The 40,914-nt window shown below is 30.8% G+C and carries 30 protein-coding genes; 13 read left to right on the forward strand and 17 right to left on the reverse strand.

Translation table 11 applies throughout. From position 1 onward, the window contains the following. Both HPY79_08150 and HPY79_08155 read right to left on the reverse strand, forming a co-directional pair. Positions 1-1,943, reverse strand: a 1,943-nt coding sequence (locus HPY79_08150; GenBank protein NSW45769.1) for a Gingipain R, incomplete at its 3' end; no start/stop codon positions are given. Positions 1,944-2,016: 73 nt separating this feature from the next. After that, positions 2,017-2,964: a fructokinase gene (locus tag HPY79_08155; GenBank protein ID NSW45770.1), complete on the reverse strand. Its 948-nt coding sequence runs from the start codon at positions 2,962-2,964 to the stop codon at positions 2,017-2,019. A gap of 84 nt (positions 2,965-3,048) precedes the next feature. On the opposite strand from HPY79_08155, the gene pdxH reads away from it, so the two are divergent. Together pdxH and HPY79_08165 are read left to right on the forward strand one after the other, a co-directional pair. Then, entirely contained in the window at positions 3,049-3,678 is a 630-nt protein-coding gene (pdxH, locus tag HPY79_08160) for a pyridoxamine 5'-phosphate oxidase (GenBank protein ID NSW45771.1), read from the forward strand. A 3-nt stretch (positions 3,679-3,681) separates the two neighbouring features. Next, entirely contained in the window at positions 3,682-4,737 is a 1,056-nt protein-coding gene (locus HPY79_08165) for an anhydro-N-acetylmuramic acid kinase (protein ID NSW45772.1), read from the forward strand. Positions 4,738-4,789: 52 nt separating this feature from the next. Here the strand turns inward: HPY79_08165 and HPY79_08170 are convergent, their stop codons facing one another. The 11 genes from HPY79_08170 to HPY79_08220 form a co-directional block, all read right to left on the reverse strand. Then, positions 4,790-7,636 carry a T9SS type A sorting domain-containing protein gene (locus HPY79_08170; protein ID NSW45773.1) on the reverse strand — a complete coding sequence of 949 codons (2,847 nt, stop codon included), beginning with the start codon at positions 7,634-7,636 and terminating at the stop codon, positions 4,790-4,792. 209 nt (positions 7,637-7,845) lie between these two features. Then, the gene (locus tag HPY79_08175; GenBank protein NSW45774.1) at positions 7,846-8,388 is read right to left on the reverse strand and encodes a tetratricopeptide repeat protein; all 543 of its coding nucleotides are present in this window, start codon (positions 8,386-8,388) and stop codon (positions 7,846-7,848) included. Between the two features lie 73 nt (positions 8,389-8,461). Next, positions 8,462-9,022, reverse strand: coding sequence for a peptide deformylase (locus HPY79_08180; protein NSW45775.1), 561 nt, complete (start codon positions 9,020-9,022; stop codon positions 8,462-8,464). Further along, positions 9,019-9,444, reverse strand: coding sequence for a Holliday junction resolvase RuvX (gene ruvX, locus HPY79_08185; protein ID NSW45776.1), 426 nt, complete (start codon positions 9,442-9,444; stop codon positions 9,019-9,021). Before ruvX ends, HPY79_08180 begins: the two co-directional genes overlap by 4 nt. Positions 9,445-9,520: 76 nt before the next feature. After that, positions 9,521-10,480: a GSCFA domain-containing protein gene (locus HPY79_08190; protein NSW45777.1), complete on the reverse strand. Its 960-nt coding sequence runs from the start codon at positions 10,478-10,480 to the stop codon at positions 9,521-9,523. Then, positions 10,480-12,066, reverse strand: coding sequence for a S8 family serine peptidase (locus HPY79_08195; protein NSW45778.1), 1,587 nt, complete (start codon positions 12,064-12,066; stop codon positions 10,480-10,482). Before HPY79_08195 ends, HPY79_08190 begins: the two co-directional genes overlap by 1 nt. Continuing rightward, the gene (locus HPY79_08200) at positions 12,066-12,974 is read right to left on the reverse strand and encodes a glycosyltransferase family 2 protein (protein NSW45779.1); all 909 of its coding nucleotides are present in this window, start codon (positions 12,972-12,974) and stop codon (positions 12,066-12,068) included. The genes HPY79_08195 and HPY79_08200 overlap by 1 nt, the downstream gene beginning before the upstream one ends. A gap of 4 nt (positions 12,975-12,978) precedes the next feature. Continuing rightward, positions 12,979-13,980, reverse strand: coding sequence for a hypothetical protein (locus tag HPY79_08205; protein NSW45780.1), 1,002 nt, complete (start codon positions 13,978-13,980; stop codon positions 12,979-12,981). Between the two features lie 5 nt (positions 13,981-13,985). Beyond that, entirely contained in the window at positions 13,986-15,113 is a 1,128-nt protein-coding gene (locus HPY79_08210; GenBank protein ID NSW45781.1) for a DegT/DnrJ/EryC1/StrS family aminotransferase, read from the reverse strand. A 3-nt stretch (positions 15,114-15,116) separates the two neighbouring features. Further along, the gene (locus HPY79_08215) at positions 15,117-16,214 is read right to left on the reverse strand and encodes a glutaminyl-peptide cyclotransferase (GenBank protein NSW45782.1); all 1,098 of its coding nucleotides are present in this window, start codon (positions 16,212-16,214) and stop codon (positions 15,117-15,119) included. After that, positions 16,199-17,665 (reverse strand): cysteine--tRNA ligase, encoded by a 1,467-nt coding sequence (locus HPY79_08220; protein ID NSW45783.1) that lies wholly within the window; start codon positions 17,663-17,665, stop codon positions 16,199-16,201. Before HPY79_08220 ends, HPY79_08215 begins: the two co-directional genes overlap by 16 nt. A gap of 185 nt (positions 17,666-17,850) precedes the next feature. Here HPY79_08220 and mnmG point away from each other — a divergent pair, with 185 nt between their 5' ends. The 3 genes from mnmG to HPY79_08235 are packed head-to-tail and all read left to right on the forward strand — an operon-like array spanning position 17,851 to position 23,197. Then, positions 17,851-19,731 carry a tRNA uridine-5-carboxymethylaminomethyl(34) synthesis enzyme MnmG gene (gene mnmG, locus HPY79_08225; GenBank protein ID NSW45784.1) on the forward strand — a complete coding sequence of 627 codons (1,881 nt, stop codon included), beginning with the start codon at positions 17,851-17,853 and terminating at the stop codon, positions 19,729-19,731. 38 nt (positions 19,732-19,769) lie between these two features. Next, positions 19,770-21,383, forward strand: a complete 1,614-nt coding sequence (ade, locus tag HPY79_08230) for an adenine deaminase (GenBank protein ID NSW45785.1) — start codon at positions 19,770-19,772, stop codon at positions 21,381-21,383. 11 nt (positions 21,384-21,394) lie between these two features. Beyond that, a complete protein-coding gene (locus HPY79_08235; GenBank protein NSW45786.1) occupies positions 21,395-23,197 on the forward strand; it encodes an excinuclease ABC subunit C in 1,803 nt (600 codons plus the stop codon). Positions 23,198-23,205: 8 nt separating this feature from the next. Here the strand turns inward: HPY79_08235 and HPY79_08240 are convergent, their stop codons facing one another. From HPY79_08240 to nadA, 3 genes are read right to left on the reverse strand one after another with little or no spacing between them, the layout of a single operon-like run. Continuing rightward, on the reverse strand, positions 23,206-23,835 hold the full coding sequence (locus HPY79_08240) for a hypothetical protein (protein NSW45787.1): 630 nt from the start codon (positions 23,833-23,835) through the stop codon (positions 23,206-23,208). Next, positions 23,832-25,382: a hypothetical protein gene (locus HPY79_08245; protein ID NSW45788.1), complete on the reverse strand. Its 1,551-nt coding sequence runs from the start codon at positions 25,380-25,382 to the stop codon at positions 23,832-23,834. Before HPY79_08245 ends, HPY79_08240 begins: the two co-directional genes overlap by 4 nt. A gap of 21 nt (positions 25,383-25,403) precedes the next feature. Continuing rightward, positions 25,404-26,339, reverse strand: a complete 936-nt coding sequence (gene nadA / locus HPY79_08250; protein ID NSW45789.1) for a quinolinate synthase NadA — start codon at positions 26,337-26,339, stop codon at positions 25,404-25,406. 512 nt (positions 26,340-26,851) lie between these two features. Between nadA and rpiB the strand changes: the two genes are divergently transcribed. Further along, the gene (rpiB, locus tag HPY79_08255; protein NSW45790.1) at positions 26,852-27,289 is read left to right on the forward strand and encodes a ribose 5-phosphate isomerase B; all 438 of its coding nucleotides are present in this window, start codon (positions 26,852-26,854) and stop codon (positions 27,287-27,289) included. 37 nt (positions 27,290-27,326) lie between these two features. On the opposite strand, the gene HPY79_08260 is transcribed toward rpiB, so the two are convergent. Next, positions 27,327-27,911: a uracil-DNA glycosylase gene (locus HPY79_08260; GenBank protein NSW45791.1), complete on the reverse strand. Its 585-nt coding sequence runs from the start codon at positions 27,909-27,911 to the stop codon at positions 27,327-27,329. A 134-nt stretch (positions 27,912-28,045) separates the two neighbouring features. On the opposite strand from HPY79_08260, the gene HPY79_08265 reads away from it, so the two are divergent. The 7 genes from HPY79_08265 to HPY79_08295 all read left to right on the forward strand — a co-directional run. Then, the gene (locus HPY79_08265; protein ID NSW45792.1) at positions 28,046-29,275 is read left to right on the forward strand and encodes a phosphoglycerate kinase; all 1,230 of its coding nucleotides are present in this window, start codon (positions 28,046-28,048) and stop codon (positions 29,273-29,275) included. A gap of 279 nt (positions 29,276-29,554) precedes the next feature. Next, positions 29,555-32,089, forward strand: a complete 2,535-nt coding sequence (locus HPY79_08270; protein ID NSW45793.1) for a site-specific DNA-methyltransferase — start codon at positions 29,555-29,557, stop codon at positions 32,087-32,089. Further along, positions 32,077-34,776, forward strand: coding sequence for an AAA family ATPase (locus HPY79_08275; GenBank protein NSW45794.1), 2,700 nt, complete (start codon positions 32,077-32,079; stop codon positions 34,774-34,776). Before HPY79_08270 ends, HPY79_08275 begins: the two co-directional genes overlap by 13 nt. After that, positions 34,773-35,930, forward strand: a complete 1,158-nt coding sequence (locus tag HPY79_08280; GenBank protein ID NSW45795.1) for a putative DNA binding domain-containing protein — start codon at positions 34,773-34,775, stop codon at positions 35,928-35,930. The genes HPY79_08275 and HPY79_08280 overlap by 4 nt, the downstream gene beginning before the upstream one ends. Positions 35,931-35,990: 60 nt before the next feature. Further along, positions 35,991-36,800 carry a hypothetical protein gene (locus HPY79_08285; GenBank protein ID NSW45796.1) on the forward strand — a complete coding sequence of 270 codons (810 nt, stop codon included), beginning with the start codon at positions 35,991-35,993 and terminating at the stop codon, positions 36,798-36,800. After that, on the forward strand, positions 36,787-39,978 hold the full coding sequence (locus HPY79_08290) for a DEAD/DEAH box helicase (GenBank protein ID NSW45797.1): 3,192 nt from the start codon (positions 36,787-36,789) through the stop codon (positions 39,976-39,978). The genes HPY79_08285 and HPY79_08290 overlap by 14 nt, the downstream gene beginning before the upstream one ends. 24 nt (positions 39,979-40,002) lie before the next feature. Next, on the forward strand, positions 40,003-40,914 hold a 912-nt coding region (locus HPY79_08295), incomplete at its 3' end, for a Fic family protein (GenBank protein NSW45798.1).

Here is a 40,914-nt window from a genome sequence, read left to right on the forward strand (position 1 = left end):
GCATCAATCCATGTGTTGTTGATAGATAAGCCCACATAAGCATAAGGTTCTGTAGTAACGGTTAAAGTAGGTGTTCCAACCGGTACAGAATTTAGATAAGAGGCCGATAAGGGTGTTGGTATGCCCATATATGGTAATAACGATGGGTCGCCCATTAAATGATACATTTCCCAATAATAAACATTGTTTGATCCCGATTGTTCTACGGCTAAATTGCCTCCATAATTGATTTGTGCAGCCGATACAAACCATTCGTTAGTTGGTTCTCCTTGAGAGTGGAATAAACGATCGTAAAAACCAAGTTTGGTTGCATCGTAGGTAGGATTTGCTGTTATAGATTTAACACCGGTTGAGTAATAGAAATCTTCGTTCCAATAAGAATAATCGGATGCTCCAATATAAGCAATTGCTCCTTTATTGGCAGCGCGAAGTATAGCTTCGCCAAAACACTCCGTTTCGTCAAATTTATTACTTTGACAACAGTTGCCTATCAAAAGCCCATATTTATGTGCATTGGTAAAGTTTGGAATATCGCTGGTAGAGACACTCGGATCAGACCATCCCGATGGGCCACAATGTGCAGTATAATTACCAAAGCCCACACCATCACTAATATTTTGCTTAATAGCAGGAGCAGCTTGAGAGCTATTAGAAGTAATGGGCGAGCCACTACCATATAAATAAGTATAGGGCGAAATACCATTACTCGTATTAGTATAATATTGATTAGCATAATTTATCTGACCATTGCCATAGGTAGGAGCATTGCTTGCATCAACACCGGCTATCATAACAGCATATTGTAAATACGAAGGGTCAGGCATTTGGTATTGTTCATATTCCAATATTTTATCTAAAATTGCTTGGAGCTGAGTTGTAGATGTTGCCGACATGCGTCCAATATACATATCGGGTATAATATCGTTGCTTCCGTTCATAGTGCCATAATAAGTATCGGTTGGATGTGATCCTGTTGTTCCAGAAAATGTTGGTACTTGAGTAATATCACCAACTAACAGCAAATAACTGGGAGCAGGATTTTGAGGCGTCCCATTGGTATATTGCGTAGTAATGTAATTTTTAATAGCTGTGGTTGTAGTACCAATAACATCGGTATAAGCAACCGTTACTTTATAACCCTGACGAGTTTTTAATTGAATAAAAGGTTGCAAGGTGGTTTCGAACATACGAGCACTAATAATTAAATACGAAATTGGATATTGGGTAATTTGATCTTTAAGCACATCAGACGAATAATTGATAACGGTATTTTTTAGTTGATTTTCGAAAACCGGAGAGAAATATTTTTTCTTAATCTTTTGTGTTTTAACATAATTTGCATTTTTAAAATGAATGCTAAATTGAATATTTTTAAAAATTTTAATCGTATTGGAAACAGGATTATACTGCACGGGCGAAATAACAAGGCGAGCTAACCGAGCCGAGCGTGCAATACCTGATTCTTGAACTTCAACCAAGGGTGTCGCTATAAAATCGTCGGTGCTATATGCTTCCATGTTTTTGATAAAAGCAACCGAATTCGGATCTTGGTCTTTACGCAACGATGGCTGCATAGGAATAATAGGGTTTATAAAACCTGATTCGTTCAGGTTAATAATCTCCTCGTCGAAACTTAAAATACTTACTTCTACCTGAGCATCCATGGGGATTTCGATTAGTTGCTTATACGAAGGCAATGCCGGAAAACCTATTTTACCGATAGGAATAAAATTTTCAGCTTCCAATTCGGTGTAGAGTTGACCTTTTTTAAGGTTTTCTTTAATTTTTATTTCGTTGATACTAAAAGAAAAATCAACCCCATCAAAGGCTTGTTGTTTAATGGTAAGTCCTTTTTTTTCGGCTAATTTTATAGTTTTTTCACTGATAGAAAAAGCCATATTCATTGCCAAAATAAACACAAAAAGTAAAAATCCGATTTTCATATAAATTATTTTAAAACGTTTTAGTAATGACGTAAAGATAAATATAATAGTTGCTTATTAATATGATAAAAAATTATTTTTTTAATATGGCTTCAATTTCATTTACTTTATGAGTTGGAATGTAATTATCGTATGTTAAACATACCATAGTACTTGTTTCTATAGCTGTTTTTATTATTTTTTGCCAATATACTTCATTTATATTTGAAATTGAGTCGGGTTTAATTCCTAAAAGTCTGATAGCATAAGCAATTCCAGCCATAAAAGCATCACCTGCTCCAACAGTACTAACTGGTTTTATTTTGTTTACTTTAAATTCGTATATTTTATTAGGTGTATATAATAGTACTGGCTTAGAAGCTCTTGTTAATATAAGATATTTTCCGCCTATTTGTTTAAAGATTTTGAAAATTTCATCAATATGATGAGTTTTCCATATAATTTCACAATCTTCGATAGAAGCTTTGGTAATATGTGAATATTTAATATTTTCCTCAATAAATGGAAGAACATCATTTAAAATATTCAAATGACTTTTTCTAAAATTTGGATCGTATAACACAAAAGCTCCTTGTTTATAACTATTTTTCAAAAAATCACTCACTAAATGTCGAATTAGTGGTTTAATAGCATAATAACTGCCAAATATAAGCATGTCGTTGGGTTTAAGTGTTGGAAATTTAAAATCTGGAATCACTTCGTGCTGCATTTTATAAAACAAATACTCGGCATCACTACAAGAATTCAAGAAAGCTAAAGCTAAACGAGAACGCCCTTGTTGATGCCAAAATATAGCACTATCGTCAATCTGATTTTCCTTTAAAAAATTGTGAATCAATTGACCTACTTTATCATTAACCATATCGGCAATTATTGATACAGGCATTCCTAAACGTGCAAGAGAAACCATCATATTTAAAACAGCACCACCTGGTCTTGCTTCTACTGGTTGATTTTCTTTAAAAAAAATATCGAAAACAATTTCGCCTAAACCATATATTTTATTATTCAAATCGTTCATGAAACATATTTATTTTAGCTTTTTTTGACTATCGTTTTCTAATTGTTTTATAAAAAATTTTGTAGGTTTGTATCAAAAATGCAAATGTACGACCTTTCTAACTTTAGAAAAAATTATTCCGGAAAAAGTTTAGAAATTAATACCATGCCTCCCCATCCTCTTGAATGGTTCAAATATTGGTTTAACGATGCCGTTCAGAACGAATGGGGTGAAGCCAATGCAATGATTGTTTCTACAACCGATAACGAAGGTAAACCACATAGTAGGGTTGTGTTATTAAAAGATTTTTCTGAAGAAGGCTTTGTGTTTTTTACTAATTACGAAAGCCAGAAAGGTAAACAAATAGATTTTAATAATACAGTTGCTTTACTTTTTTTCTGGCAAAAACTTCAACGCCAAGTAAGAATTGAAGGCATTACCCATAAAGTGAGTCCTCAACGATCGGATGAATATTTTTATTCACGACCATACGAAAGCCAAATTGCTGCTATGGTCTCAAAGCAAAGCCAAATACTTAAAAGTAAAACATTATTTATACAAGAATACGAAAAAAGTTTACGGGAGCATCAACCCATTCGCCCTTCACACTGGGGAGGATATATTGTTAAACCTTATTATTTTGAGTTTTGGCAAGGACAGCCCAACCGCTTACACGATCGAGTTTCGTACCGTTTAGAAAACAATAACTGGATTAAATATTTACTATATCCATAAATAATGAAAAAAAAAATTACTGTAATTGGCATCATGTCGGGAACATCTTTAGATGGTGTTGATGTAGCTGCCGTAAAATTTAATATTGATCAGTTAAATCAGTTTGAAATTTTAGGAACGAAAACTTATGCATATAACCAGTCGTGGAAAAAAAAATTAAGTGAAGCTCATCATTTATCTGCTTATGACTTTCTTAAATTACATAAAGAATACGGACACTATTTAGGCGAAATAGTCTTAACCTTTTTAGAAGAGTTTAAAATATCGCCCGATTATATTTCATCACATGGACATACCATTTTTCACGAACCCTCATCAAAGTTTAACTTTCAACTAGGCGATGGGGCTTTTATAGCTTCCACTACTCAAATTACAACGATTACTGATTTTCGTACACTCGATATTGCCTTTGGTGGACAAGGGGCACCTCTTGTGCCTATTGGCGACGAATGGTTATTTTCAGATTACGACTATTGCTTAAACATTGGAGGAATAGCCAATATTTCGTATAAATATAATCATCAACGTATTGCTTTCGATATATGCCCAGCCAATATAGTTCTAAATAAACTAGCTCAACAGGTTGGTTTTGATTTTGACAACCATGGAATGATAGCATCTAAAGGCAAAATAAACCATGATTTATTAAACATATTAAATAACTTAGATTTTTATTCTCTATCCTTCCCAAAGTCATTAGGAAGAGAATGGGTAGAACAAATTATTTTTCCAATATTATCCCAACAAAAATTATCAATAGATGATCAATTAGCTACATTTTCTGAGCATATAGCAATTCAAATAGCCAGTTATACACAAAGTAATGGTACGCTTCTGATTACAGGAGGTGGTGCTTATAATGACTATCTAATAAGCCGAATTAAATATCATTCATCATCAAAAGTAATAATCCCTACATCAGAGATTATTGAGTTTAAAGAGGCTATTATTTTTGCATTATTAGGATTGTTACGTGTTTTAGAAAAAGAAAACACACTTGCAAGTGTAACAGGTGCCACAACTAACTTATGCAGCGGTATTGTTTATCTATATCATTAATAAAAAAGCAGGCTTTGTTTTAAACCTGCTTTTCAAATTGTTTTTGGATTAACTATCGACGAATGATCATTTTATATTGATAAATTTGCGATCCCTGATAAATTTTAATGAAATAAATTCCTTCGCTTAAGTGACTCACATTTATTTTAATTTCACTTAAAGTTAATTCAGGCTGGTGTTTTGTAATTAAATTTCCTAAAATATCGTACATTTCAATTAAAGAATACTCATCCAACGATTCTAAAGGCAATTGAATGTTTAATATATCACTTACAGGATTAGGATATATTCTTATTTTTTCTGTAATTTCTTCATTTTCATTATCTTCATAAGTATCATCTTCTATAGTAAACGATTTAGCACAATTAGAAACATAGATGCCTGTTTTACGTTTTGTACAACCATTTACATCGGTTACAGTAACCTTATAATAACCTGTACAAAGATTGATGGCGGTTTGAGTTGTTTGTCCATTGCTCCATTTATAAGTATAAGGAGCATCGCCTCCGGTAACATTCGCAACAATTTTGCCTTGACAAGTTCCTGTTGGTGTACATGTTGGAGTGGCTGTAATGGTTATAGTTTTGGCTCCTACTGTTTTTGAAATTGATTTTTGAGCCCCACAAGCATCTTTAATAGTAACAGTATAAGTGGTGTTGGCACTTAAATTATAAATACTCGATGTAGTAGCACCTGTATTCCATTTATAAGTATAAGGAGGAGTGCCATTGGTTCCGGTTGCTACAGCCGAACCTGTTGGCACGCAAGGTGAAGATGCATAGGTGATAACCGTTCCACTCAAAGCTGCGGGTTGATTAATGGTAATAGATTTCACAACCGTATTGGCACAACCATCTTTTACCGTAACTTTATATATATTGCCACCCAATAAATTGATTGCTGTTTGAGTTGTTTGACCATCTGACCATTTATATGTATATGGTGTTGAACCACCTATGGGTATGGCTGTGGCTGTTCCATCATTTCCGCCACGACAAGTTGCAGGTGTAGATGAAACACTTGCATTGACTTTATTGGATTGAGTAATAGTTACCGAGGCTGTTGCTCTGGTACCACATTGATCGGTGATAGTTACGGTATATGTGCCAGCATAGAGATTTGAAATTGTTTGAGTTGTTTTTCCATTTGACCACTTATAGGTATAAGGGGGATTACCATTTATTGGATTTGCTGTAGCGGAACCACTTGATCCACCAAAACATGCATTATGTTGAACATTAATAATAGAAGCGGTTAGCAAGGGAACTTGTGGTAAAAACACGGTTTGTACCATAGAACAATTGTTACTACCCACAACAGTTACTGTATAATTTCCAACAGCTAAGTTGGACACTGTGGGAGTTGTTGCACCGGTACTCCATAAATAATTATAAGGTTCTGAACCATACGAAGGAGTTACAGTAATACTACCATCGCTTAATCCAATACACGTAACTTTTGTAATATCAAAATGTAAACTATCAAAACAACCATATCGAGTTAAAAAAGCATCTCTTTTAGTTGAATAATCGTTAATCAAATTATTTGAACCAATAGAAACGGTATCAGAATAAAATTCACCCAACCAAACATAATTTCGTGCCGTATTACTAAAATGAGCCGAATTTCCTATTTCGTTTAATTTACCTTTAGCATTAAGTACATTGAGTATATTACCATTTAAATCCATAATAGCTAAAAATGCTTCATTTTGAGCTTTGTAGTCTAATGCAAATGAGCCAATATTCATTGCCGAACCATAGGAACCAGTAAACATTACTTGCCCATTAGAATGTGTAATATTAATAACATTTTCGTCTTTAATGCTTCCAAATAATTTTACCCATTGCAACGAACCACTTCGGCTATATTTGGCTACAAATAAATCGTATGTTCCGTTGGTAGATGTATTGTAATAAACGTTCTTGGATGTATCGGTAAGCGTTGAATCGAACTTAATACGATAAGCAGCAAATTTTCCAGTTATATATTGATCGCCATTGATGTCTGAAGCATGCTTAATTACATATAAATCATTATTCGTAGTTAAAATTTTTCTTATCCATTGCATATTGCCATTGGCATCGGTTTTCATTATGAAACCATTTTTATAGTTCGAATTTATACTAAAAATCGGTTTTCCATCGTATTGAATATTGCCGTTTGCTTGTCCCGAAACAAAATACTCATTACCAATTAGTGTTACATTTCGTATATAATTAACGTCTGATGTTCCATAGAACATTTTAGACCATTGTGGATAACCATCGGCATTAAATTTTGCAATAAAACTTTGTTTTTGATATGGGTCATCGCTTGTCAATTCTAATGGAAATAAATCATCATAAAAGATAATGGATGATGTAAATTGTCCAACCATAATAATATTGCCATTATTATCGATATCAAAATATCCACCTATTTGATGTGTGGGACCATAAGCAATATTTTTAGCCCAAATTAAATTTCCATTTAAATCTATTTTAGCTAAATAAATATCATTGCCACCGTTGTTTAGCAAATTATTTTGTCCTAATAATGAAATGGTATTATTAAAAACACCCGTTAAATAAATAAAACTTCCATCTCTTGATAATTTTATTCCATAAGCACTCTCAGTTCCTGAACCAGCAATGGTTTTAAACCATTGCAATTGTCCCATTCCATTGAATTTTGCAATAAAAACATCTTGCAAAGCAACAGCTGTAACACTTACCGTGTCAATTTTAATTTCGCCATTGAAATTACCATAAACATAGTAATTTCCATTAGCATCTTGAATTACACCCCAAGGATTCACTTGTCCTGTCCCCTTAAATTGTTTTGTCCATATGTAATTCTGCGACGACAGGCTTAGGGTAAACATCCCTAAAAACACTGCCAATAATACGGTTTTCATATATTGTAATTTTAATGTTTGCATATTAAGTAATTTTACTTACTCGCTTTTACGCAAAAATATAATGAAAGTTGCGTAATATAACAGATTTTTTGACTAAATGCTTTTAGGTTTTGACATATTTGATATTTGAATAGATATAAGTAAATTAAGTAGCGAATTGCCTATTTAGTGGCTATGTTACTGTTTTACTGTTATTTATATCATTTTTATGAAGATAGATGTTTATTTTTTTGTTGTATAGACTTTAAAAGCTCTTCTGGGCTTTTTCCTAAATTTTCTAATAATACTTTAACATCTTTAGACAAAGGATGAGAGGGGTATTTTTGTATAAAAAGTTCGTAATAATAGCGAGCTTTTTCTAAATCTTTTAATTCTGTTTCATAAATATTGCCTTGTAAAAAAATGCAAATATCTAATTTGTTATAATCTGGGTATTTAGATTCAATTTTATGAAAAGCTTCAACCGCTTCGCGAAATTTACCTAAAGCATTCAAAATGTTGGCCATGCGAAAAATATATTCAGGTGTGTTGCTATCATTTGGAAATTTGTATGAATAAGAGGCATAATTTCTTATTATTTCGTAAGCAGCTGCAATGTTAATTTGTCCGGTTGTATCGTTTGAAATAATTTTTTCTAAACGAGCGATATTCGTTTCAATAGATTGTTTTTCTTTTTTTTGCTTTTCTTCGTTCGAAGTGCAAGAAGCTATTATCAATATTACTAAAATTAGATAAACTATTTTATTCATCAGTAATTATTTTTAATTTTTTAATTTAAAATCAGAAATTGTCTCGTCATTATAACTAAATGGCTATTTTATATTACTTCTTTTTTGGAAAAACTACTTTATACTTTGGTTTAATATTTCCATTTAAAATATTATTCAACTTTGAACGTAATAATTTTTTCCTTAAAAACGAAATTTTATCAATAAACAATATTCCTTCAATATGATCGTATTCGTGTTGAATAATGAGGGCTTGAACACCATCGTATTTTTCTTTGTGATAAACAAAGTTTTCATCAACATATTCAATAGTAATGATAGATTTTCGTGCAACATCTTCACGAATAAAAGGAACGCTTAAACATCCTTCGTTATAAAACCATTCTTCTCCTTCTTCTTTGGTAATTTTGGCATTTATAAAAACTTTTTTAAAGTCTTTAACTTCGGGGTACTCATCGTTCATAACCGTAGCATCGATAACAAAAAGACGAATAGAAAGTCCTATTTGTGGGGCAGCTAAACCAACTCCTTCGGATGCATACATAGTTTCGTACATATTAGCTATAAGTTCTTTTAAATTAGGATAATCGGGCGTGATTTCTTTAGCTACTTCGCGTAAAACGGGATTCCCATAAACATATATTGGTAATATCATAATGGATGATTTTTTATATAATTCATAAAATCTTGCAAAAGGATAGTAGCACTTATCATATCAAGTGTTTCTTTGTTTTGTCTGTCTGATTTTTTTGTACCACTATCTATCATTGTTTGTAAAGCTATTTTAGATGTAAAACGTTCATCATAGTATGTACATTGAATATGCGGATAACGTTCTTGTAACTTTTTAAAAAATGGTTTTATAAAACGCATGGATTCTGATGCAGAATTATTAAGTTGTTTTGCTTGTCCTACAACAATCACATCTACCTTTTCTTTGGCAAGATAATGATCTAAAAATGTAAATATATCTTTAGAATGAACAGTTGTTAAACCCGTTGCAATAATTTGCACAGGGTCAGTAACAGCAATACCAACCCTTTTTTGACCGTAATCGATGGCCATAATTCTACCCATGCGACAAAGTTAATGTAAATATAATGATTGGGCAATGATTCGATTATTTTGGTCGATACTTTAAATAATTTTAACCTTATATCTGATAATCAAGTTTTTCTATTTGAGGTAATTGTGTTTTAAGCTGGGATATTTTTTGTTTGATCTTTTGTTTAAATTGCTCATATTCTTTAGAATCTGGAAACATTGGACGATGATTTATAGCTGCTTGAATTTCTGAAACCTGATTCATAAGTTTACGAGTTTCTGCGTCGAAATAAGTTTCGCAAAAACGCTTCCAAACATGTTCAATCCCAATATCAGATGGATGTATCATATCATTAGCATAATATCTGTAATCGCGAAGTTCGTCCATAAAAATTTCGTAAGAAGGAAAATAAAAAGCATTAGGGTGTTTTTGTAAAAATTCTTTTAATGCAATATGAAGCGTTGCTTTACTTATTTGATTTTGATGTGCTCCATATTTCAAATACCGAACAGGACTAATAGTAAATACAATATGAGCTTGAGGATTTAAACGATATATATGAGCAGCTATTTTTTCTATGTATGTGCTTGCTTCGGATATGGATAACATTCTATGATTAAATTTTTGGGGATGCTGTTTATGACAATTGGCAACAATTTGTTTATTCTGTTTTAATTCGTAAACATAGGCCGTTCCAAAAGTGATAAAAAACCATTGAGTTTTATTTATATAATTAAAAACACGAACAATGGTTGTATTTATATTTTCTAATAAGCGTAATAAATTAGTATCAGCCCAATGACTATGAAAATAAAATGATTTATAAATATCTTGTTCTTGAAAAAAATCGCTGGCTTGAATTTCTTTTTTATTAACAATAATATTTAATGCTAATTCGATAGAAGCCGGATTGTATAATATTCCAAAAGGGTTATCATCTGTATGAAATAAATAATATTTTAACTTTTCGGCAAGGTGAGAAGTAAAACACGATCCCATCAGAAATAAACGATCGGTGTAGTTTATTTTATATGGTAATGGTTCAATATGTACGGGTGTGAAATACATTATTTAACTTTTTTAGCAAACTTAAGTGCAAGTTTTACAGCTTTTTCGGCATTCACAATACCGCCGGTGATAGACAATTTTTTAAAACTTATAATGCCTTTGTTCTCGGATTGAGTTGGAACATATACTTTATGTTTATATTTTACAACTGATTTTAAAATTATTTCTCTTATTTGTTCGGTGTTAAGTTCAGGGAAATAAGACATTAATAGGGCTGCAACTCCAGATACAACAGGACAGGCAGCGCTTGTACCATTAGACGATTGAAAACGATGTTGTGGGCGTGTAGAATAAATACGAACACCAGGGGCAAATAAGTCTACTGATTTTTGTCCGTAATTACTAAAACTTGCTGCTAAAGTTTCGTCGGGTTTAACATTCGAAGCGCCCACATCGAGCCAATAAGGTGTAATAAGTTTTCCTTTTTCGTCGTATGGAGTAGGGAAATGAAGTATTTCATCATTATTTTCGCTATTATTACCAGCTGCATGGATACAAAGTACCTGTTTTTGGGCAGCTATTGCAAGTGCTTTGTCTACCATATATTTTTCGGGCGAATAAGATTTACCAAAACTCATGTTTAAAATGCGTGCACCTTTACGAGCAGCATATTTAATAGCATTTGCAACATCTTTATCGCGTTCATCGCCCCCTGGAACTATTCGAAGAACCATAAATTTAATATTATCGGCGATTCCAACGGCATCGTTATTATTATTTCTATCGGCACCAATAATTCCAGCAACAAAAGTTCCATGGCCACACGATGGTCCCATAATATCGTTATTGCCATAAATGCTATCGTTTATGTTAAATGGATCGTCGCCTACTATTGACCTTATGTTGTAATTTGGATTTAATTCTGTATCTAATTTTTTCTTAACATTATTCAGTTCATCTATTAGCATTTTTTCATCGAAACCACCTTTATTTATCCGTTCGTACATTCTTGCATAATTACGAATGGTATCGTTGGTTGATTCTTTTAATTGTTTAATATCTTCTTGCGTAATGCTATCTTTATGCAAAATATTGTTTAGTGCTAATTTAACACGAATGGTTCGTTCATACAAAGATTGAAGCATTTCGTATTCTTTCTTTTTTTGATTTAAGCTTTTTTCGTAATCTATTTTTACTTTTTTAAACAATTGCCATTCTTGACTTTCTTGTATAGTGAACTTTGTGGTATCTATGTTCTGGTATTTTTTTAATAATCGAGCATATAAACGAGTTTTTTCAAGTGTCTCGCTATCAATGTTTTCTCCTTTAGCATTTCCTAGAAAATTCCAGCCATGTATATCATCAACAAAACCGTTTCCATCATCATCTTTGCCGTTATTAGGGATCTCGTCAGGGTTTGTCCATAAAAAAGGTTTTAAGTCTTCGTGTATAGTATCAACTCCGCTATCGAGAATAGCTACAATAACTGGTGTCGATTTACGATTATTTTTTTGTAACAATTGATATGCCATATCGAGACTAATACCAGCAAAGCCATCATCGTGTAAATCTTTTAAATGCCAATTACGTTGAGCCCATGATGGCATTAATAATGTTAAGCATAAACTTAAAACCAACCATTTCATTATATTTCTACTTTGGTTAATAATCCTTTTAATACCCAAAACCTAAAACGCAACAACATGATTCCTTTTGCAGGCTTTAAGCAGATAGTATAATAAACAAATAATGCAAAACTTACAGCCCATTTAATAATTTCAGAGATTATTTTAGAAAAAACTCCTTGTTTACTTTGTGTGATACGAATATGCTCGCTTCGCCCAACTCCTATAGCTTGTTTTTTTATAAAATCGACTTTAGTTCTAAAATCGGGAACTAGATGATAAATAACTGCCGTATGCAAATAATATACTTTTTCGTTGCCCTTGTATATTCGTTGAAACATATCTTTTTCTTCGCTTCCCATCATATTACGTCCTATACGCCCAAGATTAGGATTAAACAAGCCATATTTTTTAAATAATGAGCGATGAAAAATCATATTGGAACCACGAGGATAATAGTTTTTCTTAAAAAATTGACTCTTTTTATATGGTTTAAAATATCCAAACAAGGAACCTAAATAATTTGTATACCAATGAGGTGGTGGGCTTAAAAATTCTAGCAAAATAGGTCCCCCTAAAGCTTTAACATCGTGAGTCGTTTTTATAAAACGAATAAGTTCGGTGGTATAATTTTTGTCAACGTAGGCATCATCGTCCAAAAAAGCTAACCACTCAGCTGTTGACACTTCAATAGCCTTATTGCGAGCATGCGAAAGCCCTTGTTTTTCTTCGTTGGCATATACAATAGAAAGCTGTGGGTTTTCGGCTACAAATTTTTCTATTATCTGTGTAGTATTATCAGTAGAATTATTATTAATTATAACAATTTCAAAATCATTAGTATTATTTTGTAATGCTAATGCTTTTAGTGCTTGTGGTAAATATTCAGCTCTATTATAAGTACAAATAATATGGGCAATTAACGGCATATTACTATGGATTATATTCAGAATACTGAATTATTTTTTGAGCATCTTTTTCGGACATAATTTCTTGCAAAGAAACAGAAGAGTTTTTTTTCATATATTGTTTTACAATACGATAACCTAACCATACAGCAGCACGGGCAGGCGATTGACGAGGAAATGAAGTAGTAAATGGTCCATCGTTGGTATATCGTTTAATATCCATTAAGTCTGTGCTAAACAACATTTTTTTATCGATTAAATATTGCCACATACTGCGTTCACTATTTTCGCACCAAATCAATTGTTGGTTAGAGAAACCAAATTTTAAAGTATCATCCAATTCTGGTAAAAGTTTATCTAATAAAAATTGAATTTTACCTTCATAAACGATATGTGCAAGAACATTATCCTGCTCTGTTTCAAATGGGAATAAACCATATAAATAGTAACGTAAAGCATCAACTGGAATATATTCTTTATACATTTTTTTTCGTTGATATTGAGGTAATCCTAATCGGAGATAAAAATCGTAATTTTCGCCTAAATACTTATCTAAGCCAATACCAATAATACTATCAGTTGTAATAACAGATTGATTAAAGCCGCCGTGGTAATAATAAACTTTAGGTATAGGTTTATTAGGGAAATAATATGCAAGATACGAAATAGCTTGTTGTATTTGTGTTTCAATAGGCTTTAAATCGGCAAATTGAGTTTTAATTTCGTTATATACTTGTCTCATCCTAAAATCGGCAACAAATTGTTGTAATAATTGAGCACAACGTTGTTCTTCGGGATATCCAATATGAATAACATTCGAAGTAAATAATTCGAAAAAAGGACTGTAATTTTGAATAAAAGCTGGAATTGAATTGGGAATACTATCTATGGGAGTTTCGAACAAATCTTTGTAAAACAAATACGTTTTAATTTGAATGGGTTTAACCCTTGGAGGTTTTTCTTTGTCTTCCTCGCAAGCACTAAAAAACAAAACTATAAACAAAACCATTATCCATTTGTGGACCATCGAAACTAAGGTTTAAAATTTTTAATCGTTTGGCAAATATACGACAATTGTTCGTGGCTTAACTCGGTGTGCATAGGTAGAGATATAATATTTTGGGCAACATAGTTTGCATTTTTGAAATCGTAAATATTAAAATTAAAATGTGCATAAGCTTTTTGTAAGTGAATAGGCACAGGATAATATATCATGGTGGGAATTTTGTTTTCTTGTAAATAATCTTTAAATGGTTCACGAATTCCTTCTTTTAACAAAATGCTATACTGATGAAAAATATGATTGCTGTTAGTTACTCGTTTGGGGATTTGAAGCCACGATAAGCTTCCAAGTTCTTTATCATAAAATGCTGCTGCTTGTTGACGTTTAAGATGATATTGGTCTAATTTTTTAAGTTTTACCGATAAAATAGCAGCCTGAATAGAATCGAGTCGCGAATTAACTCCAATATGGTCGTGGTAATATCGTTTCGTCATTCCATGATTGGCAATCGATCGGATCATCATTGCTAAGTTGTCGTCTTGTGTATAAAGCGCACCTCCATCGCCAAAGCATCCTAAGTTTTTAGATGGGAAAAAAGATGTACATCCTATATGCCCAATAGTACCAGCTTTAGCTTTTTGTCCATTCGAAAAGTAATATTCGCATCCCAATGCCTGAGCCACATCTTCAATAACATAAAGATTATGTTGTTGTGCAATATTCATAATAGATTCCATATCGGCACATTGACCAAATAAGTGAACTGGGATAATTGCTTTTGTTTTGGGTGTTATTTTTGATTTTATTTGATTTACATCTATTAAAAACGTACGAGGGTCAATATCTATTAAAACAGGTTTAAGTCCAAGTAAGGCTATAACTTCTGCTGTAGCAATAAATGTAAAAGTAGTAGTAATAATTTCATCTCCTGGCTTTAAATTTAACGCCATAAGTGCAATTTGAAGTGCATCGGTACCATTTCCACACGAAATGACATTTTTAACCGATAAATAATGAGCTAATTGTTTTTCGAAATCGGTTACTTCGGTTCCTTTTACAAACGATGTTTTTTGAATAACCGAAAAAATAGCTTCATCAATTTCTTGTTTTATTTCGAGATATTGGTTGTATAAATCAACCATTTTAATTTCTTCCATAATCTATTTTTTTGCCATTATTTCTACCTGATATATTTCAGGCCAATATTTACCTGTTACAAACATACGCTTAGTAGCAAAATCGTATGCTATTCCATTTAATACATCTACTTGTCTTTTAACTTTATTTTTATTCAAAAGATTTTTAAAATTTATTTTCCCTTCTACTACTCCATTCTCTGGATTAATGATAACTATATCATCGGTTTGATAGACATTTGCATAAATTTTTCCGCCAATATTTTCGAGTTCGTTTAAATAAGTTACAGGTCCAATATGATTATATACTTCTATGCGTTTAACTTCTGTAAATGTTTCAGGATTTAAAAAATATAGTGTGTTAGAACCATCGCTCATGACTAATAAATCGTTATATTTCGTAATTCCCCACCCTTCTGTGTTAAATTCAAATGTTCTGATAAGTTTAAAAGATTCTAAATCGTATTCGTATGCAATATGCGACTGCCAAGTAAGCTGGTATATTTTATTTTTATAAATAACAATCCCCTCGCCAAAAACATTATTCGGTAAATTATAGCTTTGTAATAATTGTCCTGTTTCGAGTTTATAACGACGCAACATAGACTCGCCATATTGACCGCTTCCTTCGTACATAATACCATTGTAAAACTCTAACCCCTGAGTGTACGATTTATCGTCATGTGGAAAACTTTTTATAACTTTGTATGTATATTCTAAGGGTGGATGCGCTGCTTTTAAAACGACTTGTAGTTGAGCAAACTTCGATTCGTGTAAAGTTTTTAATTCTATTTGAATAGAGTTACGACCTAAAGAAAGACTATCGGTATTTAAAATAATATTTCCCCCATCAATATCAAACCTATAAAATGGTTTTTGATTTATAGAAATACTAATACTATCTTTATTTTGAAGGCTTAAATTATTAAATATTACTTTAATTTTATCGCCCAGTGAAAAGACTTTTCCGTTTTCAGGGCTATTCACTTGAATTGAATTAGCTACATTTACCAAATTTGTGTCGTTATTAACGGTTTTTTTTTCTGTATCTTTACTATTGCATGCAGCTAATATAATTAAAATTGCTATAAAAAATAGCTTTTGATTTATTTTATTTTCCATTCTGTTCCATTTTTAGTATCTTTAATTTCAATACCTATTTCGTTGAGCTTATTACGAATACGATCGGAGGTTTCAAAATCTTTTCGAAGTTTAGCTTGTTGACGCTCATCAAGTATAATTGTTATTACTTTTTCTAATAATTCGTTGTTCGATTGATGGGCTAATGGCTCTAGTCCTAAAATATTAAATATTATATCATTATATAATTTTTGAATAGCTTCGATATCATCTTTGCTTAAATGTTCGTTTTCTTGATAAGCCGAATTAATAATTTTTACTATTTCAAAAAATTGTGCTAAAACAATAGGAGTATTCAAATCATCATTAAGTGCATCGAAACATTTTTTTCGAATAACATCCATGTTAAATGAAGACGAGGATGCTGGTTTTATTTTGCTTAAAATAGTGTATGCTTCCATTAGTCGCAAAAATCCTTTTTCTGCAGCAATCAAAGCTTCGTTCGAAAAATCGAGTGTTCCTCTATAATGTGCTTGTAACACAAAGAAACGTATCACCATAGGATGAAAAGCCTGAGTAAGCAGTTTATTATTACCGGTAAATAATTCTTCGAGTGTGATAAAATTTCCAAGCGACTTACCCATTTTTTGACCATTGATAGTGATAAGATTATTGTGCATCCAATAACGAACCGAATCTTTGCCATTAAATGCAACACTTTGGGCTATTTCGCATTCGTGGTGTGGAAACATTAAATCCATGCCTCCTCCATGAATATCAAATTCTTCGCCTAAATATTTGGTACTCATAACGGAACACTCGAGATGCCAACCTGGGAAGCCTTCTCCCCAGGGCGACCGCCAACGCATAATATGCTCAGGTGCTGCTTTTTTCCACAATGCAAAATCGAACGGATGTCGCTTTTCATCTTGCCCATCTAATTCGCGTGTTGTAGCATATAAATCTTCTAATTTACGACCCGAAAGTTTACCATAATGAAATTTTTGAGCATATTTGTCAACATCAAAATATATTGACCCTTTCGATTCATAGGCATATCCCTTATCGATAATACGTTGTATCCATTCCTGTTGTTCAATAATATGACCCGAAGCATGGGGTTCTATATTAGGACGCAATACACCCATTTGATCCATAAAATAATGATATCGATTGGTATAATATTGAACCACTTCCATGGGTTCGAGTTGCTCGAGGCGTGCTTTTTTAGCTATTTTATCTTCACCGTTATCAGCATCATTTTCGAGATGCCCTACATCGGTTATGTTGCGTACATATCTTACTTTATAGCCTAAAAATTTTAGGTATCTAAACAATACATCAAAAACAACAGCCGGACGAGCATGACCTAAATGTGGATCCCCATAAACCGTTGGTCCACAAACATAAAGTCCAACATGGGGTGAATGAATAGGTATAAATTGTTCTTTTTTACGACTTAATGTATTATAAATAAACAAAGAATGCTCCATATTTAAAAAATTTTGTGCGAATTTACTAAATATTTGTGTAGTATTTTGTAAAGTAATGATTCAATATTTTTAAAATAAAGGTTTTATAATAAAAGCCTTCCTACATCATTTTTTAAGTAAAAAAGAAAGCTTTTTTATATTCTCTACTCATTCATCATTAAATATTTATACACTATCTTTGCAACATGCTAGATTTGAATTATGATATTATTGTGGTAGGAGCTGGTCATGCGGGTTCCGAAGCAGCCGCAGCAGCCGCTCATTTGGGAGCCAAAACGCTTCTGATTACTCACGACATGACTAAAATTGCACAAATGTCGTGCAACCCTGCTATGGGTGGCATAGCTAAAGGGCAAATATTACGCGAAATAGATGCTTTGGGTGGCGTATCTGGAATTATAACCGATTTAACTACCATTCAATATCGAATGCTCAACCGAAGTAAAGGACCAGCGATGTGGAGTCCACGCGTTCAATGCGACCGTGCACTCTTTTCGCTCGAATGGCGTAAATATTTAGAAAATACCGACAACCTTTCATTCTGGCAAGATGATGTCATAGAATTGCTTATCGAAAACAACAAAGTAAGAGGGGTAAAAACATCTATAGGTGTTGAATTTAAAGCACAAGCAGTTGTTTTAACAAATGGCACTTTTTTAAATGGTTTAATTTACATCGGTAATTTTAAAACCCAAGGAGGGCGTATTTCCGAGCCTGCTTCGTATAGATTGACAGCCCAACTCAGCCAATTGGGTTTTTCGGTTGGAAGAATGAAAACCGGTACTCCTGCCCGCCTCGATGGTAGAACCATCGATTTCTCAAAACTCATAGAACAACCCGGTGATGAAATTCAAGATAAATTCAGCTTTTTACCACATATAAAAACCACCCTTCCCCAACGCAGTTGTTATATTACATATACCAATAAACAAGCTCATGCCATACTAGAAAGTGCCTTTGATGTTGCACCCTTGTTTAATGGCACTATTCAAAGTATTGGTCCTCGTTACTGTCCTAGTATTGAAACAAAATTAGTAACTTTTAAAGATAAAGATAGTCATCATTTATTTATTGAGCCCGAAGGTGTAAATACACACGAATATTATGTCAATGGTTTTTCGAGTAGTTTACCATGGAATGTTCAATACGAAGCATTACGAAAAATCCCCGGATTAGAACAAGTAAAGTTATTTAGACCGGGTTATGCTATTGAATACGATTATTTCGACCCTACTCAATTATTCCCTAGTTTAGAGACAAAACTCATCGATTCACTTTTTTTTGCCGGACAAATCAATGGAACTACCGGTTACGAAGAAGCCGCTGCACAAGGATTAATGGCAGGCATCAACGCTGTACAAAAAATAAAAAATGCCGAACCTATTGTTTTAAAACGCGATGAAGCTTATATCGGTGTTCTTATTGACGATTTAGTAACCAAAGGCGTAGATGAACCCTACAGAATGTTTACTTCACGAGCAGAATATCGCATACTTCTGCGCCAAGACAATGCCGACCAACGCTTAACTCCCTTAGGTTATCGTTTAGGCTTAGCTAACAAAGAACGATACGATTTGCTTCAAACAAAAAAGCTATTTACCGAACAATTAGTTGAATTCATTAAAGACTATTCTGTTGAACCCGAACAAGTAAATGCATTATTGGAGCAAAATCAATCAGCACCACTTAAACAAAAAGTCAAACTTCGCGATGTGCTTAGCCGTCCTCAAGTTAACATCAACGCCCTTTTAGCTTTGATTAAACCTATGAATAACTTGGTAAATGCTATGCCCGAAGAAATACGCTTTCACGTACTTGAGCAAGCCGAAATTGCTATCAAATATGCCGGTTATATTGAACGCGAACAAATGATGGCAGATAAAATTAATAAATTTGAAAATTTGAAGATACCAGAACACTTTGATTACCATAAACTTAATTCACTTTCAACGGAGGCAAGAGAAAAACTATCTAAGATAAAACCCTCGTCTATTGGGCAAGCCTCAAGAATACCCGGAGTATCTCCTTCGGACATTCATATTTTATTAGTATATTTGGGTAGATAAAAAAATGTTTCACGTGAAACAAAAAATTTTTAAGACTTATGAATATTATTAAAGGAAATATAGTAGATGTAATAAACAAACGAATTTTCAAAGGCGAAGTTCACTTTACCGATAAAATTGAGAAAATCGTTGAAAAAGAAGTTGATGATGAACAATATATTTTACCCGGCTTAGTCAATGCACACGTTCACATCGAAAGTTCAATGCTATCACCTTTAGCATTTTCAAAATATGCCATTAAACATGGAACAGTGGCTGTTGTAACCGACCCGCATGAAATAGCAAATGTATGTGGCGAAGCTGGACTTCAATATATGATTGATAATTCGAAGTACAGTCCGTTGAAAATATATTTCGGGGTTCCATCGTGTGTACCTGCAACTTCTTTTGAAACATCTGGAGCAGTATTAGATAGCACGGCAGTTGAAAAATTATTAGCCAGCGATGATTATATTATGCTTAGCGAAATGATGAACTTTCCGGGTGTTGCTTTCGACGATCCTGATGTTTGGACTAAAATAAATGCAGCCCAAAAATACAATAAACCCATCGATGGACATGCTCCACAATTAAGTGGCGAAAGTTTAAAAAAATATGTTGTCGATGCAGGCATATCGACCGACCATGAATGTTCAACGCTCGAAGAAGCCATAGAAAAAATAAACCTTGGTATGAAAATTCAAATTCGTGAAGGAAGTGCTGCCAAAAATTTTAACACACTTCGTCATTTAATTGATTCTCATCCCGACAAAATCATGTTCTGTACAGACGATTCGCATCCAGACGATTTACTAGAAGGACATATAAACACTATCGTTAAACAAGCTTGGCATTTAAATTATAACTACTTTAATGTTCTACGTGCAGCAACATTAAACCCTATTCAACATTATAACCTAAATGTTGGATTACTTCGTGTAGGCGATTATGCTGATTTTATTGTATCAGATTCAAAATATTTAAAAAATATAAAAGAAGTATATATTAATGGCAAAAATGCTTTGAAAGCTAATTTTTCAAATAATGAACTAAAAAATATAAATCAATGGAATCCTACAATTTTAAAAGAAGATGATTTAAAAATTTTTAAAACCGAATCGAAAATTAATGTAATTGGTTGTATTGATGGAGAACTTTTAACAAAACAATTATCGTACAGGTATAACGATATATTTAATATTGATGGAAGTTTAAAATATGGTTTTGATAAAATTGTCGTTATAAATCGTTATTCAGAAGCAAAACCGGTTGTGGGAATTATTAAAAATGTAAATTTACAACAAGGAGCTTTTGGAGGTACTATTGCTCATGATAGCCACAATATTATAATTTGCGGACACAACGACCACGATATTTTAAATATATTCAATATTTTAAATGAACATAAAGGCGGAATAGCAACTTCATTAAATGGCAATTATTTTATTTTGCCGTTACCTATTGGAGGCTTAATGACAACAGAGGATGCTTTAATTGTAGCATCAAAATATAATCAATTACAATCTTTTACAAAAGAAATTTTAGGATCTACATTAAAAGCTCCATTTATGACACTTTCTTTTATGGCATTATTAGTAATTCCTGAATTGAAAATTGGCGATAAAGGCATGTTTAATATTAATAAATTACAATACGTTCCATTATTTGAATAAAATTGTTTCACGTGAAACAATTAGACAATATAAAAAAACAATTAGAACACATACCACACCAACCTGGTGTTTATAAATATTTGGATCAAAATAATACTATACTTTACGTTGGTAAGGCTAAAGATTTAAAGAAAAGAGTAAGTTCTTACTGGAAAAACATAGAACAAGCATCGGGAAAAATAAAAGTTTTAATTTCTAAAACTGTTAAAATTGAATATATAATTACAAACAGCGAAGCAGATGCTTTACTTTTAGAAAATAATTTAATTAAAACATTGCATCCGCGTTATAATATTTTGCTAAAAGACGATAAAACATATCCGTGGATTAAAGTAACGAATGAAGAATTTCCACAAATATTTAAAACAAGATTATATACTAACGATGGTTCGCAATATTTTGGACCGTATCCATCCGTAACATTAATGTATTTGCTACTGGATTTAATTAAAAAATTGTTTTCTATTCGCTCTTGTAAACTTCCATTGACTGAAGATAGTATTAGTAAAAATAAATTTAAAGAATGCCTAGAATTTCATATTGGTAATTGTTTAGCACCATGTGTAGGTAAACAAACGAAACAAGATTATAACGATAAAATTCAATTAGCATTAAAAATACTTAAGGGAGATTTAAAACCCGTTCGCGATTTTTTATATGATAAAATGAAAGAATCGGCTGATAAACTTTTATTTGAACAAGCTGCATTTTTTAAAAATAAATTAGACTTATTAGATCAATACCAATCAAAATCTATTATTGTTAATCCAAAACTTCATGATATTGATGTATTTAGTTTCGATCAAAAAAATAATCTTTATTTTATCAATTTTATAAAAATTATGCACGGCTCGGTCGTACAATCGCATAATTTGACACTTTCGCCACAATTAAACGAAAGTAAAGAAGAAATACTTTGGCAGGGAATTTTGCACATACGAGAATTATTTAATTCTAATTCAAACGAAATAGTTGTACCGTTTAATTTAAATCTAAATATTAAAAATATTATTTTTACTGTTCCTAAAGCTGGCGATAAATTAAAACTATTACAACTTTCGTTTTCAAATTTAACTTTCTTTATTCATCAATATACATTAAATAAACTTAAGGCAAATTATGGTAATGTAAATGTTCGTTTATTGAACCAAGTTAAAAACGATTTGAAATTGCAAAATATTCCGGTTCGTATGGAATGTTTTGATAATTCTCACCATCAAGGTGATGAATTAGTAGCATCGTGCGTTGTATTTATAAATGGTAAACCTGCTAAAAGCGAATATCGTCATTTTAAAATTAAAACTGTTGATATACCCGACGATTTTGCTTCTATGCGAGAAGTGATTTTCAGAAGATATAAACGACTTTTGGAAGAAAATAAACCACTACCTCATTTAATTGTTATCGATGGCGGAAAAGGACAATTATCTGCTGCATTAGAGTCTTTAAAAATATTAAATATAACAGAAAAAATTGAAATTATATCTATTGCAAAAAAATTGGAAGAAATTTATAAACCTAACGATAGTTTACCATTGTATATCGACAAGCGCTCAGAAACGTTAAAGTTAATTCAACGAATACGTAATGAAGCACATCGATTTGCAATATCGTTCCATCGTCAATTAAAATTGAACCATAGCTTTTCTTCAATATTAGACGAAATAAGTGGAATAGGAAATACAACGAAAACCAAACTTTTGAAACAATATACGTCTATTGATAAAATAGCTGAAGCTTCTAAAGAAGAACTTGTAAGTTTAATTGGTACTAAAAGAGCAAATATTGTATGGAATTTTTTTCATAAAGAATGATGAATAATTTATTTTTTGTTATTTTTCTGATACAAACGACGATATATATCACCTACAAAAACCTTAATCTTAGCATAAAAAACAAATCCATTAAAACTCTTTTGAATTTGTGAATTAGCTTTAATATTGTAGTTGTACCCAAAACCTGAACCTATACCAACCCACCAAAATATTTTATAATGACCACTTAAAACCGATTCTAAATTTATAATAGATTCATTATTACATTTTATATGCTTATTATCTATCCAGTATGAAAAATACGATGGACCTACACCTATTTGAAAAGGAAAAGATAACTCCCAATGTTTGTCTTGATATAATATGGGTTCATAAAACGCAGAAATAAAATAATAGGTTAATGGTGATTTAATATTATAAGTTATATTGTCTATAGATAAGGTTTTTAAGTAATATAACTTTGTATATAAGTAGTTAAATCCAATGCCAAATTTATGTTTTTGAAATATTGTAAATCCTATTTTAAAACCATGAATATTATAAAGTTTTTTAACAGAATAATTAAAACGGTTATTAAAATTAAAGTTAATAGAAGTAATAAAGCGACTAGTATCGTAATTTTGTGCTTTAATATTATTAGATAATAATATAATAAATATTATTATAAAATGTTTCATTCAAAAGAACCTTTTGGTAATTTTATTTTTACTCCATTTAATTTGAATTCTTTATCGTTTTTGTATGTAATGGTTAAATAAAGTAAACCGTTTTCGTCCATAAAATACCAGTTTTTTTCTTTTCGTCCCATAACGTAATATCCTTCACACTTTAATTTTCCATTTGGATAATACCATTTATACTTACCATTAGGATATCCTTGTACATAGGTTCCTATTTCAGCTAATTTACCATTGCTATAGATCGATTTCCATATGCTATCTTTAGCTCCTTCTGTATATTTTCCCATTTCGGTAATATCTCCTACTTGATAAATCCAAAAACCTGTACGTTCTCCATCAGAATATTGACCTTTTAAAATAACTTTTCCACTATCGTTGTATTCAATAAATGAACCTTCTTCTTTTCCTAAATCGTAATATTCTTCGCGCCAAATTTGTTTATTTGGATAATACCATACCCATTTACCATCAATTTTACCTTTTTTATATGTTCCCATTTGTTCAATGTTTCCGTCAGGATAATAATAAATCCATGTTCCTGTTGGTAAATTATTTAAATATTTTCCTTTTGCTTTTAATTCATTTGTTTCATAATATATTTTCCATTCACTTTGTTTTCGATCTAACGAATCTACTATACCTTCAGCAATAAGATTTCCGTTATCATCGTATTCTTTAGCAACTATAGCTTTACCTTCTGGATCGTATTCTTTATGTAATCCAACTTTTACACCATTTTTAAAAGCACCATAGTATTTTCTTTTTCCATTTTCATAAAATTCTTCTTTCCAATCTAATACTTCTAAACTATCTTTTATTGAATCGGCTATTAATATGCCTTTTTGATATAATTTTTTAATTAAAAGTTTTCCATTTATATCGAATTCTTTATAAATACCTGTAATAGTATCGTTTTTATAAAAAATTTCTTTTTGAATTTTATCATTTGGATAAAATGTTTTCCAATAGCCTTGTTTTAATCCTTTATCATCTGTTCTGTTTATATATTCACGTTGTATAACAAAGTCGTTAGAGTATTCGATTAAAGTAATTAAATTTCCATTTTCATCAAATTCTTTACTAAGGCCCGATTTTTTTCCGTTTTTATAGTTTACAATTTTTTGGAGTTTATTATTTTTGAAATAATATGATAAACCTTGTTTAATATCATCAATATAGAGTTCTTTAGCTATTAATCCACCATTTTTGTTTCCCAAACTATCGTAAGTCCATTGATATGTATATAAATAGCCGTTTTTTTTATCTTGTTTATAATTGATAATTTGACTTGTATCACCTTTTTCATTAAAAAAAACCCATGTACTATCAAGCATAAAAAATTTTCTATTTCCTTCCGATTTTATTTTTCCATTTGGATAATATGTTTTCCAAAAGCCATCGGGTTTACCATTTCGCATTGTTCCTTCGCTCGATACTTTTCCGTTTTCGTAAAAAAATTGTACAAAACCATCGTTTATAGGTTTGTTTTGTGCGTTTAAAATGATACTTGATATAAGTAGAATTATAAAAACAAAATGTCGCATAATGGTTCAAAAGTAGTCAATTTATTTTGACAATTCTAACATTTTTAAAATTGGCTTTTTTGCTTTTTCAATAATATCTTGTGATAATTTTACCTCGTATGTTTCGTTTTTTAATGAAAGATAAATTTTTTGTAATGTATTTAATTTCATGTATTTACAATCATTACAACCACATGTCGAATCGATTGGTGGAGCTGGTATAAATTTTTTATTGGGACAAGCTTTTATCATTTGATGTAAAATTCCCGATTCAGTTGCTACTATATATTCATTAGCCTTATCATTTTGTACATATTTTAAAAGTGCAGCTGTAGAACCAATAAAATCAGAAATTATTAGAATCGGTTTTTTACATTCTGGATGCGCTATAAGTTTAGCTTTTGGATATTCTTTTTTAAGCTCTAATATTCGTTCTAACGAGAAATCTTCGTGAACATGGCAAGCTCCATCCCAAATAACCATATTTCGACCTGTAAGACTATTAATATAGTTTCCTAAATTTCTATCAGGAGCAAATACTATCGGCTTATCTTTAGGCACACTTTCTACAATTTTAACTGCATTCGATGATGTGCAAATAATATCAGACATAGCCTTTATTTCAGCCGAAGCATTTACATAAGTTATTACAGTATGATTAGGATAATTTTTTAAAAAAGCTTCAAATTGATCGGCAGGTAATGAATCGGCAAGTGAACAACCTGCTTCTTTATCGGGTATCAGAACCTTTTTTTGTGGAGATAAAATTTTTGCTGTTTCTGCCATAAAATATACTCCAGCAAATACAATCATATCTGCATCGGTTTCGGCTGCTTTTTGTGATAATTGTAAGCTGTCGCCAATAAAATCAGCTATATCTTGTATTTCAGGTATTTGGTAGTAATGAGCTAAAATTATTGCATTTTTTTCTTTACGCAGTTTGTTTATATTTTTAACGAATTCTGAATTTTCAACCATAACTTATATTTTAAAAATACAAAATTATAATATTAACTTTAAAAAAATTCATACTTGTGATGATAATGATATACTGTTGATACTGTTTAAAATTTTTTAGCATAAATCGATTATTCACACGAAAAAATATTTTCTTAACATATTTTTAACATTAGCTTTATATGATTTTCAGGATATAATAGAAGTTTATTAACATTGTTAATAATTATAGTGAATTGCCTATTTTTAATATTTTTTAATTAACTTTTTCAATTATGAGCTGTTCAAAATTCACTATTAAATATTTTTAATTTTTTTGTTTAATTGCATAAACTAATTACGTAGCTAAAAATTTTAAAAAGAAAATTAAAGTTTTGAGAAAAAAATAAACAGTTATTAACACTAATGTTAAATTAATGTTAATTCATTAGCTTTCAATAAACTTTATTTTCTAAAAACCACTTTCTAAATTGATAATGAATAAATTTACAATTCACTATCTTTGTCGTTTGGTAACTATACTTGTTAATAAAATGGAAAAAATAGTAATTGCTTCTGATCATGCTGGTTTTGAATTAAAACAACTTATTAAAAAAGAACTAGAAAAATTAAGTTTTGAAGTAGATGATAAAGGATGTTTTTCAACCGAAAGTGTCGATTATCCTGATTATGCCCACAAAGCGGCCAGCGATGTAGATAAAGGTATTGTTAAAAGAGGTATTGTTATATGTGGCAGTGGCAATGGTGTTAATATGACAGTAAATAAATATCAAAATGTACGCTCTGCTTTGTGTTGGAACGAAGAAATTGCACACCTTGCTCGTTTGCACAACGATGCCAATATTATGGCTTTACCTGCACGATTTATTGCTGTAGATGAAGCTATAAAATGTTTACATGCATTTTTAAATACTTCATTCGAAGGAGGAAGACATATCAATAGAATCAATAAAATACCTATTAAACGATAGTTAATAGAGATTTTAAATTTTGGTTATTATTCTTTTTTCAGCAATAATCTGAATGGTGTTGTGGATTAACCAATTCACGATATTTTGCAACTACCTGTTTAAAATCTTCCCAAGCATCGTATTTTAATTTAGGATTTCGAAGCAAAGCTGCTGGATGAAAAGTAGGCATTACTAAACGATGATTCCATTGCATCCATTTACCTCGAACTTGGGTTATTTTTAAATTAGGGTCAATTAGACCATTTAAAGCGGTTGCTCCTAATAAAATTAAGATAATAGGATCAATTAGTTCTATTTGTTTATATAAATAAGGCAAACACATAGCTCGTTCTTCGGGCAGAGGTGCACGATTATTAGGAGGACGACATTTAACAATGTTAGCAATAAAAACATGTTCATTACGCGAAAAACCACAAACCGTTAATATTTTGTCGAGTAATTGACCGCTTCGACCTACAAATGGTCTTCCTTGTAGATCTTCATCGCGACCAGGTCCTTCGCCAATACACATAATTTTTGCCTGAAAATTTCCTTCGCCAAACACAACATGGGTTCGCCCTTTTGCCAATACACATTTTTGGCAGGCTAAAACTTCATTTTTCAAAATTTCTAACTGGCTCATGATGTCATCGAATAAGAGTGTGAATTAAATCAAAAAAAATGAGAAATAAAATTTTAAAATATAAAACAAAATTTTAAAAAGCTTACAAAAAAAGATGTATTTTTAAACCCCGAAAAACCAAATATTAAAATTGTATGAATTCAATAAAAGATGTAAATTTTAAAGGTAAAAAAGTTTTAATTCGTGTCGATTTTAATGTACCCTTAAACCATAATCGTCAAATAATGGATGATACGCGCATACGCGAATCGTTGCCCACTATTTTAAAAGTTTTGAACGATGGAGGTACAGTTATATTAATGTCGCATCTTGGACGTCCTAACGGATATGAACCCGATTATTCGTTAACACCTATTGTGCCTTTACTTTCAAAATTATTAGGTCGTAATGTAATTTTTACACGCGACTTATTTGGACCGAAAACATTCGAAGTATGTGGAAAAATGAAAGCCGGAGAAGTAGCCCTACTCGAGAACCTTCGTTTTTATCCAGAAGAAGAAGCTGGCGACGAAAAATTTGCACAAGAACTAGCTAAATTAGCCGATGTATATATTAACGATGCCTTTGCAACCTCGCATCGAAAACATACTTCAGTTGCTACCATCGTAAAATATTTTAAAGAAAACGCATATTTTGGCTTGTTGCTCGAAAATGAAATTCAAAACCTTGATAAAGTTTTATACGAAGCAGAGCCTCCTTTTACTGCCATCATTGGAGGAGCCAAAGTAAGTACCAAAATAGGCGTTATTAAAAATTTACTGAACAAAGTGGATAACATGATTATAGGCGGTGGTATGGCTTTTACTTTTATTAAAGCATTAGGCGGTAAAGTAGGCGATTCTATTATTGAAGATGATAAAATAGAATTAGCCAAAAGCATAATACAAGAGGTAATGCTTAAAGGAGTTAACTTATATTTACCAACCGATGCGGTTATTGCCAATGGTTTTTCAAACGAAGCGGCTACACAAATTGTTTCGGCCGATAGCATACCCGATGGGTGGATGGGCTTAGATATTGGTCCAAAAACGCGTCGTCGATTTGCTGAAATTATTAATCACTCACAAACCATATTGTGGAATGGTCCGATGGGAGTTTTTGAAATGGAAAATTTCCGTCAGGGAACTAAATCCATTGCTATTGCTGTTGCAAGTGCTACTATATCGGGTTCATTTTCGCTTATTGGTGGCGGCGACTCCGTTGCAGCTATTAACCAGTACAACCTTGCCGACCAAATGAGTTATGTTTCGACCGGTGGTGGTGCTATGCTCGAATACCTCGAAGGAAGAGAATTGCCAGGTATTGCTGCTATTCGAAAAAATAAAGTTGCTGCTGCTCCTAAAAACAATAAGAAAAAAGCATAAAAATTTTTTAAATTATTTTATAAAAATAAGTATATTTACAAATTGTTTAGTACCATAGTTCATTTTGGATTTATTTTAGGTTTATGAATAAGAAACGTTTTTATAAATGGCCTTTCATTAAAAAAGATACCTTAATTATGATAATGTCGGTGTCTTTGTTTAAATTAATAGGACAAAAAAGATATAGTATTAAAATAAAATTATCTTATTTACATAATTTATGTTTTGTAAAAATTAAACAATGTATAATTTTTTAATAAAAAATAATAAGAAATCAATATGACCAAAGAGCAAAAATTTTACAACTCACTGCAAGACATTTTCATTGGTGCTAAAATAGAAGGTCAAGGCGGATTTGTTAATTTGATGAAAATTAAATCAAATTATTATTCGAAGATTGAAAAAATACTTAAAGAAGATATTGAGAAAGCATTAAACCAATATCCAACATTTCGTGAAGAATTATTCGATAAGTTATACACATTTTTTAATCGTTACTTTACCGAAAGCGGTTCAATTTATTTTAATTCAACACCTTTTCACAACAATATTTACGAAAAGGTTTATACTGATGATAAAGATGTAATTTTATTCTGGAAAACTCAAATGCTTTATTATGTAAAAACGGATAGGATATTTAAAAGCATTCCTGTTGAGTTTGATAATTATAAATTTTACTTTGATGCATCAACAATAGAAAACAAAAAAGCCAACGAAAAACGCAGTTTGATATACGAATTAAAGGAAGTAAAAGAAGATAAAACAATAATTTTCAATGTGTATTATTCCGAAAAAGGCAGAGTAACCAAGACCGAAGACATACTCAAGGAGCTAAAGAAAAAAGAGATAAAGCTTGACGAAGAAACCTTAGAAAGAGCATTTCGCATATTTGAAAGGCAAAGTGAAGTAGATTTCTTTATTAACAAAAATGCAAAAGCATTTTTACAAGAACAGTTTAAACTCTGGAGTTATCAGTATTTTTGGGAAGGGGCAAAAGAATGGAGCGCAGATAGAGTAAATGAGTTACAGATCTTAAAAGATATTGCATTTAAGATAATAGATTTTATTAGTCAGTTTGAAGACGAGCTGGTAAAGATATGGAACAAACCGAAGTTTGTGAAAAACTCAAACTATGTGATTACTTTAGATAGAATAAAAGATATACATGTAGTAGAGAAGATATTGAATCATCAAAGCATTCAAGAACAGATAAAGGAGTGGCAAGAGTTAGGTATTGTTGAAGAGAGTTTTGACAAAAATAAAATTATTGAAAATGATGTTTTTGGTAAAAAAGTGAATGCTAAATTCCAATTTTTGCCTATAGATACCAAGTATTTTAAGGATTTAGAATTTGAGATTTTAAATTTGTTTGATGATTTAGACAAATCTTTAGATGGTTGGCTTATCAAGAGTGAAAACTATCAGGCATTGAATACAATATTGCCGAAATTTAAAGAAAAAGTGCAAACGATATATATTGACCCACCGTTTAATTTAGATTCATCTGATCAGTTTTTATATAGAACAAACTACAAAGATGCTAACTGGGCAACATTGCTTGAAAACAGATTAAGAATTGCAAGAGAATGGCTTAATGAAAGAGGAAGTATTTTTGTAAGGTGTGATTACAATGGGAATTGGATTGTAAGATGTTTAATGGATGATATTTTTGATGGAAATTTTATTAACGAGATAGCAGTCGGGAAAACTGCTGGTAAAAAGAAAACTGGCTTAAGTCTTTCATACACAAAGGATAACCTCTTCTTCTATGCGAAAAATCCTGAATATATAATCAACGAAACAATAAAAGAAACTTATGATTATTCATTTTATAAGAAGATTATAAAGATTCTTGAAAAAAATAATTTTAACAATAAAAACAAATTATCTGATATTTTGTTAAATAACCTTTTTTGGGTTGATTTAGATCATCGTCCGGGTGAAAGACAGACAAACAAAAGTAGAAAACTTTTAGGTATTGAGTTCAGTCCTCCGAAAGGAAGGCATTGGATTAAATCTCAAGAAAAATTAGACCAACTTTATAAAGAAGGAAAAGCAAGATTAAAAGATAAAGTTACAGAAAAAATTTATTACAAAGAAAGCGAGTTAAATAGCTTAAAGAATAACGATAACTTAATTATACAAGTATTCCTTGATAATGAAATAATCACGGACAACTGGACAGATATAAATGGTTATTCACAAGCAAGCGGTTTTCAAACAGAAAATTCTGAAATTGTACTTAAGAGATCAATTGAAACAGCGTCAAACAAAACTGATTTAATTCTTGACTTCTTCCTTGGCTCTGGCACTACAATCGCAGTAGCCCACAAGCTCGGCAGAAAATGGATTGGCGTTGAAATGGGAGAGCATTTTTATTCAGTAGTTTTACCGAGAATGAAAAAGGTTTTGTTTTACGATAAATCAGGAATATCAAAAGAAGTAAAGGAATATCAAGGCGGCGGCTTTTTCAAATACTACGAACTTGAACAATACGAAGAAACACTTGCTAATACCGTTTACGAAAATTACGATTTGTTTATTATTGGCGATAAATCACCTTATGAGCAATATGTGTTTATGAAAGACGAAAAAATGCTACGAGCATTCGAAATTGACTACGAAAACAAAAAAGTAAATGTAGATTTGAGTAAATTGTACCAAAACATTGACATTGCGGAAACTTTATCGAACTTAACTGGCAAATGGATAAAGAAAATCACACAAAATCAAGTTGAGTTTCCCGATGGCAGTATTGTCAATATAAAAGATTTGGATTATAAATCGATAAAGCAATTGATTTGGTGGGAGTAGTTATGGAAAAGAAAAAAGAATATAAACTTTTTGAAAGTGGGGCGAACTGGTTAAAAGCAGATTTTCATTTACATTCGCCTTTGGTACATTCTTTTACATTACCTAATGAAATAAATTTAGATAACGATTTAGACAAATTAGTAGAGCTATATATAAATAAGTTATTTGATAAAGAAATTAAGATAGCTACAATTACAGATTATCAACAGGTAAGGAAAGATTTTTTTGAGAAACTACAAACAAAAGCAAGAGAAAAAGCGATTTATATATTTCCAGGAATAGAATTATCAGTAAACTACGGCAAAGGATTGCATATTTTAATTATATTTGAGTATAACGAAGATATAGAAGGGATAAATAGATATATTAATTCCCTTGATCAAAATCCTCAAGAATCTTTAATAAAAAATGATAGGAGTCACCGCGACATAAACTTGCAAAAAGATTTAAAAATAGTTTTAGAAGAAATAAAAGCTAAATTTAATTGCTTAATAATTTATCCACATCCAAATGAAAAAAACGGAATTCTAAATTCTTTCCAACCTAAAGAATCTGCTGAATTATTGAAGTTTGCAGACGCAATTGAATTTATTGGTGAAAATGATAAGAGCAGGCTTATAAGTACTGGGTGTTTAGAAAAATCTTTCTTTGATAATTTTGCTATTATAGAGAATACTGATCCAAAGTCAATAGATGAAATAGGTTCAAAGCAAAGAAATAAGAAAATCAGAACAACCTATTTAAAATTAAGCAGTGTATCTATTAATGCTATTAAGCTTGCATTACACGATCCAACATTACGAGTTATAATTTATGAAAAAAGCGATAAAAATAACGATAGGATATTATCAGTAAAAATTAACGGAACATCGTTTCTGAAAAATGTTAGTTTAGATTTTAACCAAGATTTAAATACACTTATTGGTGGTAGAGGTGTTGGAAAATCAGCTATTTTAGAAGCAATAAGGTATTGTTTAGATTTGCCTATATACTCTGATAAAGCATATAGAGAGGATTTTGTAAAAAATGTTGTAGGAAGTGGTGGCACTATTGAAATTGAAATTGAAAGATTTTTTGGTGAAACCTCAATAAAAGATAAAATTAAAAGAGTAATAAGTCAGTTGCCGGTGGTAGAAGGGAAAAATCTTTCACCTGAAGATTTTTTTGGTGAAAAAATTCCTTTAATTTTAGGTCAAAAAGAATTATATGCCCTTTCGTTAAGAGAAGATTTTCAGCTATTACTAATTGATAACTTAATTGGTGATGTTATAAAAACGGAAGATTTGGAACTGAAAAAGTTGATTGCTGCTCTTGAGGAAAATTCAAGAGAATTGATATCAGAAAAAAAGAAAATTCAAAAAAAGGAAGAATACGAACAAGAACTTAAAACAATAAATGAACATATAAAAACATTTCAGGATCTCGGTGTGGCAGAAAAGATGGCTAAACACACTGAGCTTATACAAGACGAGAAAATATTAATAAATGCAATAGGTAAACTTAAAGACAAAATAAATGAACTTGATCAATCAATACAAGATACTGTTCAAGAAATTGAAAAATACAGTAAATTATTGCAAAATGGTAATAGTGTTGAAAAAAGTTTATTATTAGAAGCTTCAAATGAATTTTTAGGTATAAAAGAATATTTTGAGAAATTGAAAAAAGATTTTGAGATTAAGATAACTGCCTATGAACAAAAATTAGATGATTTGCAAAAAAAATGGCAAGAACAAAAGAAAAATTATGAAACTGAAATAAATAATATAAAACAAGAATTATCTGCAAAGGGGCTTGAACCAGACAAATATGAAACACTTATAAAAAGAAAAACCCAAATTGAGCCAATTATAAATGAATATTCAAAGATTACTTCAAAAATTACAGAATTAGAAAATACACGAAATAACTTAAAAAGTAAAATAAAAGAACAAAGACACAAATTATTTAATATAAGAAAAAATAAATTAGATGAATTAAATCAAAAATTAAATAACAGATTAAAGATTGATATTGAATATTTGAATAACAAAGAAAAATTCAAAGAACAATTTAGTGAACTGCTAAAAGGTTCAGGAATTTCTAAAGATGCAATCAACAACATTATTGAAAAAGATGTAATAGATGGTATAGAAATTTCAAATTATATTTGCTTAGGAAAACAAAAACTTCAGGAAATATTTGGATTCACTGACGCAATGGCTCAAAGATTATTGGAGTGGTTTAAAAATGATGAAAAATTATTTGAACTGGAAACACTTTTCCCTGATGATAAGATATTAATAAAACTAAAAGTAGAAGATACATATAAAGAATTAAGCACTCTTTCAGCTGGTCAAAAAGCAACAGCTCTGTTGATTTTATTATTTGCTCAAGAAAATAGAATACTTATAATAGACCAGCCTGAGGAAGATTTAGATAATAGATTTATATATGAAGATGTAGTGAAAATACTAAGAGAAATTAAAAATAATACACAAATAATTTTAGTTACACACAATGCAAATATCCCAGTATTGGGAGATGCTGAACAGGTTTTTGTTTTAGAAGCATCAAATAATGAGTGCTCCATTATGGATGTTGGATCTATCGATAAAATATCCATTGCTCAAAATATTAAATCAATAATGGAAGGTGGAGAAGAAGCATTCAAACGAAGAATTGAAAAATATGGAGTAAAAATATGAACACTATTGAATTATTAGAACTTATCAACAAAGGTGAAGGATACCACCTTGAATTTAAGCATGAAGAAGAAAACAACGAAGATTTTGCAAAAACTATTGTTTGTTTTGCAAATACCGATGGTGGTAAGATATTGATTGGTGTTGACGACACTGGCAGAACCATTGGAGTTTCAGACATAGATAAGTTAATGTTAAGAATGGATGATATCGCATTAAATCGTTGTGACCCACCGGTTATTATTTTACAAGAATCCATAAATATTGATGGAAAAAATGTTGTAATTGTTAATGTTGAAAAAGGAAGTCAAAGACCTTATAGAACAAAGTCGGGACATTATTATATAAGATCATCCAACCGTTGCCGACAAGCAACAAGAGAGGAATTATTGAGAATATTTCAATCTGCAAAAAGTTTGTTTTATGATGAAATACCAATTAATAACTCTAAATTAACTGACTTAGATATTTCATCTTTTAAGTTTTTTCTTAGAAAATACCTTAATATAGAAACAAATAATGAAGAAAAGATCATAAATTATCTTTGTAATTTTCATTTATTAGAGAAAGAAAGTTTAACACCTACATTTACAGGAATTTTGTTTTTTGCTAATAACCCGCAAAATTTTGTAAGTGAGAGTAGAATTGTTTGTGCAAATATTGAGGGTACAGATATTAGTCAAACAGATCTTGAAACAAAAAATCTGACAGGTAAAATATCTGATATAATTAATAATGTTGAAATTTTTTTCAAATTATCCCTTCGCAATAAACATAGAATAAAAGATTTTCAACCAGAATCAGAATATGAAATTCCGCTCACTGCTTTAAGAGAAGCCATTGTAAATGCTATTGCTCATAGAGATTATACAATAAACGCCCCAATACGAGTTTTAATTTTTACCAATAGAGTGGAAATTCGTAGCCCTGGTAGACTACCTAATACGGTAACAGTTGAAAGCATAAAAGTAGGCGGTTCTCATGTATTAAGAAATCCAACCATTTACAATATGCTTTTGAAAATGGGTTTGGTGACCGATTTAGGGAGCGGTGTAAGAAGAATAATTAAATTGGTTAAGGAACACTTAAATAAAGATGTAGAATTCGAAAATACAGAAAATGAATTTATCATTAAAATACCGAGAAAAACGGAATGAAAGAGAGGAAAAAAGATTTTGACCATAAATTAATAAAACTTTTAATTTGGTGGGAGTGAAATGAAAATAGAATATCAATACATAGAATCGGATTTTAAAGATTATAAAGGTGTTTCATTCTCTGATATCGAATATAAAGAACTTTTAAAAAATGAAGTGAAAGATAAATTACTCGATACACCGCAAAGAAATGAAATGGTATCAACTCTTGAAGGACTAAAATCAGAAACAGGCTTTGAAGGATCAGAAACCTTATTGGCTGATATACAATATTTGCAAAATCGTTCAGTAGATGTACAAGATTTTAGAATTGGCGAGGCGTTTGCTGAAGTTTGTTTGGAAAAACATTTTAATTGTCGTTTTTATTGGAATGAACTTAGAGATGCACGAAATCCAAAAGGGAATAAAACAGGTGCAGATTTAGTGGGATTTATAGAAATAGGTAATGAAATATTGTTTTTATTTGGAGAAGTTAAAACATCTTCCGAGCAAAAGAGCCCACCACAAGTAATGACTAATCCAACGGGTATAGAAAATCAATTAAAAGATTTATATAAAGACAAAAATAAGAGAATAAATTTGATCAGTTACATTCAAAACAAGATAAGTTTGAGTAATAATTTAAATTTTAAGGAAAATTTTGCTAATGCGATAAGAAGCTATTATCAACCGAATGGGAGTAAGTATTTATTATATGGTGTGTTGGTAAGGGATACAGGCGTAAACGTAGATGATATAAAACAGAGTTATGACAAATTGAAACAACAAGTACTTAATCCAATAGGTTTAAGGTTATTGGCAATTTATGTTTCAATACCTAAAAATCAGTGGTTAAAAATTATAAACGGTGATGAGAATGTTGGCAACTGATAAGTATAAAATACTTGAAAAATATTTCCCCGATTTACTTCAGGGAATTTCAGAAATAATTCAAAAAGGTAAATTATCCAAGAGATTTAATACATTGCTATTAGATGCAAATAAAAAAACCGAGCTAATTAAAGCAAAAGAACTTTGTGAATTAAAAATATTAGAATTATGGCATAATCAAGATGATGAAAAATTTAAAATATTATGTTCAGTTTATTTTGATATATCAACATTATTAAACTTTGACATAAAGACAGAAGAAGACATTTACGAGGTTATAAAATTAATTTCTTTGGGATATTTGGGTGAACATTCACATTTTGTAAAAGATTTTTTGAATCTACAAAAACAAAAAATAGAAGATTTAATTGTTACAGATAAATGGAATAGTCGTTTATTAAACAATATCTTTAAAGTTATAGTAAGTTTAGTTATAAAAAAATCCTGGAAAGATATTTCACAAGCAATTGAGTTAATCAATGAATTACGAAACGAGCAAAAAGAATTTGAAGAAAATTATTTAAATCAATTAGGAGAAGAAGGTCGACCATATGGAGCGGCAGAGCTTGTATCTCTTTATCACTTTGCCAAAACATCAGAAATATTAGGTCAATATCTATTAGAAGGGAAAACGCCAAACAATGATTTTGATATTGAGAATAAAGTAAAATACCTTATTGGAATAGCAAAAGAATTTGCCAATGCTTCTGCTAATATGATGCTTGAGTTGTTGTATCAATATTTCGAAGCATTTAGCATTAAGCTAATCAAGAATACAATATGGTATAATTTAACAGGAATAAATCATTGGGTGAGCGAGTTTAATAAGTTTATTAAAAAACGAGAAAATCATCCTATTTATGAATTGTTATATCCCCAAAAAGAGGCAATTTCAAAAGGGCAATTACTAAATCCATCTTATAGATCTATTGTAATAAATTTGCCTACTTCAAGCGGCAAAACATTAATTGCGGAATATAAGATTTTACAAGCATTAAATGAATTTAAAGAACGGGGTGGATGGGTAGCATATATAGTACCCACAAAAGCGCTTGTAAACCAAATATATGTTCGTTTAAATCAAGATTTAAGTGAAATTGGATTAAAAGTTGAAAAAGCTAGCGGTGTTGCAGAAATAGACGGGTTTGAATCATATTTAGTTGAAAATAAAGGAGATAATACAGATTTTGATATTTTAGTTACAACTTATGAAAAACTGAATCTTTTAATTAGACAAGGACTTGGAACTACGGAAAAAAGACCGCTTGTTCTTACAGTTGTGGACGAAGCTCATAACATCGAAGAAAATCAAAGAGGTATTGCATTAGAATTGTTATTAGCAACAATTAAAAATGATTGTAGAGAAGTAAATTTTTTGCTTTTGACACCAGATATTCCAAATGCTAAGCAAATAGCTGAATGGCTTGGAGGTGAAAGAGGTAAAGAACTAAATGTTGAATTTGATTGGTGGCAACCTAACGAAAGAGTGGTAGGGGCATTACAGATAGATGGAAGAGGTAAAAAATTTGATATATACTTACAAACACTAAATACTATTAAAGGTACATATCAAATTTCAGAAAAAATACCATTAATTTCTTCTAGCAATATCGAAAATTTAAATGAAAATAGATCAAATATTTCTGCTTCAAAATTAAAGTTAGTCAAATTTGTAGGTAGAAATATTTTAGATATTAACAACCCGTTTATCATTTTATCAAATAGTATAAATGATACTTACACGATTGCTGATTATTTATGTGAGAACTGTGATCAAAATTTTGAAGTAGATGAGGATATTCAATTAATGAAAAAGTTTATTCAGACAGAAGTTGATGAAAATTTTCCGTTAGTAAAATATTTAGATAAACGAATAGCCATTCATAGCTCTGCAATACCAGATGAAATAAGACAATTAATAGAATTGCTAATGGTGGAAGGAAAATTACAAGTATTAGTCGCAACAACTACTATTGCTCAGGGCATTAATTTTCCTGTTTCTGCTGTAATAATGGGATCTTATAATTATCCTTTTTTAGGATCAATGCCTCCTCGTGATTTTTGGAACCTTGCAGGTAGAGTAGGTAGAATTGGACAACAATCTATGGGCTGGGTCGGGATCGCTTGCAGAAATGAAAACGATACAAGAGAAGTATCTCAATATGTTCAAGAAGCTTCAAAAGATTTATTGTCAAAATTGGAAGAAGCTATTGAGGTTGTAATTCAAAATGAAAACGAAGATTTTTCAAGATGGCTTTATAAAGACGAACGTTGGTCTTCTATTTTACAATACATCTCTCATTTAAGATGTCAAATCAGTGATTTAAACGAATTTATTAATCATCTGGAAGAAAAATTACAAGCTACTTTGGGCTTTAGACAAATGGATGAAAACAAAAAAAGATTTTTAATTACAAAACTAAGAGAATATGCAAATAATCTTTCCTTGGAAGATGCGCAAAGAGCTGATTCAACGGGTTTTTCTACTGTTTCTGTAAGGCAAATCATTTCTAAATTATCTGTTTCAAATATTTCACCGAATGATTGGAAGAAAGAACAACTTTTTTCGGAGGATAATAAAACAATGCAAAAACTTGTAGGTATAATGCTAAATACCTATGAAATTAGGAAATCCCTAGAAGAAATTAAGATTGGAGAAAGAGTTTTAGATCAAAGTAGTATTTCTAAATTATTAGTAAATTGGGTTAATGGCGAGAATATCTCGCAGATAGCCAATTTAATATTCCCTAATTATGAAGATAAGAAAAAAGCAATTGAATTAACAACAAAATGGATTTACAAAGCCATAACCAATATGGCTAGTTGGGGAATATCTGCAATACAGAAGATGCCTACCAGCGGTATTGACTGGGATTATCTTTCAGAACTAGAAAAGAAAAAGATAATGAATATTCCTGCTTATATTTTGTATGGAGTAAATACAGATGAAGGAGTGTTGATGAGAAAAGCAAATGTGCCACGAAGTATAGCAAATAACTTGGGAACAGTATATAAACAACAATTTGGTGATGAAATTTATAATTCTAAGACATCTCAAGTTATCGAATGGTTAAATTCTCAAAAAATTGATGTCTGGAAAAAAGTTTTACCTGCAAATTCAAAGCTATCTGGTGAAGAGTATTTTAAAATATGGAAAAAATTAAATTACAATTATTAGAACCTTTAATTTGTTGGGAGTAGTATGAACAAGAAATTAGCCAAATTGCCACCAGTGATAAATGTAGAAACGGCAAACATTTTAAAACATAATTCAAGAGCTATGTATAGCTTAGGTCGTTTGAATGGTATAGCACAAACTATTCCCAATCAAGCTATTTTAATTAATACATTACCACTCTTAGAAGCAAAAGAAAGTTCTGCAATTGAGAATATCATTACTACGCATGATGAATTATACAAAGAATCTTTATTTGAAAATATTATTTCTAATCCAGCTGTTAAAGAAATACAAAATTATAATATTGCAATAAAAGAAGGTTTTAAAATTGTTACTAATAATCAATTTTTATCAATCAATCATATTATAGAATTACAATCTTTAATTGTTAAAAACAAGGCAGGTATAAGAAAACTACCTGGCACAGTTTTAAAGAATGAGCAAACTGGTCAAATTGTATATACACCACCACAGGATTATAATGAAATAATGTTATTACTCGACAATCTTGAAAAATTCATAAACGATGATACCTTCTTTGATGCCGAACTTTTAGTTAAAATGGCTCTAATCCATTATCAATTTGAATCAATTCATCCTTTTTATGATGGAAATGGAAGGATAGGAAGAATCATAAATGTGTTGTATCTGATTTTGAAAGGTTTGTTAAATCTTCCAATTTTATATTTGAGTAGGTATATTATTAAAAACAAAACCGATTATTATCGTTTGCTTCAAGAAGTAAGAGAAAATAATTCTTGGGAAGATTGGATTGTTTTTATCCTCAAAGGTGTTGAAGAAACATCAGAATTTACAATTAAACTTATAGAAAACATTAAAACTTTAATGCAAGAATATAAACATAAAATTAGAAATAATTTTAATTTTTATTCGCAAGATTTACTAAATAATTTGTTTTCTCATCCTTACACTAAA

It is taken from the genome of Bacteroidales bacterium, from assembly GCA_013314715.1.
Taxonomy (GTDB): domain Bacteria; phylum Bacteroidota; class Bacteroidia; order Bacteroidales; family GWA2-32-17; genus Ch61.

Coding starts and splice junctions, on each gene's coding strand:
- pdxH (NSW45771.1), top strand. CDS start 3,049: ATGTACGACCTTTCTAACTTTAGAAAAAATTATTCCGGAAAAAGTTTA.
- HPY79_08290 (NSW45797.1), top strand. CDS start 36,787: ATGTTGGCAACTGATAAGTATAAAATACTTGAAAAATATTTCCCCGAT.
- HPY79_08175 (NSW45774.1), bottom strand. CDS start 8,388: ATGAATAAAATAGTTTATCTAATTTTAGTAATATTGATAATAGCTTCT.
- HPY79_08210 (NSW45781.1), bottom strand. CDS start 15,113: ATGGAAGAAATTAAAATGGTTGATTTATACAACCAATATCTCGAAATA.
- HPY79_08165 (NSW45772.1), top strand. CDS start 3,682: ATGAAAAAAAAAATTACTGTAATTGGCATCATGTCGGGAACATCTTTA.
- HPY79_08205 (NSW45780.1), bottom strand. CDS start 13,980: ATGGTCCACAAATGGATAATGGTTTTGTTTATAGTTTTGTTTTTTAGT.
- HPY79_08240 (NSW45787.1), bottom strand. CDS start 23,835: ATGAAACATTTTATAATAATATTTATTATATTATTATCTAATAATATT.
- HPY79_08285 (NSW45796.1), top strand. CDS start 35,991: ATGAAAATAGAATATCAATACATAGAATCGGATTTTAAAGATTATAAA.
- rpiB (NSW45790.1), top strand. CDS start 26,852: ATGGAAAAAATAGTAATTGCTTCTGATCATGCTGGTTTTGAATTAAAA.
- ade (NSW45785.1), top strand. CDS start 19,770: ATGAATATTATTAAAGGAAATATAGTAGATGTAATAAACAAACGAATT.
- HPY79_08180 (NSW45775.1), bottom strand. CDS start 9,022: ATGATATTACCAATATATGTTTATGGGAATCCCGTTTTACGCGAAGTA.
- nadA (NSW45789.1), bottom strand. CDS start 26,339: ATGGTTGAAAATTCAGAATTCGTTAAAAATATAAACAAACTGCGTAAA.
- HPY79_08190 (NSW45777.1), bottom strand. CDS start 10,480: ATGTATTTCACACCCGTACATATTGAACCATTACCATATAAAATAAAC.
- HPY79_08220 (NSW45783.1), bottom strand. CDS start 17,665: ATGGAGCATTCTTTGTTTATTTATAATACATTAAGTCGTAAAAAAGAA.
- HPY79_08260 (NSW45791.1), bottom strand. CDS start 27,911: ATGAGCCAGTTAGAAATTTTGAAAAATGAAGTTTTAGCCTGCCAAAAA.
- HPY79_08280 (NSW45795.1), top strand. CDS start 34,773: ATGAACACTATTGAATTATTAGAACTTATCAACAAAGGTGAAGGATAC.
- mnmG (NSW45784.1), top strand. CDS start 17,851: ATGCTAGATTTGAATTATGATATTATTGTGGTAGGAGCTGGTCATGCG.
- HPY79_08155 (NSW45770.1), bottom strand. CDS start 2,964: ATGAACGATTTGAATAATAAAATATATGGTTTAGGCGAAATTGTTTTC.
- ruvX (NSW45776.1), bottom strand. CDS start 9,444: ATGGGTAGAATTATGGCCATCGATTACGGTCAAAAAAGGGTTGGTATT.
- HPY79_08245 (NSW45788.1), bottom strand. CDS start 25,382: ATGCGACATTTTGTTTTTATAATTCTACTTATATCAAGTATCATTTTA.
- HPY79_08170 (NSW45773.1), bottom strand. CDS start 7,636: ATGAAAACCGTATTATTGGCAGTGTTTTTAGGGATGTTTACCCTAAGC.
- HPY79_08270 (NSW45793.1), top strand. CDS start 29,555: ATGACCAAAGAGCAAAAATTTTACAACTCACTGCAAGACATTTTCATT.
- HPY79_08215 (NSW45782.1), bottom strand. CDS start 16,214: ATGGAAAATAAAATAAATCAAAAGCTATTTTTTATAGCAATTTTAATT.
- HPY79_08200 (NSW45779.1), bottom strand. CDS start 12,974: ATGCCGTTAATTGCCCATATTATTTGTACTTATAATAGAGCTGAATAT.
- HPY79_08195 (NSW45778.1), bottom strand. CDS start 12,066: ATGAAATGGTTGGTTTTAAGTTTATGCTTAACATTATTAATGCCATCA.
- HPY79_08265 (NSW45792.1), top strand. CDS start 28,046: ATGAATTCAATAAAAGATGTAAATTTTAAAGGTAAAAAAGTTTTAATT.